Annotated in this window: 55 protein-coding genes and 1 pseudogene (2 of these 56 cut by a window edge); 51 read left to right on the forward strand and 5 right to left on the reverse strand. The window is 37.9% G+C overall.

Annotated features, from left to right (window positions below; all coding sequences use genetic code 11):
* The 19 genes and pseudogenes from ACHUFV_RS01845 to ACHUFV_RS01935 form a co-directional block, all read left to right on the forward strand.
* A protein-coding gene (locus tag ACHUFV_RS01845) for a M3 family oligoendopeptidase (protein WP_394231904.1) crosses the window boundary here: on the forward strand, nt 1-1,224 show its 3' portion. It extends 585 nt beyond the left edge of the window; only the last 1,224 of its 1,809 coding nucleotides appear in the window; the start codon falls outside the window, past its left edge; it ends in the stop codon at nt 1,222-1,224.
* Between the two features lie 504 nt (nt 1,225-1,728).
* Nucleotides 1,729-2,868, forward strand: coding sequence for an acyl-CoA dehydrogenase (locus ACHUFV_RS01850; RefSeq protein WP_394231905.1), 1,140 nt, complete (start codon nt 1,729-1,731; stop codon nt 2,866-2,868).
* A 106-nt stretch (nt 2,869-2,974) separates the two neighbouring features.
* Nucleotides 2,975-3,745, forward strand: coding sequence for an electron transfer flavoprotein subunit beta/FixA family protein (locus ACHUFV_RS01855; RefSeq protein ID WP_394231906.1), 771 nt, complete (start codon nt 2,975-2,977; stop codon nt 3,743-3,745).
* A 64-nt stretch (nt 3,746-3,809) separates the two neighbouring features.
* Nucleotides 3,810-4,781, forward strand: coding sequence for an electron transfer flavoprotein subunit alpha/FixB family protein (locus ACHUFV_RS01860; RefSeq protein WP_394231907.1), 972 nt, complete (start codon nt 3,810-3,812; stop codon nt 4,779-4,781).
* Nucleotides 4,782-4,845: 64 nt separating this feature from the next.
* Nucleotides 4,846-6,924 carry a (Fe-S)-binding protein gene (locus tag ACHUFV_RS01865; protein WP_394231908.1) on the forward strand — a complete coding sequence of 693 codons (2,079 nt, stop codon included), beginning with the start codon at nt 4,846-4,848 and terminating at the stop codon, nt 6,922-6,924.
* Nucleotides 6,925-7,070: 146 nt separating this feature from the next.
* Nucleotides 7,071-7,922, forward strand: coding sequence for a 3-hydroxybutyryl-CoA dehydrogenase (locus ACHUFV_RS01870; protein WP_394231909.1), 852 nt, complete (start codon nt 7,071-7,073; stop codon nt 7,920-7,922).
* Nucleotides 7,923-7,935: 13 nt separating this feature from the next.
* The gene (locus ACHUFV_RS01875; RefSeq protein ID WP_394231910.1) at nt 7,936-8,721 is read left to right on the forward strand and encodes an enoyl-CoA hydratase-related protein; all 786 of its coding nucleotides are present in this window, start codon (nt 7,936-7,938) and stop codon (nt 8,719-8,721) included.
* 66 nt (nt 8,722-8,787) lie between these two features.
* Nucleotides 8,788-10,095, forward strand: a complete 1,308-nt coding sequence (locus ACHUFV_RS01880) for an acetyl-CoA hydrolase/transferase family protein (protein WP_394231911.1) — start codon at nt 8,788-8,790, stop codon at nt 10,093-10,095.
* 177 nt (nt 10,096-10,272) lie between these two features.
* Entirely contained in the window at nt 10,273-12,135 is a 1,863-nt protein-coding gene (locus ACHUFV_RS01885) for a helix-turn-helix domain-containing protein (protein WP_394231912.1), read from the forward strand.
* 140 nt (nt 12,136-12,275) lie between these two features.
* Nucleotides 12,276-12,836 (forward strand): hypothetical protein, encoded by a 561-nt coding sequence (locus ACHUFV_RS01890; RefSeq protein WP_394231913.1) that lies wholly within the window; start codon nt 12,276-12,278, stop codon nt 12,834-12,836.
* Between the two features lie 135 nt (nt 12,837-12,971).
* Nucleotides 12,972-13,850, forward strand: a complete 879-nt coding sequence (locus tag ACHUFV_RS01895; protein ID WP_394231914.1) for a DUF421 domain-containing protein — start codon at nt 12,972-12,974, stop codon at nt 13,848-13,850.
* A gap of 159 nt (nt 13,851-14,009) precedes the next feature.
* On the forward strand, nt 14,010-14,699 hold the full coding sequence (locus ACHUFV_RS01900) for a hypothetical protein (RefSeq protein ID WP_394231915.1): 690 nt from the start codon (nt 14,010-14,012) through the stop codon (nt 14,697-14,699).
* Nucleotides 14,700-14,901: 202 nt separating this feature from the next.
* Entirely contained in the window at nt 14,902-15,672 is a 771-nt protein-coding gene (locus tag ACHUFV_RS01905; RefSeq protein WP_394231916.1) for an HpcH/HpaI aldolase family protein, read from the forward strand.
* A 310-nt stretch (nt 15,673-15,982) separates the two neighbouring features.
* Nucleotides 15,983-17,479 (forward strand): ATP-binding protein, encoded by a 1,497-nt coding sequence (locus ACHUFV_RS01910; RefSeq protein WP_394231917.1) that lies wholly within the window; start codon nt 15,983-15,985, stop codon nt 17,477-17,479.
* Between the two features lie 4 nt (nt 17,480-17,483).
* Nucleotides 17,484-18,170: a response regulator gene (locus ACHUFV_RS01915; RefSeq protein WP_394231918.1), complete on the forward strand. Its 687-nt coding sequence runs from the start codon at nt 17,484-17,486 to the stop codon at nt 18,168-18,170.
* 179 nt (nt 18,171-18,349) lie between these two features.
* Complete coding sequence (locus tag ACHUFV_RS01920) at nt 18,350-19,636, forward strand: CitMHS family transporter (protein ID WP_394231919.1); 1,287 nt, start codon at nt 18,350-18,352, stop codon at nt 19,634-19,636.
* A gap of 106 nt (nt 19,637-19,742) precedes the next feature.
* Nucleotides 19,743-20,666, forward strand: coding sequence for an AEC family transporter (locus ACHUFV_RS01925; protein WP_394231920.1), 924 nt, complete (start codon nt 19,743-19,745; stop codon nt 20,664-20,666).
* Between the two features lie 166 nt (nt 20,667-20,832).
* The gene (locus tag ACHUFV_RS01930; protein WP_394231921.1) at nt 20,833-21,273 is read left to right on the forward strand and encodes a DMT family transporter; all 441 of its coding nucleotides are present in this window, start codon (nt 20,833-20,835) and stop codon (nt 21,271-21,273) included.
* A 19-nt stretch (nt 21,274-21,292) separates the two neighbouring features.
* A pseudogene (locus tag ACHUFV_RS01935) lies at nt 21,293-22,201 on the forward strand (NAD(P)-dependent oxidoreductase); the annotation flags it as partial.
* A 50-nt stretch (nt 22,202-22,251) separates the two neighbouring features.
* Here ACHUFV_RS01935 and ACHUFV_RS01940 read toward each other — a convergent pair.
* The gene (locus ACHUFV_RS01940) at nt 22,252-23,760 is read right to left on the reverse strand and encodes a DHA2 family efflux MFS transporter permease subunit (RefSeq protein ID WP_394231922.1); all 1,509 of its coding nucleotides are present in this window, start codon (nt 23,758-23,760) and stop codon (nt 22,252-22,254) included.
* A gap of 160 nt (nt 23,761-23,920) precedes the next feature.
* Between ACHUFV_RS01940 and ACHUFV_RS01945 the strand changes: the two genes are divergently transcribed.
* The 3 genes from ACHUFV_RS01945 (at nt 23,921) to ACHUFV_RS01955 (ending at nt 27,100) form a co-directional block, all read left to right on the forward strand.
* Nucleotides 23,921-24,793: a TetR/AcrR family transcriptional regulator gene (locus ACHUFV_RS01945; protein WP_394231923.1), complete on the forward strand. Its 873-nt coding sequence runs from the start codon at nt 23,921-23,923 to the stop codon at nt 24,791-24,793.
* A 134-nt stretch (nt 24,794-24,927) separates the two neighbouring features.
* Nucleotides 24,928-25,941 (forward strand): DUF3231 family protein, encoded by a 1,014-nt coding sequence (locus tag ACHUFV_RS01950; protein WP_394231924.1) that lies wholly within the window; start codon nt 24,928-24,930, stop codon nt 25,939-25,941.
* Nucleotides 25,942-26,140: 199 nt separating this feature from the next.
* Nucleotides 26,141-27,100: an aldolase catalytic domain-containing protein gene (locus tag ACHUFV_RS01955; protein WP_394231925.1), complete on the forward strand. Its 960-nt coding sequence runs from the start codon at nt 26,141-26,143 to the stop codon at nt 27,098-27,100.
* A gap of 118 nt (nt 27,101-27,218) precedes the next feature.
* Here ACHUFV_RS01955 and ACHUFV_RS01960 read toward each other — a convergent pair whose 3' ends face one another.
* Nucleotides 27,219-27,437 carry a hypothetical protein gene (locus ACHUFV_RS01960; RefSeq protein WP_394231926.1) on the reverse strand — a complete coding sequence of 73 codons (219 nt, stop codon included), beginning with the start codon at nt 27,435-27,437 and terminating at the stop codon, nt 27,219-27,221.
* A gap of 107 nt (nt 27,438-27,544) precedes the next feature.
* On the opposite strand from ACHUFV_RS01960, the gene fdhF reads away from it, so the two are divergent.
* From fdhF to ACHUFV_RS02065, 21 genes are all read left to right on the forward strand, one after another.
* Complete coding sequence (fdhF, locus tag ACHUFV_RS01965) at nt 27,545-30,526, forward strand: formate dehydrogenase subunit alpha (protein WP_394231927.1); 2,982 nt, start codon at nt 27,545-27,547, stop codon at nt 30,524-30,526.
* Complete coding sequence (locus ACHUFV_RS01970) at nt 30,501-30,998, forward strand: helical membrane plugin domain-containing protein (RefSeq protein WP_394231928.1); 498 nt, start codon at nt 30,501-30,503, stop codon at nt 30,996-30,998. Before fdhF ends, ACHUFV_RS01970 begins: the two co-directional genes overlap by 26 nt.
* A 14-nt stretch (nt 30,999-31,012) precedes the next feature.
* On the forward strand, nt 31,013-31,225 hold the full coding sequence (locus tag ACHUFV_RS01975; RefSeq protein WP_394231929.1) for a heavy-metal-associated domain-containing protein: 213 nt from the start codon (nt 31,013-31,015) through the stop codon (nt 31,223-31,225).
* A gap of 21 nt (nt 31,226-31,246) precedes the next feature.
* Nucleotides 31,247-31,378: a hypothetical protein gene (locus ACHUFV_RS01980; RefSeq protein WP_394231930.1), complete on the forward strand. Its 132-nt coding sequence runs from the start codon at nt 31,247-31,249 to the stop codon at nt 31,376-31,378.
* Between the two features lie 73 nt (nt 31,379-31,451).
* A complete protein-coding gene (gene fdhD / locus ACHUFV_RS01985) occupies nt 31,452-32,246 on the forward strand; it encodes a formate dehydrogenase accessory sulfurtransferase FdhD (RefSeq protein WP_394231931.1) in 795 nt (264 codons plus the stop codon).
* 252 nt (nt 32,247-32,498) lie between these two features.
* Nucleotides 32,499-32,969, forward strand: coding sequence for an NUDIX domain-containing protein (locus ACHUFV_RS01990; protein ID WP_394231932.1), 471 nt, complete (start codon nt 32,499-32,501; stop codon nt 32,967-32,969).
* A 21-nt stretch (nt 32,970-32,990) separates the two neighbouring features.
* Nucleotides 32,991-34,088: a glycosyltransferase gene (locus ACHUFV_RS01995; RefSeq protein ID WP_394231933.1), complete on the forward strand. Its 1,098-nt coding sequence runs from the start codon at nt 32,991-32,993 to the stop codon at nt 34,086-34,088.
* Nucleotides 34,089-34,484: 396 nt separating this feature from the next.
* Nucleotides 34,485-35,009, forward strand: a complete 525-nt coding sequence (locus ACHUFV_RS02000; protein WP_394231934.1) for a hypothetical protein — start codon at nt 34,485-34,487, stop codon at nt 35,007-35,009.
* Nucleotides 35,010-35,149: 140 nt separating this feature from the next.
* Nucleotides 35,150-36,664 (forward strand): hypothetical protein, encoded by a 1,515-nt coding sequence (locus ACHUFV_RS02005; RefSeq protein WP_394231935.1) that lies wholly within the window; start codon nt 35,150-35,152, stop codon nt 36,662-36,664.
* Nucleotides 36,665-37,062: 398 nt separating this feature from the next.
* A complete protein-coding gene (locus tag ACHUFV_RS02010) occupies nt 37,063-37,839 on the forward strand; it encodes a hypothetical protein (RefSeq protein ID WP_394231936.1) in 777 nt (258 codons plus the stop codon).
* A gap of 156 nt (nt 37,840-37,995) precedes the next feature.
* Nucleotides 37,996-38,631, forward strand: coding sequence for an FMN-dependent NADH-azoreductase (locus tag ACHUFV_RS02015; RefSeq protein WP_394231937.1), 636 nt, complete (start codon nt 37,996-37,998; stop codon nt 38,629-38,631).
* A 131-nt stretch (nt 38,632-38,762) separates the two neighbouring features.
* The gene (locus ACHUFV_RS02020; protein WP_394231938.1) at nt 38,763-38,909 is read left to right on the forward strand and encodes a hypothetical protein; all 147 of its coding nucleotides are present in this window, start codon (nt 38,763-38,765) and stop codon (nt 38,907-38,909) included.
* A 208-nt stretch (nt 38,910-39,117) separates the two neighbouring features.
* Nucleotides 39,118-40,203, forward strand: a complete 1,086-nt coding sequence (locus ACHUFV_RS02025) for a Fe(3+) ABC transporter substrate-binding protein (RefSeq protein WP_394231939.1) — start codon at nt 39,118-39,120, stop codon at nt 40,201-40,203.
* A gap of 2 nt (nt 40,204-40,205) precedes the next feature.
* Nucleotides 40,206-41,852, forward strand: coding sequence for an ABC transporter permease (locus tag ACHUFV_RS02030; protein ID WP_394231940.1), 1,647 nt, complete (start codon nt 40,206-40,208; stop codon nt 41,850-41,852).
* On the forward strand, nt 41,849-42,535 hold the full coding sequence (locus ACHUFV_RS02035) for an ABC transporter ATP-binding protein (protein ID WP_394231941.1): 687 nt from the start codon (nt 41,849-41,851) through the stop codon (nt 42,533-42,535). The genes ACHUFV_RS02030 and ACHUFV_RS02035 overlap by 4 nt, the downstream gene beginning before the upstream one ends.
* 109 nt (nt 42,536-42,644) lie before the next feature.
* Nucleotides 42,645-43,427 carry a GTP cyclohydrolase II gene (locus ACHUFV_RS02040; RefSeq protein WP_394231942.1) on the forward strand — a complete coding sequence of 261 codons (783 nt, stop codon included), beginning with the start codon at nt 42,645-42,647 and terminating at the stop codon, nt 43,425-43,427.
* A 139-nt stretch (nt 43,428-43,566) separates the two neighbouring features.
* Nucleotides 43,567-44,799 (forward strand): M20 family metallo-hydrolase, encoded by a 1,233-nt coding sequence (locus tag ACHUFV_RS02045; RefSeq protein ID WP_394231943.1) that lies wholly within the window; start codon nt 43,567-43,569, stop codon nt 44,797-44,799.
* A 221-nt stretch (nt 44,800-45,020) separates the two neighbouring features.
* On the forward strand, nt 45,021-45,890 hold the full coding sequence (locus tag ACHUFV_RS02050; protein WP_394231944.1) for a cation diffusion facilitator family transporter: 870 nt from the start codon (nt 45,021-45,023) through the stop codon (nt 45,888-45,890).
* Nucleotides 45,891-46,096: 206 nt separating this feature from the next.
* Nucleotides 46,097-46,957, forward strand: coding sequence for a DUF2935 domain-containing protein (locus tag ACHUFV_RS02055; protein WP_394231945.1), 861 nt, complete (start codon nt 46,097-46,099; stop codon nt 46,955-46,957).
* A 212-nt stretch (nt 46,958-47,169) separates the two neighbouring features.
* A complete protein-coding gene (locus tag ACHUFV_RS02060; RefSeq protein ID WP_394231946.1) occupies nt 47,170-47,568 on the forward strand; it encodes a VOC family protein in 399 nt (132 codons plus the stop codon).
* Between the two features lie 186 nt (nt 47,569-47,754).
* Nucleotides 47,755-48,351 carry an NADPH-dependent FMN reductase gene (locus tag ACHUFV_RS02065; RefSeq protein ID WP_394231947.1) on the forward strand — a complete coding sequence of 199 codons (597 nt, stop codon included), beginning with the start codon at nt 47,755-47,757 and terminating at the stop codon, nt 48,349-48,351.
* A 75-nt stretch (nt 48,352-48,426) separates the two neighbouring features.
* On the opposite strand, the gene pabB is transcribed toward ACHUFV_RS02065, so the two are convergent.
* Together pabB and ACHUFV_RS02075 are read right to left on the reverse strand one after the other, a co-directional pair.
* Nucleotides 48,427-50,178, reverse strand: coding sequence for an aminodeoxychorismate synthase component I (gene pabB, locus ACHUFV_RS02070; RefSeq protein WP_394231948.1), 1,752 nt, complete (start codon nt 50,176-50,178; stop codon nt 48,427-48,429).
* A 17-nt stretch (nt 50,179-50,195) separates the two neighbouring features.
* The gene (locus tag ACHUFV_RS02075) at nt 50,196-50,759 is read right to left on the reverse strand and encodes an anthranilate synthase component II (RefSeq protein ID WP_394231949.1); all 564 of its coding nucleotides are present in this window, start codon (nt 50,757-50,759) and stop codon (nt 50,196-50,198) included.
* Nucleotides 50,760-50,988: 229 nt separating this feature from the next.
* Between ACHUFV_RS02075 and ACHUFV_RS02080 the strand changes: the two genes are divergently transcribed.
* Together ACHUFV_RS02080 and ACHUFV_RS02085 are read left to right on the forward strand one after the other, a co-directional pair.
* On the forward strand, nt 50,989-51,156 hold the full coding sequence (locus ACHUFV_RS02080; RefSeq protein WP_394231950.1) for a hypothetical protein: 168 nt from the start codon (nt 50,989-50,991) through the stop codon (nt 51,154-51,156).
* A 3-nt stretch (nt 51,157-51,159) separates the two neighbouring features.
* Nucleotides 51,160-51,498, forward strand: a complete 339-nt coding sequence (locus ACHUFV_RS02085) for a redoxin domain-containing protein (protein ID WP_394233349.1) — start codon at nt 51,160-51,162, stop codon at nt 51,496-51,498.
* Nucleotides 51,499-51,522: 24 nt separating this feature from the next.
* On the opposite strand, the gene ACHUFV_RS02090 is transcribed toward ACHUFV_RS02085, so the two are convergent.
* A complete protein-coding gene (locus ACHUFV_RS02090; RefSeq protein WP_394231951.1) occupies nt 51,523-51,939 on the reverse strand; it encodes a DUF1284 domain-containing protein in 417 nt (138 codons plus the stop codon).
* A 230-nt stretch (nt 51,940-52,169) separates the two neighbouring features.
* Here ACHUFV_RS02090 and ACHUFV_RS02095 point away from each other — a divergent pair, with 230 nt between their 5' ends.
* The 6 genes from ACHUFV_RS02095 to ACHUFV_RS02120 form a co-directional block, all read left to right on the forward strand.
* Nucleotides 52,170-53,150 (forward strand): glycosyltransferase family 4 protein, encoded by a 981-nt coding sequence (locus tag ACHUFV_RS02095; RefSeq protein WP_394231952.1) that lies wholly within the window; start codon nt 52,170-52,172, stop codon nt 53,148-53,150.
* A 158-nt stretch (nt 53,151-53,308) separates the two neighbouring features.
* Nucleotides 53,309-53,941: an FMN-dependent NADH-azoreductase gene (locus ACHUFV_RS02100; protein ID WP_394231953.1), complete on the forward strand. Its 633-nt coding sequence runs from the start codon at nt 53,309-53,311 to the stop codon at nt 53,939-53,941.
* Nucleotides 53,942-54,145: 204 nt separating this feature from the next.
* A complete protein-coding gene (gene desA, locus ACHUFV_RS02105) occupies nt 54,146-55,177 on the forward strand; it encodes a Delta(5) desaturase DesA (RefSeq protein WP_394231954.1) in 1,032 nt (343 codons plus the stop codon).
* A 74-nt stretch (nt 55,178-55,251) separates the two neighbouring features.
* Nucleotides 55,252-55,782, forward strand: a complete 531-nt coding sequence (locus ACHUFV_RS02110; RefSeq protein ID WP_394231955.1) for a response regulator — start codon at nt 55,252-55,254, stop codon at nt 55,780-55,782.
* 142 nt (nt 55,783-55,924) lie between these two features.
* Nucleotides 55,925-56,128 carry a gamma-type small acid-soluble spore protein gene (locus ACHUFV_RS02115; protein ID WP_394231956.1) on the forward strand — a complete coding sequence of 68 codons (204 nt, stop codon included), beginning with the start codon at nt 55,925-55,927 and terminating at the stop codon, nt 56,126-56,128.
* A 191-nt stretch (nt 56,129-56,319) separates the two neighbouring features.
* Nucleotides 56,320-57,671, forward strand: the 5' portion of a protein-coding gene (locus ACHUFV_RS02120) for a citrate/2-methylcitrate synthase (RefSeq protein WP_394231957.1). It continues 13 nt past the right edge of the window; the window shows 1,352 of its 1,365 coding nt (coding positions 1-1,352); the start codon lies at nt 56,320-56,322; its stop codon lies beyond the right edge, outside the window.

A 57,671-nucleotide genomic window follows, 5' to 3' on the forward strand; every position in this document is an offset into this window, starting at 1 on the left:
CAGGCGATGAACCGGATGTACTCCGATCCAGACCCTGAAGTCCGAAAGCAGCTTTTTGAAAATTGGGAAGCGGCATGGACTAAATATGCGCCTATTTTTGCTGATACGCTGAATCATTTAGACGGCTACAGGATTACACTGCAACGAGCACATAATCGCGAAAGCTTCATGGATGAACCATTAGAATATAACAGAATGTCAAAAGATACACTTGATGCGATGTGGACAGCTGTTTCAAATCATAAACAGCCCTTCATTCACTTTTTAAGACAAAAAGCAAAGGTTCTTGGTATGGAAAAATTAGGCTGGCAGGATATTGATGCCCCTATTGCATTAGGTGAATCAAAACCGAAGAAGTTCTCTTATGATGAAGCATGTGATTTTATCATAGAAAATTTTGCGAGCTTTGGGCCGCAATTATCATCTTTTGCTAAGAATGCCTTGGAAAATCGCTGGGTAGAGGCAGAGGATCGTCCGAAAAAACGTCCTGGCGGATACTGCGAGGAGCTTCCAGAATTTAAGGAATCACGTATCTTTATGACTTTTACAGGATCTCCATCAGATACAAGTACGTTAGCACATGAATTAGGCCATGCGTTTCATAGTTATGTGATGAGAGATTTGCCAAATTTAAACCGAGACTATGCAATGAATGTGGCAGAAACTGCAAGTACATTTGCAGAGACCATTATCAGCAATGCAACGGTAGCTAATGCAAAAACAAAAGAAGAAAAGGTTACACTGCTAAATACTAAAATGGAAAATGCGATCGCAATGTTTTTAAATATCCATGCCCGTTTTCTTTTTGAAAAATCCTTCTATGAAGAACGCTCAGAGGGAATTGTGTCGGAACAAAGATTGAATGAGTTAATGCTGAATGCGCAAAAGGAAGCTTATTGTGACAGCTTAGCCAGCTACCATCCGCATTTCTGGTGCAGTAAACTACATTTCTTTATTGATGATATTCCATTTTACAATTTCCCGTATACCTTTGGCTTCTTATTTAGTTTAGGAATCTATGCTGAATTCTTAAAGGAACCTAATGGATTCGAGGACAAATACATTGCCCTGTTACGTGATACGGGCTCAATGAAGGTCGAAGAATTAGCCATGAAGCACTTAGGTGTGGACCTGACAAAGCCGGCTTTTTGGGAGGAAGGTATCGAGTTAATGGAGAAGGATGTGGAAGAATTTATTCAGTTGACAAATGAAATGATGCAATAGAGATCGATAAGCACCGCACAGTGAACCCTCACTGGAAAGTCCATACGAGACATTAACTCAGATAAACAATGAGCATAAAATCTTGTTAGATCTTTTCAAAAAAAAGGATTTGGCTGAAATGGAACGTTTTATGAGAGAAGTACACTGGGATATTAATCAAGTTGATCAATTACCTCTATAAAAAATATAAAGAAAGACGATTTTGTTTAGGCAAAATCGTCTTTTTGTTTTAGAAAAGTATTACATTTGAAATGAATAAGTCTTCTGGTGATTAAACCATAGCCATATAAAATAACGTTAACCTCCATTCATGCTACTCCCTATTAACTACATTAAATCTACAGTATTTTTTATATTTTCCATAGATTCATGTCATTGTTTAAAAAATTATGATTTTTTAGAATATTATATGGAAAGGGTTTTCAAAACTACTGGCTCCATTATGAAATATTGGCGGTGAGTAGTTTCAATAATATTAATTCAATTTAAGGGAGTCGAAACACAATGATTTTTAAATTATCTGAAGAACATGAAATGATTCGGAAAATGGTTCGTGACTTTGCAAAAAATGAAGTCGAGCCAACTGCAGCACAAAGAGATGAGGAACAGCAATTTGACCGTTCCATATTTGATACAATGGCGGAGCTTGGATTAACTGGTATTCCATGGCCGGAAGAGTACGGTGGAATTGGAAGCGATTATTTAGCCTATTGTATTGCTGTAGAGGAGTTATCACGAGTAGATGCATCTGTCGGTGTTATGCTGTCCGCTCATACTTCACTTGCTGGCTGGCCAGTTTATAAGTTTGGGACGGAAGAACAAAAACAAAAATATTTACGTCCAATGGCTCAAGGAGAAAAATTAGGTGCATATGGATTGACTGAGCCTGGAAGCGGTTCTGATGCAAGCGGCATGAAAACAACAGCTCGCCTGGAGGGTGACCATTATGTTCTTAATGGGTCCAAGATTTTTATTACCAATGGCGGACAAGCAGAGATTTATATTGTATTTGCTAGTACAGATTCGTCACAAGGAACAAGAGGGATTACAGCCTTTATAGTGGAAAGTAATTTCTCAGGCTTCTCGATTGGCAAGAAGGAAGACAAGATGGGTATTCGTTCATCGCCGACGACGGAAATCATTTTTGAGGACTGCAAGGTTCCTGTTGAAAATGTATTAGGGAAAGTTGGGGAAGGCTTCAAGATTGCCATGATGACATTGGATGGCGGCCGAAATGGTATTGCTGCACAAGCTGTCGGAATTGCTCAGGGTGCACTTGATGCTGCGACAAATTATGCGAAAGAGCGTGTCCAATTTGGAAAGCCGATCTCAGAACAGCAAGGAGTAGCATTCAAGCTCGCAGATATGGCAACAAATGTTGAGGCAGCAAGACTATTAACCTATCAAGCTGCATACTTAGAATCTGCAGGTCTACCATACGGAAAAGAATCTGCAATGTCCAAGCTGTTCGCAGGTGATACCGCTATGAAGGTAACTACAGAAGCCGTTCAGGTATTTGGCGGTTATGGATATACGAAGGAATACCCGGTTGAACGATATATGCGTGATGCAAAAATTACGCAAATTTACGAAGGTACACAGGAAATACAACGCTTAGTTATCTCACGTATGCTGACAAAGTAAAGGTGAGCCCACCCCGTCTTTCGGCTGTACAGAACAAAAGAGCATTCTCTTCAATGAATCTGTTCCTACGGCCGCAAGACGTAACAATGAAAATGGAGGGATACAGATGAATATTTATGTAATCATGAAACGCACATTTGATACAGAAGAAAAGGTCAATATTAAAGAAGGACAAGTTAATGAAGATGGTGCAACTTTTATTATCAATCCTTATGATGAATATGCAATTGAAGAAGCCATCACATTAAAAGAAGCTCATGGTGGTGAAGTGACTGTTGTTACAGTTGGTGACGAAGAATCTCAGAAGGAACTTCGTACGGCATTGGCTATGGGAGCTGATCGAGCTGTCCTAATCAATGATGAAGATGTTGAGGCAGGAGATGCTTTCTCTACTGCAAGCATTTTAAGTGCTTTTTTCAAAGATAAGGAGGCAGATATCATTCTAGCTGGAAATGTAACTGTCGATGGCAGTACAGGACAAGTCGGCCCGAGACTTGCAGAGGAATTAGGGATAACAGCGGTTACTACAATAACAAAGTTAATGGTTGAAGGTAACAAAGCTGTAATCGAACGTGATGTTGAAGGTGATATCGAAATCATAGAAGCACAGCTTCCAATCTTAGTAACCTGCCAACAGGGATTAAATGAACCACGTTATCCCTCTCTACCGGGAATAATGAAAGCGAAGAAAAAGCCGCTTGAAGAACTTGAATTAGACGATTTAGACATCGATGAAGACGATGTTGAAGCGAAAACAAAAACAATTGAGCTATTCTTACCACAAGCAAAAGCAGCAGGTAAAATCCTTGCAGGCGATATTAACCAGCAAGTAAAAGAGCTTGCCTCACTATTAAAAACAGAAGCAAAGGTTATTTAATAGACAAAAATTATTGGAGTAATATTTTATAAAAAAGAAAACGATCTACTGGGGAGGGACCAATATGCCAAAAGTATTAGTATTAGGTGAAATACGTCAGGGTGAGTTACGTAATGTTTCCTTTGAAGCCATTGCAGCAGCGAAGCAGGTAGCAAAGGGAGGCGAAGTGGTTGGATTATTGCTGGGAGAAAATGCAGAAAATCTTGCCAAACAGATGATTCAATATGGTGCCGACCGTGTCTTAGTATCTGAACACAGCGATTTACAGGCTTATACACCAGATGGGTTTACACAAGCTGTTTTACAGGTAGTAGAGTCAGAAAAACCTGAAGGATTGTTTATCGGACATACTTCAATCGGAAAAGATTTGGCACCGCGTATTGCGGCGAAGCTTAAATCAGGGTTAATTTCTGATGCCGTCAATCTTGAAGTAAGCGGAGATGACGTTGTATTCACTCGTCCAATATACTCCGGGAAAGCATTTGAGAAGAAAGTGGTAACAGATGGATTACTATTTGGCACAATTAGACCAAATAATATTAATCCGCTTGAAAAAGATGAAGCACGCAGCGGAGATATTACGTTGGTGGATCTTGAAATCAAAAACTTAAGGACGATTATTAAAGAAATCGTTCGTAAAACAGCTAGTGGTATTGATCTTTCAGAGGCGAAAATTATTGTATCAGGGGGACGTGGTGTTAAGAGTAAGGAAGGATTTAAGGTTCTTCAGGAGCTCGCAGATGCATTAGGCGGTGCTGTTGGTGCGTCGCGCGGTGCTTGTGATGCCGACTTTTGTGATTACGCGATGCAAATCGGTCAAACCGGGAAAGTCGTTACACCGGATCTTTATATTGCATGCGGAATTTCTGGTGCCATACAGCACGTTGCTGGAATGTCCAACTCAAAGGTGATAGTTGCCATTAATAAGGATCCTGAGGCAAATATTTTCAGTATTGCCGAATATGGGATTGTCGGAGATTTATTTGAAGTTGTTCCATTATTAGTTGAAGAGTTTAAGAGTGTTGCAGTTAACTAACATAATAAATTTTAATGGGAGGGGCTCATATCCTCCCGTTTATTTCAACCATGGGGGATGAAAGATGTTATCATTACTGAATTTACTTGCTTTCCTAGCCGTGGCTGGATATGCAGTCTATTTATTTATCAATCTTGTATATACTCGTGTTTTATTTATCAAGCTCGGCAAACAAGCACATTTTGAACCAAACCTGAAAGAAAGAATCAATCTCGTATTAAAAAACGGCTTTGGTCAATCTAAATTATTTAAAGACAAGAAAAGCGGTATCATGCATTTAGTCTTATTTTACACTTTTTTTATCATCCAGGTAGGACTAATTGAATTAATCATAAAGGGATTTAGTAAAGGCTATGAATTTCCTTTTGGTGAAGCGCATAAATATTTCAGTTTATTGCAGGAATGGGCAACGTTCCTTATGCTCCTTGCGGTTGTGTATGGCTTTTACCGCCGTTACGGAGAAAAGTTAAAGCGCTTGCAGTGGAAGCGTGATGGCAAAGCTGCATTTGTTTATATAGCACTATGTACGCTAACTTCATCCATCCTGCTTACATTGGGATTCGAAGCGATCATGCTACATCATGAACCAAATCTCGTGTATGCTCCATTTTCCGGTACCGTTGCACTGCTGTTTTCCGGTATCGGGACTAAGACTGGTACAGTGCTGTTCTATGTATTTTGGTGGGTACATATGTTAACTGTATTTACCTTTATGGTCTTTGTGCCACAGTCCAAGCAATTTCATGAGTTATTTGCAATGATCAATATTTTCTTTAAGAAAAGCGGCCCAGTAGGAAAATTAAAGAAAATTGATTTCGAGGATGAGACAGCGGAAGAATTCGGTGTCGGAAAAATTGAGGATTTTACACAGGCACAGCTAATTGATTTGTACGCATGTGCCGAATGCGGGCGATGCACAAATATGTGCCCTGCTTCAGGAACTGGAAAAACATTGTCTCCAATGGATCTGATTGTGAAAATGAGAAATCATTTAACAGAAAAAGGAGCAGCGATTACCTCAAGACAGCCATGGGCGCCTGCCTTTGCTTTTAAAAACACAAGAGCCAACCATCTGGCTTTAGCAGGAAGTGGTGCCGAAGAGGTTGCAGCGACTATGGAAAGTGTCCGTTTAATTGGGGATGTAATTACAGAGGAAGACATTTGGGCCTGTACAACTTGTCGAAACTGCGAGGACCAATGTCCCGTGGCGAACGAGCATGTGGATAAAATAATCGACCTGCGCCGCTATCTTGTTTTAACCGAAGGAAACTTGAATAGTGATGCACAGCGTGCTATTACGAATATTGAAAGGCAGGGAAATCCTTGGGGAATGAACCGCAAGGAACGTGCTAATTGGCGTGAAGAATTGGAAAATGCGGCCGTTCCAACAGCAAAAGAATTGAAAAAGGCGGGAGAAGAGTTTGAGTATCTGTTCTTTGTCGGATCAATGGGCTCATATGATAACCGCAGTCAAAAGCTGACACAGTCATTCGTGCGCGTGCTGAATCAGGCAGGAGTAAAATTTGCTATTCTAGGTAACGAGGAAAAGAACTCCGGAGATACGCCGCGGAGAATTGGAAATGAATTTTTATTCCAGGAGCTGGCCAATGCCAATATTGAAACCTTTAAGAAGTATGATGTGAAGAAAATTGTTACGATGGATCCCCATGCCTTTAATACAATGAAAAATGAGTATCCAGAGTTCGGACTTGAAGCAGAAGTATTCCATCATACAGAATTAATTGCTACATTATTAAAAGAAGGAAAATTGACTCCAAGGAATTCTGTTGAAGAAACGATTACCTTCCATGATTCCTGTTATTTAGGCCGCTATAATAATGTATATGATGCTCCACGTGAAATACTGCGAGCGATTCCAGGTGTTAAATTGGTTGAAGCTGAAAGAAACAGGGAGAATGCCATGTGCTGCGGTGCCGGCGGCGGGAGAATGTGGATGGAGGAAGATTCAGGCACACGTATTAATTTAGCTAGGACAGATCAGCTTCTGGAGAAGAATCCAACCATTATTGCAAGTGGCTGTCCATATTGCTTAACCATGCTGGGCGATGGTACAAAGGCAAAAGAAGTGGATGAAAAAGTTCGTACGCATGATGTGGTAGAAATATTAGAAAAAGCACTGTAATGAAAAGACTGTCAGGAGTTGCCAACCAAGTACAAAAGATTGGCAGCTCCTCAAAGTGTCAAGAATCAATGCCCTATTATGCGTTGAAAAGTCTTACTATTCAAAATAGTATATAAAAAAATAAGAGGACTATTGGAGGAAACATCATGAAAATTGAAAAGGTAATGGTTGTAGGTTCAGGCCAGATGGGCAGCGGAATTGCTCAAGTGCTTGCGCAAACAGGCTACCACGTTATTTTAAATGATATTAAGCAGGAATTTGTTCAAAAAGGAATCGCTAAAATCGGGAAGCAGCTAGATCGTGATATTCAAAAGGGCCGGAGAACAGAAGAAGAAAAAGCAGAATTACTTTCTAAAATCGCTATCTCAAACGATTTAAACGATGCCAAAGACGTTCAACTAGTAATTGAAGCAGCGACAGAAAATAAAGAGATTAAGCTTGGTATTTTCCGTAAGCTGGATGAATTAGCACCTGAAAATGCCATTTTAGCTACAAATACATCTTCACTGCCAATAACAGAGATTGCTGCGGTAACTAAGCGTCCTGAACAAGTCATAGGTATGCATTTCTTCAATCCAGTACCAGTCATGAAGCTGGTTGAGATAAATAGAGGACTGGCTACATCAGAGGAAACCTTCTCAATTATAGAAGATTTGGCGAAGGAAATGAAAAAAGTTCCAGTAGCCATAAAAGACTTTCCGGGCTTTGCTGTTAATCGTATATTAATTCCGATGATTAACGAAGCCATTTATACCGTTTATGAAGGAATTGCTTCGCCAGAAGGAATCGATGAAGTAATGAAACTCGGCGCTAACCATCCAATGGGACCAATTACTCTTGCCGACTACATCGGATTAGATACATGCCTGGCAATTATGGAAGTTCTATATGAAGGATTTGGTGATCCTAAATACCGTCCATGTCCGTTATTAAGAAAATATGTGGAAGCAGGCTGGCTTGGCGTGAAAACAGGTCGTGGGTTCTATGTGTATAACTAAAGGAGAAAATACGATGAAGGATTTTAATACGATTACCTATGTAGTTAATGAGAATATTGCTGTTATTACAATTAATCGCCCGAAGTTTTTAAATGCTCTTAATACAGAGGTGCTGAAGGAATTGTCAGAAGCAGTTGATTTAATTGCTGGCGATTCATCAGTGCTTGCCGTCATTGTTACAGGTGCCGGTGAAAAGGCTTTTGTTGCCGGGGCAGATATAGCAGAAATGCAAACGAAGAATGTACTGGAGGCCCGTGAATTTTCTAGTTTAGGGAATAAGATTTTTTCAAAGCTAGAGAATTTACCAAAACCCGTTATTGCTGCAGTCAATGGTTTCGCGCTTGGCGGCGGCTGCGAGCTGGCTATGGCATGTGACATTCGTATCGCCGGTAATAAGGCAAAATTTGGCCAGCCTGAAGTAGGACTTGGTATTATGGCAGGCTTTGGCGGGTCCCAGCGTCTAGCACGACTTGTTGGGACTGGGATTGCAAAGGAACTGTTGTTTACAGGAGAAATGATTCAAGTTGAACGTGCCTATGAAATTGGATTAGTGAATCGAATTGTAGATTCGTCTGAAGTAGTAGAGGAAGCCCGAAAAATGGCTGAGTTGATTTCCACTAAGTCGCCGCTTGGTGTCAGCTTTTCTAAAAAGGCTGTCAATGAAGGGGTAAACCTTGACCTTGAACGAGCGTTATCATTAGAAGCGGAATTATTTGGCTCTCTTTTCTCAACTAAGGATCAAACGGAAGGCATGACAGCCTTTTTAGAAAAACGGCAGGCTGTTTTTAGCGGCAAATAAAGATTGCTTGATTGCGAATTTATTAACCTAATAGTAAAAGTTCATACCAATTAAGGGAGGCTAAATATGAGTATTAAAACCTTATATCAATCAAAAATTACTACCGCAGAGGAAGCAGTACGTTTTATTGAGCCGGGAGAGGTCATTGTATTTCCTATTAATCCAGGAGAGCCTCCTGCTTTATTAGCAGCACTGCCGACCAATCAAAAGCTTACTGGAAACTCGCTTTACAGGATGCTGCCTGGATATCCGCTCTTAGAAACGGGCCCAGAGATAATAAAGCAAGTGTCTATTTTCTTAAGTGGGCAGGATCGAAAGGCATTTAGTGAAGGCTTCAGTGATTTATTGCCTAACCATTTTTCCGATATCCCTGCATTGATAAAAATAGCATCGCCAGCACCGGTCATTATGGCTGCAGTATCTCCAATGGATGAAAATGGCTATTTTTCACTCGGAACAAGTGTCAGCTATGTCGGCGATTTGTTGAAGGATGCGAAATCAATCATTCTTGAAGTCAATCAAAAAATGCCTTATACCTATGGTGAACAGAATCAAATCCATATCAGCCAGGTTACGGCCCTTATTGAAAATGATTTTGATCTGCCTACACTGCCTGAGCCGATTTTGAATGATAAGGATACAAAAATCGGTCAGACGATTGCAGAGCTAATCCAAAATGGGGATACGTTGCAAATTGGTTTTGGTTCCATGCCGAATGCGGTTATGGAATATCTGAAGGACCACCGTGATCTTGGAATATATACAGAAATGCTTCCTGATAAAGTGGTAGATTTATATGAAAAAGGTGTCATAACAAATGCCAATAAAAAAATCTACAACGGGAAGACAACAGCGACCTTCGCCCTTGGCTCAAAAAGATTATACGATTTCATGAACAAGAATGAGGATATTCTCATGCTGCCATGTCAGGTAAGTAATGATCTTCGCAATATTGCACAGCTGGATAATCTTGTTTCAGTAAATTCTACTGTTGAAGTTGATTTCTTTGGCCAGTGTAATTCTGAGGTTATTGGAGGGAAGTACTATTCATCTACTGGCGGACAGGCGGATTTTGCCAAAGGTGTTCGAATGACTGAAAATGGTCGCGGAATCATCTGTCTTTATTCAACAGCTAAAAATGATTCGATTTCAAAGATTGTACCAATGCTTTCAGAAGGATCAGTTGTGAGCACTTCGAAAAATGATGTAGATTATATTGTAACAGAGTTTGGAAAAGCTGAACTGCGTGGAAAAACCGTGCAAGGACGGACGGAAGCGTTGATTAAAATTGCCCATCCAAAGTTTAGAGAGCAGCTTGCATTTGAAGCGACCAAGCGAGGCTTTCTGCCAAAGAAGAACTTTTTTATGATATAGCCTTTAAACAAGGTCGATTATTCATTGCTATTACGCTGTGAATAATCGATCCTTTTAGCATCTTTTGTCTATTAAATGGAAAGAAAAGACTAAAACCTCTTTATAAAAGTGTTGAAGAATAATACTATTAGAAATATCAAACTATTCTTTTTTATTAGTAAAGGGGTTAAATTGGGGATGGATCGACCTACATTAAATATAAATCAAAAGAATGATCTGCTTTATGTGAACGATGAAAGACACTTATTGCTTCCAAGCAGTTCATTTGGAATACTTCAACGGGATTTAGTTGAACATATTGGATTACATCGAATGAAGACCTTCTTTTTCAAACACGGTGAGAATATTGGTATTAATGATGCAAACGAGGTTATGAAGAATTCATCTATGAGTATCACAGAAAAAATTGATCATTACATCGCTCTTCGCTCCCTAAAAGGCTATGTAAAATCTACGATTCAAGAAAAAGAATTAGCATTAGAAGATGAGGAAGTGACAACATTTAGGTTCAAAGGAATTTGGGAAGATTCTTTTGAGGCCGAACAGTATATAAAACATATGGGACTATCCGATCATCCGATTTGCTATACACTGATGGGATACGCAAGCGGGGCGATATCCTATATTATTGGTAAACAGGTATTTTTTAAAGAACACCAGTGCAAAGGAGAGGGAGCACCCTACTGCATTTGGGAAGGTCGTTTAATTTCCGATTGGGATGATACAGCCTACCAGGAGTTTCAAAATAATAAAGAACTCCTAATCTTAAAAGAACTAGAACAAACAAATGAAAAGCTCCTACATGAAAAAAATAATTTATCGATGGTTATGAAGATGGAGCAGGAGCTTACAGATAGTGTGGCAAAGGGTATCAATATGAAGGAACTAATGAATATCGTTGAAAAACAAATCAAGGTACCAGTTGTAGTTGAGGATTTATATCAGCAGGTTGTACTAGTTAAAGGAATGACAAAAGAGGAGTATGAGCCGATTAGGAAAGAATTTTTCAATAGTTTAAAAACGGAAGCACCAATTCAATCCATCACAAAAATTAAGCACTCGCAATGTATGAGACTTGTGTCACCTATCTATCTTCAGGAAAAAATTGTCGGTTATTGCTCCTTCTTATATATGGAGAACAAAAGCAAACTGGACATCCATCCGATGATAATCAATCGAGTGTCGACTGTCTGCTCCGTCATTTTATTAAATGAAAAAGTGAAATTGGAATCAACGGAGCGGATGAAGGGATATTTCTTTGAGGAAATCATGAATGGAAAATATCAAACCGAACAAGCCATAATGAGCAGGGCGCTCTTCATCGAATTGGACTTCACAGGCGGCTATCATGCCATCCAACTAAAATATATCGTGCCGAACAAACAGGATAAACTCAATCCTGGATTACATAATGAAATCTTTGAATCGGTAACCAAATATATGTCGGATAAAGGAATTCATGTCTTAATTGGTGAAAAAACAGACAGCCTGCTGCTACTTTTGCCTGTCAAACAATTAGGAGAGAAAAAAGTTGAGCACGTCATTTATCCGTTTATGTCTTACCTGAGGAAAAGACTCCGAGAAATTGGGTGGTATGCAGGGGTGAGTTCAAAATATGATCGAGTGCTTGATGAAGTAAAGGGAGCCTTTAATGAAGCATATACAGCTGTAAAGCTTTCTACGAAGGATACACCCGTTACCTTTTTTTACGAGCTGGGGATTCTTGGCGTACTTGTTAATGATGAAAATAAGACAGCCATCCGCAAGCTTGCTGAATGGACCTTAGGAGATTTATATAAAAACCTCGATGAAAGCAAAGTGGAATTAATTGGTACTTTGTATTCGTTTCTTACAAATGGCGGGAACTTTGAACAAACGGCAGAGCAACTATCCATTTCAATCAGCGGGCTCCGCTATCGTTTAAATAAAATCACAAAACTATTAGGCAGTGATTTTCGTGACCCCGAAAGAAGATTTCAATTGCTTTTAGCATTAAAATCATTAATCGTTCTTGAGGATGAGTGGCTGGATATTCGATAAAAAATAGAAGGAGCTAAGTTGTCTTATCATAATTCTATCAATTCCCACATACATTTCTAGTAATAGTAGATTAGATAGATTGCATACTAGATTCTAGTCGATTGCTCTTTACTATAAATGAAAAAATGGGGGGAGTAGCCTTGTCAGAAATTAAATACAGTCAGTATGACTTAATTAATAAGGAAATAAAAGAATTAGATGAAAAAGGCTTTGCGAATCGATTTATGAATTTCATTTTAACAGATAGGAGACTGCCGTTTAAACTAAAGGTACCGAATGACCTTTATCAGCGCGCTGAAGTCTTATGCGAAGATGTTGAAGAAATGAAGGATGATACTAAATCCTTTACACAAGCCCATTTAGTTGTGTATATTTTTAGGGAATTTCTAGATGAGGTACGGAAAAATGATGGGAATCTCCGACCATTTCAGATGAAATTAAATAACCGAATCAAAGATTTACCGATGATTAACGGCCAGCCTTTACTACCGCAAAAGAGTAAAACAACACTTCATACGAAAATAGGGAGAAAAGAGGTTCTTCGAGCTGAAGTATTTCTTAAGGACCTTTCGTTTCTCTCCAATCATGATCTAACAGTAGAAAAACTTATTGAAATCGTTTATCTAGACTTTTTGGTTGAATATCAGCAGGGCAGACGAAAAAAAGTGTTGAAAGAAATAGTTGACGCAATTGATCAATGAAAAGTCATTCACATCCTTTGTTTGGAGGATTTCTTTTAGGGTGTCCCCCATTATAATAATTAATTTATTCAAACAATTATTTTTCTATAGGAAGAGGGTAAGTTAATCAAGATAACTGATTTTTTGGAGGTAGCTATGCCCGAATATGTAATCGTAATTGGTCGTGCGGCGTTATCGTTCATTGTATTATTTACCCTCGCAAGAATCCTTGGAAAAAAACAAATCTCTCAGCTAACCTTCTTTGATTATGTTGTTGGGATTGCTATAGGTGATATGGCATCAACGATTTCGATTGATCGTTCCATGAAGTTTATCAATGGAGTAATCGGTTTGCTCGTTTATACAGGTTTATCATTGCTCATTGTTTATGGTGCTCTCAAATCCTTTAAATTTCGGGATTTAGTGGAGAGCAGTCCGTCTATTTTGATCAAAGATGGAAAAATTATGGAGGATACGTTAGCAAAGCATAGATTAACCTTTGATGACTTACTTAATGGGCTAAGAGTACAAGGAGCCTTTAACCTTTCCGAGGTTGAAATGGCTATTTTAGAAACAGATGGACAGATTAGTGTGATGAAAAAGCCTCAGTACCAGTCGATAACACCTAATGATATTGGTATACATGTTGATGAAGATCATGGACCTTCTCTAATTATCGTGGATGGTTTTTTTTTAGAAAAACGTTTAACTTATCTTGGGTATTCAAAAGAGTGGTTTCTAGATGAAATCAAGAAGCAAGGGGCTGAGGATGTGAAGGATGTCTTTTTTGCTCACTTAAACTCAGATGGGACGGTATATGTTGACTTATATAAAGATGAGCAAAAAGGAAAGCAGGATAGCCAAAAACCACAGATTGCTGCGAAATTAAGAAGAATTCAAGCTGATTTAGAAAGCATCGCTGCTCAATCAAACAGTAGAATCGCTAAGCAAATGTATTATAATCAATCAAAGGAGCTACAAAATGTAATTAAAAAAATCAATCCTTACATAAAAGAAATACCGGCTGGGAATTAACCTATGATTTATTATTTATTGGGTATAACTATTTATAGAAAATAGGAAACGATGAATATTAATATCCAAATCGTTAAATGATAAAATATCATCCATTCTGTGAAGTAGTAAACGAAACACTATGTATTATGCATAAATGGTATAATCGGGAGGACAACAATGAGAAGGATCAATCCAGGTTCCGTCAACTCTTACATTAAATATGGAAATCTTAAAATACCGAAGATTATTCAATGTGAGTGTCCAGGATGCAGAAAAACAACTGAATTTATGCTTAATGCTAACTACCAGAGCAGTAAGAATGGCATTGTAACGGAATGCAGCTGTCCTGAATGTAAAAAGCAGTCCGCTTTTATCATCATGACGAAGGAAGTTATTGATGAGCAGGGTGAATATGCCGATACGTATATTTATGACCTGCAAGATTCAATCCATCCGATACATCAGATAGAAAATCTACCTAATATTCCTAAGGATCTTACGAGGGCCTATCGCTCAGCAATTAATGTATATCAATCAAGAGAAACGTCAGCAACAGCTGTTATGTCAAAACGAGTTATTGAAAGTATCCTAAAACACTTCCTCGGAGAAAACAGTAATGGCCAGCCCTTGTCTAAACAGCTGGAACTATTGCCTGATCAGGTTGACTTGGATAGACCTATCCATTCACTCAGTAAACTATTAGAAACGGATAAGACATTGCATCGGATGCTTGAATTAGAAACAGAAATGGATTATGAGACGACCTCTTTATTAATGGACTTATTAGAAAGCCTAATTGAGTATCTTTTTATCCTTCCAGGAAAAATTGAAGTGACAAATTCGAAATTAGCCAATAAGTTTAAATAATATAGATCTAAATATATTTTTACTAGAAGCTAGCTGCCTTAACAAAGGGCAGCTACTTTTTGTGGTTCTGTATTTATTTCTTAAAATGTTCATTCGACTTTTCAATAGAATAATGCTATAACTAATTTGAAAATAATCAATATTTTAAAATATTTCAATGAAAAGTGCCAATTAAATTGTACGAATAGGTGGGATGCCAACTATGAGAAAAAATACTTTAAAAGAAAAGATAGATCAAAATAAAAAGGTGTTTGGTACTTGGATTATGACCAATAGCCTCGATAATGCAGAGATACTTGGTCATACTGGAGTAGATTTTATTATGATTGATGCGGAGCATGGTTCAATGGACCTTGAATCAGCCGGAAGGATGGTTTCGGTTATCAGGGGTACACAAGCGACTCCGCTACTTAGGGTTGCCGGAAACGAGAAGTCTTTAATTAAAAAAGGACTTGATACAGGTGCTTCAGGAGTCATGATTCCAATGGTAAATACAAAAGAAGAGGCAGAAGAAGCCGTAAGCTATTGTAAATATCCGCCTGTCGGCGTTCGTGGTATGGGGGCTGGACGTGCTGTTCTATTCGGTGCAGCTGCTGAGGAATATGAGGACTACTATTCGAAGGCGAACGAAGAAGTACTGGTTATCCTCCAAATTGAACATCATACAGCAGTTGAAAATATAGAGGAGATTCTCTCTGTTCCAAATATCGACATAGCCTTCATCGGTCCCTATGATTTAAGTACGTCGATGGGGCTTCAGGGGCAGGTAAACCATCCAGATGTTTTGAAAAACTATCAAAAAGTAATTGAGGCCTGTGAAAAATTTAATGTGATACCTGGAATCATGACTTGGACAGATGGAATTCAGCAGCATCTCGAAATGGGCTTCAAATTTCTTCTCGGAGGTATGGACGGAGCGATTCTTTATAACGGAGTCAAATCGCTGGTAAATGAATTTAATGATTTTGCTTAAATAGAATTGGGTGTCAGGCACCACAAAAGAGACAAATGTTTTCATTTGTCTTTTTGTGGTGCCTGACACTCCATGTTATAAGGCTAATCTAAGAATCCTCCTAAACAAGCTTTAGATAATATAGTAAAATAAAATTCTGCAGAAAGAAACAAAATCACTCACTTGAACAAATATAGGTTTTGAGTTTGTGCCGAGGGAAGGGGGGGGTTTTCTGAAAAGTAAGAAACCATCCTTACAGAAGAAAATTTTTGGTCTGGTTCTATTACTTGGATTATTGTTAATCCTGCTACTGACAGGATTTTTCAGCTATATGGAAAGCAAGCAAATTGAGGGAAATAAGGGTAGGATGGCATTGGGAATTTCTAAGACGGTATCGTTTATGCCGACTATTATTGATGCCTTTGAGACAAGCGATCCGGCACGTACCATTCAGCCTTTGGCTGAGAAGATACGGAAAGAAACTGGCGCAGAGTTTGTTGTTATTGGAAACAAAGAGGGGATAAGATACTCTCATCCTTTACCATCAAAGATTGGGAAAAAGATGACCGGAGGGGACAATGTTTGGGCGATTAAGGAGGCTGAATATTATGTTTCCAAAGCAAAGGGGTCACTAGGACCATCCATCAGAGGAAAATCTCCCATCTTGAACAATAGGGGAGAGGTTATTGGAATTGTTTCCGTAGGTTTTCTACTTGAGGACGTTCAAGAACAAATTCTAACTAGTATCTTCAAGGTCCTGCTCGTTTCCCTATTTGCTCTTTTGCTTTCATTCATTGGCAGTATCCTTTTGGGAAGAAACATTCGTAAAGATACATTGGGGCTTGAGCCATATGAAATTGCAGCCCTTTATAAGGAAAAGAACGCTGTGCTTCATGGCGTAAAAGAAGGAATCTTAGCCATCAATAAAGAGGGCTATATTACTATGATGAATCAGCCGGCAAAAAGACTTTTACACATTCAACGTTCAGTCCGAAATAGTAAGGTAGATGGGTTGTTTCCATCAGAATACTTATATGAAGTGTTGAAGACAGGAAATGCACAAGAGGATAAAGAAATGGTATGGGGAGATAAAACCGTTATCGTGAATTGTACACCGCTTTTTGATGATAAAGAGGTTAGTGGTGTTGTAGCATCATTCCGTGATAAAACAGAAATACAACAAATGGTGAATACAATTTCTGAAGTTAATCGCTATTCAGAGGATTTACGCGCCCAGACACATGAATTTACAAATAAGCTGTATGTTTTATCAGGGCTTCTTCAATTAGGCGAGTATGAGGATGCGATTGATATGATCCAAAAGGAAACAAAGGTATTGCAAGTTCAGAATTCAGTTGTATTTAACCAAATTCAAGATTCAAAGATACAGGCGATTCTATTAGGAAAACTAGGTAAAGCCTCAGAAAAGAAAATCGAGTTTGTGATTTCTCCTGACAGTGATTTAGAAACATTGCCGTCCCATTTGAATCTATCAAACCTCATTGTCATTATTGGAAACATTATCGATAATGCTTTTGAAGCTGTAAGTGGCCTAGATTTTCCAAAGGTACAATTTTTCACTACAGATATTGGCAGTGATATTATCTTTGAGATTTCAGACAATGGTGAGGGAATTGATGAAAAAGAAATTTCGCTGCTTTTTGACAGGGGTTTTTCGTCTAAAAAAGGGGACTTGCCTAGAGGCTACGGGCTCTCCAATGCAGAAGAAGCTGCAGTAAAAATGAATGGAATGATTGAGGTTCATAGTAATCCAGAATCCGGCACGGTCTTTACCGTGTATCTTCCTAAGGAATATAAGAGGAGTTGAAATATTGGATCCTATAAAAGTAGTCATTGCGGAAGATGATTTTCGAGTGGCTGAAATACATGAGAAATTTTTAAAACGGTTTACAGAAGTTGCAGTGGTTGGACGAGCATTGAATGGGGAGCAAACCCTTCAAATACTGTCTGAGCATTCCCCAGACTTATTGCTATTAGATGTCTATATGCCTGATATGCTTGGAGCTGATTTGCTTCCTTTGATTCGGGAGCGTTTTCCAAAGGTTAGTATCATTATGATAACAGCTGCGACCGAAAAAAGCTTCATAGAAAAAGCCTTAAGCTATGGAGTAGACAATTACTTAATCAAGCCTGTAAATAGGGAGAAATTTAATGAAGTAATGTTAGATTATATTAAAAAATATTCCCTTTTATCCTCCAAGCAAGAGGTCGATCAGCATTATGTGGATCAGCTTTTTGGTCATAAAAAGCCAAAGATGGTAAAAAAACATACCGGCTTACCAAAAGGAATTGATGAAATTACCCTTGGAAAGGTGAAGACCATTTTATTACATCAAAAACAGGGTCTCTCTGCTGAAGAGGTTGGTAATGAAATGGGGGTTTCGAGAATAACTGCACGGCGGTACCTGGAATATTTAACATCAATCAGGGAAACAAAAGCGGAAGTCGTTTATGGAACAGTCGGAAGGCCAGAGCGAAAGTATTACCCTATTATGTAAGGGTGCCTATGAGGCATCCTTTTATTAATTATTGAACAAAGATACTGAATTAATTATTACGGCGTGAACATTATGTACAAAATTGATATTTATTTACGATAATAACATTATTTTGTAAACGTTCTCATTTTAGAATATTTTCACTATTATTAATTTACTAACAAATGAGGTGATGATAAATGCTAGCAATATTAGGATTTTTAATGATTATTGTATTTATGGTATTAATTATGACAAGAAGGATATCAGCAATGATTGCACTTATTGTTATACCTGTTGTGTTTGCATTGATCGGAGGATTCGGAAAAGATATAGGGCCTATGGCGCTTGAAGGAATAAAAAGTGTTGCGCCAACCGGAATCATGATATTGTTCGCTATCCTCTTTTTCGGTATTATGATTGACGCTGGAGTATTTGATCCAATCATATCTACTATCTTGAAAATTGTAAAAGGTGACCCAGTTAAAATAGCGATTGGTACTGCAGTACTCGCTCTATTAATCTCACTTGACGGGGATGGAACAACTACATATATGATTACAATTTCAGCAATGCTTCCTTTATATAAACGGATTGGAATGAGACCGTTAATCTTGGCTGGAATAGCTGTATCATCTTCAGGAGTTATGAACCTTCTTCCATGGGGAGGTCCTACTGCGAGAGCAATGACTGCCCTGCAGCTGGAAATGGGCGATGTTTTTACTCCTGTTATCCCAAGCATGATTGGAGGCATAGTATTTGTTTTATTCATGGCCTACTGCCTTGGTAGGAAAGAACGGAAACGGATTGGCGTTCTAGAAATTGATTACGGGACAGTCGCGATGATGGCCGCAACATCAGAAGCTGATATTCTTAAACGACCAAAACTAATACTTGTTAATTATCTATTGATCATCGTTCTATTGGTAGCACTTATTCAAGAGCTGCTTCCGGCTACGGTATTGTTTATGCTTGGATTTGCAATTGCGATAACATTGAATTATCCCAATTTGCATGAACAAAAAGAGCGGATTATGCACTATGCAGATAATGCATTGTCTGTTGTATCGATGGTTTTTGCTGCAGGTATTTTCACGGGGGTTCTCGCTGGAACAGAAATGGTAGACGCTATGGCCAATTCGATGATTACTCATATTCCGGATAATCTTGGTTCACAATTAACGATTATTACAGCTGTTATCAGTGCACCTTTTACATTCTTTATGTCAAATGATGCCTTTTATTACGGTGTACTGCCATTGCTTTCCAAAGCAGCAAGCATATACGGAATTGACCCGGCTTTAATTGCGAGGGCATCCCTGCTAGGACAACCTGTTCACCTTTTAAGCCCATTAGTACCTTCCACGTATTTATTAGTCGGAATGGTTGGAGAAGATTTTGGAGATTTGCAGCGCATGTTTTTAAAATGGGCCTGCGGGTCGACTTTAGCTATGATGATCGTTGCTGTTGTCCTATCTATAATTTAAATCTATTATTATGATAAACAACTATTAAAGTTTGATAAAGTCCAAAAACTTGAGATTTAAAGTTTTTGGACTTTGTTGATGTTAAAGAAAAGGCAGGGTGTATATTATGGATGTATTCTTTCTAATCTTATTAAATGTAGTGTTACCTGTGTTTGTACTAATTGTCATAGGAGTGTTTCTCCATAGAAGGTTTCAATTTGATATGAACACATTATCAAAATTAAATAACTATTTGCTCATGCCAGCAGTTAGTTTTGTGAATGTATACCAAAATAACATTGGTGGGAAAACACTTGTTCATATTCTAGGATTTTTAGCAGCTCAAGGATTGTGCTTAATGTTCATAAGCTCGGCCATGGCAAAAATCGCAAAATTCGAGAATGGATTAGCCTCAACCTTTAAAAATAGTATCGTACTAAATAACTCTGGAAATTTTGGCATGCCAGTCAGTCAGCTTGTATTTCAGCATAACCCTGCAGGTGCATCGATTCAGGTGGTTGTTATGATTTTTCAAAATCTATTGACTTATACATACGGTCTATTAAATTCTGTCTCTGTGGATCGAAGCGGATTACAAGCAGTAAAGGAATTTCTAAAAAATCCAGTCATTTATGCTTTTGCCTTAGGATTAATCCTTCAGGTTACGAATATAAAACTGCCTGATTTTTTATGGACTCCTATTGAAAATACTTCAAATGCTTTTATAGCTGTAGCTCTGATTACCCTTGGTGCACAAAGTGCCTATATTAAAATAAGACATTTTTCGGTTGAATTATATTTGAGCTTATTTGGCCGTCTGATTCTTTCACCTATTGTGGCCTTTACGATTATTTTGATCTTCAATCTCGAGGGAACGACCGCACAGGCATTATTTATAGCAAGCTCTTTCCCTACGTCAAGAAACAGCGCCTTATTCGCATTAGAATACGGCAATCACCCGGAATATGCCGCACAAGCTGTTTTAATGTCTACTATTTTTAGTATCATCACGGTAACAACAGTTGTTTATTTGTCAACCATCCTATTTTAGGTAGAATGAATAAATTGGATTAAATCATATTAATCCAATTGGATGAGTACAAAAACGATATTTTGCTTTATTATACATATTGGTAGTACACTAAAGTAATAGTTTTATAGGACAACGGGGTGGTTTCAATTCTTATAAAATAATTTGTGAAAAGGAGTACAGACAAATGTTGGTAAAGCTTATTTTTCCATTGCTAGCATTGATAGGCGGCATGGCACTCGCGACACAGGGGCAAATTAATGGCGGCCTGGGTAAAAAGGTTGGCGTAATAGAAGGTTCCTTTATTAGCTTTTCAATTGGAACATTGGCTTTATTATTCATTCTATTATTTTTTGGAAATGGCAACATTTCAAGCGTATCACAGGTGCCTAAATGGCAATTAATTGGGGGCTTATTAGGAGCTTTTTATGTGGTCGTGCAGGTTATTGTTGTTCCTAAAATAGGAGTTTCAGCTTCTTTAATGGCCGTAATTGTCGGTCAGATTATTCTAGGCGCAGTAATTGATCACTATGGATTTTTTGGCGGTCATCGTTTTCCAATTGATAAACAGAAATTAATCGCCATTTTATTATTGTTATTTTCATTATATTTATATATGAAAAAATAATAGCAAACAAGGAGAGGGAGGAAGGACAATGAAAATAGGTTTTATCGGATTAGGAACAATGGGACATCCAATGGCCCATCATATTCTGAAAAATGGATATGAGCTGGTGATTTATAATCGTACGATCGAGAAAATGAATACTCTTGAACAAAAGGGTGCTATTGTTGCCCATTCTCCCAAAGAAGTTGCTGAGCAATGTGAAATTGTTTTCACAATGCTGACAGCAGATGCTGCTGTTAAGGAAGTGATTCTTGGTGAGGATGGCGTTGTCTATGGCGCAAAACCTGGCCTAGTTGTTGTCGACTCCAGCACAATTTCACCTGAGACAAGTAAAAGGGTGGCTGCAGAGCTTGAAAAGGTTCAGATTGACATGCTAGATGCGCCTGTAACTGGTAGTGAACCACAAGCAATTGAAGGGATATTAACCTTTATGGTAGGCGGTAAAAAAGAAATTTTCGAAAAATGCCTGCCACTATTTAATATCATGGGCAAGAACGCCTATTATATAGGAGACCATGGAAAGGGATCCTACACGAAGCTGGCTAATAATTCCTTAGCTGCAATTAATCTATTAGCATTCTCAGAAGCCATGACGATGGCAGCAAAAGCAGGAGTTGATCCAGAAATCTTTGTAAAGGTTGTCAGTGGCGGGGGGGCCAGAAGCGCCATGGTCGAGAACAAAGCAGAAAAAGTGATGAACCGCGATTTTACCCCACATTTTATGGCACAGCTGTTACATAAGGACCTTGGTCTTGCTGCTGAGGTCGCAAAGGAATTAGAGATCTCTACACCGATGCTTGGAGTAGGAAAAGAGATTTTTCAAATGGCCAAGGCAAAGGGGTATGGTACAGAAGATATGAGTGCCGTTATTAAATGCTATGAAGAATGGGCTGGTATTACCGTTTCCAAGGTAAAAGAAGAAGTCTAATAAACCTAAAACGCCGTTAAAACAGTTGAGTTTAACGGCGTTTTTGCATTTTATTTAACGACAGCACCAGGTGCCCTATTTTGATTTTCAATTTTGCTAACTGCTTCAGCACTTGTATCAACTCGTTTTACAAATAGGGCTAATACTAGTGCTACAATATTTACGATAAATGTAACGTAGAAGGAATATTGAATACCGGTTAATAATGCCTGCTGTGTTAATGCAGCGGTTGTAGCCTCTGTTAAAGTTGTTGGATCAACGCTTGACATTAAACTTGTAGCTTCTGATTTTGTAACAGAGTTCATAATCGTTACCAAAACAGCTGTACCAATGGAACCAGCAACTTGTTGCGCTGTATTATTAATCGCTGTACCGTGTGGATTTAAACGAGTTGGCAGCTGGTTTAATCCATTTGTCATTATTGGCATCATTACCATTGACATTCCGAACATACGCAATGAGTAAATCAAAATAATATGGGTATAGCTGGAATCGATTTGAAGGTGTGCAAGCATGTATGTTGATACAGCCGTAACCGTTAGTCCGATTATTGCTAGAATGCGAGGACCAAATCGATCGAAAAGCTTACCAGTAATAGGGGACATTATTCCCATTATAACTGCACCAGGTAACATCATAAGACCTGAGTCTAGCGGTGAGATTCCGCGAACACTTTGTACATATGCAGGTGTTAAAATCATACCGGAAAACATGGCGATTGAGTTTACAATAGAAATAACAGATCCAAGGGCAAACATAGGATATTTGTAAGCACGTAAATCTAATAATGGTTTTTCCATACTTACTTGGCGAATGATGAAAGAAATTAAAGCAATTCCTCCCACTATTAATGTGGTTAAGACAATTCCATCGGTCCAGCCATCTGAGCTGGCAGAACTACATCCATATAAAATCCCTCCAAAACCAATACAGGATAAAACAACTGATAAATAATCAAGTGTCGACTGTTTGTTTTGCTCCATCACATTTTCTGCTTTCCAAATTGCAAGAATAAGACTGATAACAGCCAATGGCAGAATCATTTCAAATAATACACGCCAGTCATGGTACTCTACAATATAGCCAGATAACGTAGGTCCAATTGCCGGTGCTGTAATCATAACTAAACCGAAAATCCCCATTGCAGCTCCTCGCTTTTCACGCGGGAAACTGATTAACATGATATTCATTAATAATGGTCCCATCACTGAAGAGCCTGCTGCCTGCACCATACGTCCAGTTAACAGGATGCTAAAGTTTGGTGCATAAGCTGCTAAAGCAGTTCCTAAAGTGAAAATCGCTAACGAAGTAATAAATAAATGTCGGTTCGAAAAGCGAGTAAGTAAAAAAGCTGATGTCGGAATTAAGACACCGCTGACAAGCATATAACCAGTTGCAAGCCATTGTACAGTTGAGTAATCTTGAATTTTTAAATCAACCATAATAGACGGTAATGCTACATTTAATAAGGAGTTGTTTAAAAATGAAACAAAAGCTCCAATAAATAAAATAACAATCATCACATAGGGTGTTTTTTTATTTTGTAAAGTTGAATCCATCCTTCTCATCCCTCTATATTTATTTTTCACTTGATTTATTTTATACTCATAGTTCAATTTATGCAACGTTTTTGTACTCTTAGTATAAATGAGGTTGAATTTCTAGCAATTGGAATATATACTAAACTTAGTTAGCATGGCGGGAGGGCGGCTAAGATACATGAATAATAAGAAAAGAAAAGTGGCTGACATTGCCTTAAAGCTGTTTGTAGAGAAAGGGATTCAGCAAACCTCTATCCAGGAAATTATTGAAAAAGCAAATATCTCGAAAGGGACTTTCTATAATTACTTCTCATCTAAAAATGATTGTATTGCGGACATTTTAGAATTTCTTCGATATGATGCAAGTCAGCAGCGAATTGCTATCCAAATTGGAAGGGATACGAAGGACCGCGATGTATTTATAGAACAAATTACGATACTGCTTCGATTAAATGAGGAACGAAATGTGCAGCCCTTATTTGAGGCCATTTTGTCCTCTAATGAAACCGATTTAAAAAAATTGGTCATGCAGCATCGCGTGTTTGAAATGGAATGGCTGACGAATCGCATTATTGAAGTGATGGGAGAAGAAATAAGGGATTATGCATTTGAAGGATCGGTTTTATTTTATGGTATGCTGCAATATATGTTGTTTACATTAAGAGTAACGAATAGTTCGTATTCATTACATCATTTAGTAGATGTAATTTTGTCCTATCTTGAATTAATTATGCCTTTTATGATGAAAAGAGGCAGTGCCATGGTTAATTATTCTGCGATAGATTTATTGAGTGCAAATGTAAATAAAAAAATAGTAACGAAATTAGAGTTAATAGAATTAAGTGAGCACCTGAAGGAACAGTATTCCTTTAATGAAGAGCAGATGGACTTATTGGATGCCATTTTAAATGAACTACATCGAGAAAGGATTCGTAAGGTTGTACTTCAACCCTTATTAAAACCATTTCAAAAATTATTTAATGAAACAACCATTGAATCGCAAGTCGTTCAATTCACAAATTTGGTTTGGTATTATTTACGAACTATTTAATTGTATAATTTAGTAAATAAAATGGCGTATAAACTGATGACAGTTTATACGCTATTTTCTATTATATAGGTGGCTTTGAATAGTAACGAATCTTACTGGAAATTCTAATGAACATCAGCTAGAGGAGGCTAACGATGGGAAAGGATAGTATTAAGCTTACAGCTCCTGAAATTTCAAGTCTTTGGACACAATATTTATTTGATACGATGTCAATTGGCTTTATGAAATATGCATTGGAACACTTAGAAGATGAAGATATAATCGAAATCTATACGCTTGCCATGGAGTATTCAGAAAAGCATGTCCAAAAAATAGAAGAATTATTAAGAGAAGAGAACTTTCCAATACCCCAAGGCTTCACAGAAGAAGATGTAGATATCCATGCTCCTCGTCTTTTTCAGGATCCATTTTATCTGCATTATATGTATATTATGGCAATGCAGGGGATTACCGGATATGCCCTTTCCCTTAGTACGTCTATTCGGTCGGATATAAGAAACTATTACATAGATTGTAATAAGGAAGTTACGAATCTTTTTGAAAAAACAATTGATGCTCTACTAACGAAAGGACTATTTTCTCGGCCACCAGTGATTACGCCTGCAGAGTCGACAGACTTTGTCCATCAGCAAAGCTTTCTAACCGGATGGATTGGCAAGAGACGCCCCTTAACAGCTATGGAAATTGGCGATATTACATTTAATATGAACAAAATGAATATGCATGTGGCATTAAAAGTTGGTTTTTGTCAGGTTGCTCAATCTGAAAGAGTACGTCAATACATTAATAGAGGAAGGGAAATTTCCGATAAACATATCGAGGTTTTCGACTCGATTTTTCGAGAAGAAAAACTGAACTCCCCGATATCCTGGCAAGCTCTTGTGACGAATTCGACAACATCACCTTTTTCAGACAAGTTCATGATGTATCAGGTGCAGCTGTCCACACAGCTCGCGATAGCTTATTATGGTACAGCTTTAAGTGTTACGGCAAGAAGAGACCTTGCACTCAAATATGTAACGCTTACGTCAGAACTATTACGATTTGCTGAAGATGGTACAAACCTAATGATAGATATGAATTGGCTGGAGGAACCCCCAACTGCAAGTGACCGCAGGGCTTTAACAAAAAGTCTAAAAGTTAAATAAAAGGACTGTATCGGCTCATTCTTTTATAAATATCACTGGCCATAAGGAGAAACAGCATTCACGTCATTCTCCTATAAATTGGAATTTTCGGAAAACAATTTGCACTTTTGTAGAAAGAATGGTATAAATATAATAATTATTTTTCGAATAATATGTAAAAATATTTCTAAATGTGTTGAAACAGGGGGAATTCGGTAAGATGGAAAATCGTAATAAGATTATAGACTGTACGATTCGTGATGGTGGTTTAGTAAATAATTGGGATTTCAGTGTGGAATTTGTTCAAGACTTGTATAACGGTTTAAGTGAAGCCGGTGTTGAATATATGGAAATTGGCTACAAAAACTCTGCTAAACTATTAAATGCTACTGAACCAAATCATTGGAGATTTCTTGATGATAAATTCTTAAAGGAAATCATCCCGGAGAAAAAGTTTACAAAGCTATCTGCACTTGTTGATATAGGCCGTGTTGATCCAAATGATATTCTTCCACGTGAAGAAAGTATTTTAGATATGATTCGTGTAGCGTGTTATATTCGAGAGGTAGATAAAGGCTTAGAACTTGTCCAAATGTTCCATGATCTAGGCTATGAAACGTCCTTGAACATTATGGCTTTATCAAGTGTTCCTGAGCGTCAGCTAATTGAAGCATTTGAAATGGTGAAGGAAAGTCCAGTGGACGTTGTCTATATTGTTGACTCATTTGGAAGCTTAGATCCAGCAGATATTGAGCATCAAGTGAAAAAATTCCAAGCCATGCTTCCGAACAAGCAGCTGGGCGTACACACACATAACAACATGCAGCTAGCGTTTGCAAATACTATTACGGCCATGAGAAATGGTGTTGTATATCTTGATTCATCAGTATATGGAATGGGACGTGCGGCTGGTAACTGCAATACAGAGCTTCTTGTCAGCTATATTCAAAAATGCAGCTATGAGATAAAACCAGTACTTGAAATCATTCAGAAGCATATGCTTGCAATGCGTGAGAAGTGGGAGTGGGGCTATATCATTCCTTATATGATTTCTGGATCATTAAATGAACATCCTCGTGTTGCAATGGCATACCGTAACAGCGATGATCGTGATAAATTCGTTGAATTCTATGACAAAGTAACATCACCAGAAGCAAGTCTTGCGCCATCAACTAGATAATATAAAAAAGTACCTCAAAATTCTTGAGGTACTTTTACTTTTACCGTTTAATTTTCAAACAAAGTAAAACAAATCCATATTTTTTTTAAAGCACATAGGTTATGTGCTTTTTTATTTTTCACGGCATTAAATATATATCATGATGAGGAGGATTGTCTAATTTTGATTGTTTTAACAATCCATCCTTAACAAGTTCCTGTAGGCCCTTTTCAACCTCTTCCGGTTTAACATCGAATAGATCTGCTACTTTCACAGATGAAATGGTCATGTATTTCGGTTTCTTCGTAGATGACTGTATCATGGATTGAACGCGATTAAGAAGTTGATGTTTATCCATTACTCCACCTCCTGTTATTTATTAATAATTTTACCAGTATTGTAAATATTATTAGAGAAATTAATAAGAACTGGTAGCAGTAGGAAACAACATAAGGAGGATCGCAAATGAATGAATCAAGGTTTTCAATTCAAATAGATGGGAGGGATTTTCCTTTCCAACCGGGGCAAAAGGTTCTTGAGGTGGCAAGGGAGCAGGAAGTATTTATTCCAGGTATTTGTTATCACCCAAATCTTGGAACAATCCAGACATGTGATACTTGTTATGTAGTGGCTGATGGTCAATTGATGAGATCCTGTACATTAAGGGCAGAACCTGGGATGCAAATTGAAACGATGTTACCTGAAGTTAAGTCTGCACAGTACGAGGCCATGTCTAGAATTCTAAAAAATCATGAGCTATATTGTACAGTATGTGACAATAATAATGGAAATTGTACAGTACATAATACGGTGATGGAAATGGGACTTGCCCATCAGAAATATCCTTTTCGGGCAAAGCCGTACCCCCCTGATCACTCACATCCTTTTTACCGTTATGAGCCGGACCAGTGTATTTTATGTGGACGTTGTGTAGAAGCCTGCCAAGATTTACAGGTTAACGAAACATTGTCAATTGATTGGAGTCGTGACGTTCCCCGTGTCATTTGGGACAATGATGTGCCAATCGATCAGTCATCCTGTGTTTCCTGCGGACATTGTGTAAGTGTTTGCCCGTGTAATGCATTAATGGAAAAATCGATGCTTGGCAATGCCGGATTTTTAACTGCCATTCCGCCAAAAATCATGGGACCCATGATTGATACGATTAAAGAAGTAGAACCTGGTTACAGAGAAATCCTGGCTATCTCGGAAATGGAGGCGGCCATGAGAAAGGCGAAAATAAAACGGACAAAGACAGTTTGTACGTATTGCGGTGTCGGGTGCAGCTTCGAGGTTTGGACAAAGGATCGTGAAATATTAAAGATTGAACCCACACCTGAAGCACCGGTAAATGGAATTTCAACCTGTGTGAAAGGAAAATGGGGCTGGAATTTTGTCAACAGTGAAGAACGTTTGACAAAACCGCTTATCAGAAAAGGCGAGGAGTTTGTGGAAGCCACTTGGGACGATGCTCTATCATTGATTGCAGAGAAATTAACAAGCATTAAAGAGGAGCATGGGCCTGACTCCATTGGCTATATCGCTTCGTCAAAATGCTCAAATGAGGAAAATTATTTATTTCAAAAATTCGCTCGTTCAATTATGGGAACAAACAATGTGGATAATTGTTCTAGGTACTGCCAGTCACCAGCAACCTCAGGGCTTATGAGAACAGTTGGAATTGGAGGTGATTCAGGTACCATTGAAGATATCGTGGCATCTAATCTAATCCTTATTGTCGGGGCAAATCCTGCTGAATCACATCCTGTTCTCGCTACTAGAATTAAAAGAGCGCATAAGCTTTTTGGACAAAAGCTTATCGTAGTAGATTTACGGGAAAATGAGCTTGCACAAAGAGCTGATCTGCATCTTCATCCAAAGCCGGGATCTGATATCATTTGGCTCAATGCTATTACGAAATATTTCTTAGATCAGGGCTGGGAGGATTCGGATTTTCTGTCTAATCGCGTGAATGGTCTTGATGAGTATAGGGCTTCTTTGGAAAAATATACTCTTGAATACGCTGTAGAAAAAACAGGTTTAAGTATGGAACAATTGCTAAAGCTGGCCGAATTAATCAAGGAAGCAGATTCAATGTGTATGCTTTGGGCAATGGGTGTCACTCAACATATGGGAGCCACTGACACCAGTACAGCAATTTCTAACCTATTGCTGGTTACTGGAAATTATGGACGAACGGGTACTGGAGCCTATCCGTTAAGAGGCCATAATAATGTACAGGGTGCCTGTGATTTTGGCACAATGCCTGCCTGGATGCCTGGATACGAACCTATTCAGGATAAAGATGTTAGAGAAAAGTACGAAAAGGAATGGGGAGTAAAACTCTCAGAAGTACCAGGACACGATAACCATCATATGGTGGAAGGGATAAGTAAAGGCAAGTTGAAAGCTCTTTATCTATTTGGTGAGGATATGGCCATTGTTGATGCTAATTCAAATTATGTTCAATCGAACTTTGAAAAACTCGATTTTTTCGTGGTTCAGGATATATTTTTTAGTAAAACTGCTCAGTTTGCAGATGTAGTATTGCCGGCAGCACCGAGTCTTGAAAAGGATGGGACGTTTACTAATACAGAGCGACGGATCCAACGGTTCTACAAGGTGTTTGAACCACTGGGTGATTCAAAGCCGGATTGGATTATTTTTCAAGAACTAGCGAATAAAATGGGTGCAAATTGGAATTACCAGCATCCTTCAGAAATTATGGACGAAGCTGCAAAGCTTGCACCGTTTTTTGCAGGTGTCAGCTATGAAAGATTAGAAGGTTTTACATCACAAGTTTGGCCTGTCAAAGCAGATGGATCAGATACTCCGTTGCTATTTAAAGATAAATTTGGGTTCCCAGATGGAAAAGCTAGACTTGTGGCAGTAGACTGGACTGAACCTTTTGATGCAGGGGAAGATTTTGATCTTCATTTAAACAATGGACGCCTTTTGGAGCATTTCCATGAAGGGAACATGACGTATAAATCTAAAGGCTTAACACATAAAGTTCCGCATCCTTGGCTTGAAATATCACTTGAACTAGCAAAGGAGCGGGGTTTAGAGGATGGTGCACTTGTCGGTTTAACTTCTCCATATGGACATGTAGAAGTTAGGGTAATTGTAACCGACAGAGTGAAGGGTAAGGAACTATATTTAGCTATGAATTCTGCTGAAGACCTCGAAGCAGTAAATAGGCTTACGAGCAGTTATCATGACATTATAACCCATACACCGGCATACAAAGAAATGGGTGTGAAAATGGACGTGATTGAGACAAGTGGAGAGCCGCCTCTTCCAAAGCATAATCACCGGTTTGGTAACAGAACACCACAAATCAGTGTGAAGGTAGAAGAAAAATGGCAACGTTCAGATTATACACCAATTACTGAAATAGATGATCTGATGGAGGGGCATTATGGCGAAAGCGATCAGGCAAATTAAATGGGAAGAACCTAATCAAGCGAACGAACAAGTCCAGGATTTAAACGAAATATTGAAGGTACTTGCCGAAAATAAAGAGGCAGTTACTTCATGTTTAGAGCTAATAAAAGGACTTCACGATTTAAGAGTGTTCGAAACGGCTGAATCCCTGTTAAAACAGAGTGATGAAGTTGGTGCAATAGCTATGCAGCAAATTAATCAACCTGCTGTCCATAACATCATTAAGTCAGGCTTTGGTATCTTTAAATTTCTTAGTGCTTTAAAGCCGTCACAGCTCGAGACAATCTTAAATGGGGTCACGCTTGGGCTTGAGAAAATGTCCCAAACTGTAGAAAACGGGGAAAAAGAAAGTTTATGGAAAATGAGAAAGAGGTTAAGTAAACCAGAAATTCGAACCGTTATGACTTCAATGTTTGATTTTCTAGAAGGGATGGGTGGAGCATTCCTTCGAAACAAGGCAAACCACAAGTAAGGATGGTGTATGAAGTGAAAGAACAAATTCTTCAAATCAGTAATCTTGATAGTCAGGAAGATGCTAAAAAAATTACCCAGGCAGTACTCGATGTCTGGGGAATCACTGAGGCCAAAGCAAGTCCAGCACAAAAGAACATATCATTCAGTTATGATGAACGAATGGCATCTGAACAAGATTTTGAACAGGCAATAATTGAATCAGGTTTCAATATCGTTAGAAAATAATCTTGTAGGGGGGTGTAGAAAATGAATTTATGTGAAGTTTGCGGGGCTAAGGAAGGCTTTGAGGAGAACAATGAAGAAACCATTCGGGCAGTAACGCTTCATATATGTGAAAATTGCCGGGAAGATCGGAAGAATCACTCTTTTAATGATTAGTATGGTTAGAGGAACACAACAAACTAGCAGTACGCTGTGGATTGGATAGACTCATGGAAATGAGGTGTGCAAGGTGGAGCCGATTGAGGTAAGGCGTGAGGTCCTTCACTTAGGTAAAGGTGGGGTAATAAAATTTGAAGACAGCGTGGTTACTGAACACCCCATAACAATAAAAATCAATGGCACCGAGTTTGTCACTCTTGTTTGTTCACCTGATTATATCGCGGACTTAGTAGTGGGATTTCTTGCTTCAGAAGGAATCATTCGCCATTTCTCCGACATTGAAGATCTTTGGATTGAAGAGAACGCGGGGATTACCCATGTAAAAACAAAGAGAACGAACCCTTATTATCAGAACTTCCAAGGGAAAAGATATATCACATCCTGCTGCGGTGCAAGCAGACAAGGCTTTGTCTTCATTAATGATGCTTTAACAGCGAAAAAATTAGAAAAAGTGAGGGTAAGAATTTCTTCCGGAGAGTGTTTTTCTCTAATGAAAGAAATGCAGCAAATATCCACGCTATTTCAGAAAACAGGAGGTGTCCACAATGCGGCCTTATGCCAAAATGGACAAGTATATCTCTCCAGAATGGATATCGGAAGGCATAATGCCTTAGATAAATTATTTGGATATTGCCTGAGAAACAGTATTCCACTTGAAGATAAAATATTGGCTTTCAGCGGTAGAATTTCAGCCGAAATTTTGTTAAAGGCATCGAAAATCGGTTGTGAAATTGTCATGTCAAAATCAGCACCTACTGAACTAGCATTAAAACTTGCCGAACAGCTCGGAATCACAACAATTGGATTTATACGCAATGATTCGCTTAATGTATATACAGGACTGGAAAGAGTATATTTTCATTAAAGATACAAGGGGACGGTTCTCCTGCTTCAATTGGAAGCAGGAGAACCGTCCCCTTGCTTTCTTAAAGTTCCTTTTGTAAACGTTTTAGTGTTAAAATTTCAAAAATCTTTAGAAAAGCTTAACAGGAACTTAACCTGAAATTTGGTCGTTTGTCTAATTCAAATCTACTTTTTTTGCATGTAATGTAACAGGTAAATGGTAAAGAAGAGGATGTAAGAGAGAAACAAACTTCTTGTGAAGGGAGGCATGACAGTGGGGTATATAGAGGAATTACGAGCACTTGTTGGGACAAGACCACTAATTTTAATCGGGGTAGTAGTCGTTGTTTTAGACCAAGAGAATCGCCTACTAATGGTTGAATCTGAACAAAAGTGGAAATTGCCTGGTGGTTTTATTGAATTAGGGGAATCAGCAGAGGAGGCTGGTATAAGGGAAATATGGGAGGAAACAGGTTTAACAATAAAACAATTGGAATTAATTGATGTATTTTCAGGAAAAACCTTTTTTACAAAGCTATCAAATGGGGATGAATATTTTCCTGTAACCCTTGCCTATGTAACGAAAGACATACCATGCGGCTTGCCTACACCTGATGGCATCGAAACACAAAAGGCTGAATTTTTTCATTGGTCATTACTGCCCGAAAATCTAAGTATTCGAGATCGGCACATTTTGCAGCGATATCAAACAAAGGAATCGATCATTAGTGGTTACCATTGGTGAATAAAGAGAGGAAGGAATCTAATGAAAACGATTGTCTTTTATATTGGAGAACCATTAAAAATTAATCAAGGGTTTATGTACAATCAGATTATTGGGGTGAAAGAATACTACACTATCGTGATTGGACCTTTTTCCAACAGTAAAAACGTTCAATATAAATTTGAACATTTCTATAATATCAATGATATTAATGATCCTGGAAGCTTTTTTAAAAAGCATCATGTTGCAGCCATACATGCCCATCAAGGAAAGCATTCGCTGGAGATTTTACCCTTGGCTTTAAAGTATAATATTCCTCTGATTGTTCATTTTCGTGGACGTGATTCATCCACACAGACTGTAGAAAGATATCGTGCAAATTTGGAGCGATATAAATCATTAAAGAATAAGGGTTCTGGATATTTTGCAGTATGTCAATTTCTGGCCGAAGAGTTAAAAAAATTAGGATTTCCAAGAGATAAAATTCATGTTCTATATGGTGGTATTAATATAGACTTGTACCCATATGTGAAAAGGTCCCTGCCGAAAGAAGGAGAAGTCAGAATCCTATCAGTAGCAAGGCTTGTAGAGAAGAAGGGCTTCCTTACACTAATCAATGCCTTTCAGCTGCTAAAGCAGAAGTACCCTCGTGCAACACTTCATATCATTGGAACTGGTAAGGATGAGGCTAAGCTTAAACGATATATTGAAAAACTACGATTAAAAGACAAGATTTTTCTTAGAGGAGCGATGGACTCAAAGCAAATTGCTAAGGAACTGGAAAGGGCACATCTTTTCTGTTTAGCAAGTGAGACAGGTGATGACGGCGATGTAGAAGGAATACCCAATGCATTAAAGGAAGCAATGGCAAGCGGATTACCGGTTATTTCCACCTTTCATGGAGGAATTCCAGAATTAATCGAGCACAAAAAGACGGGTTTTCTTGCACCTGAAAAAAATGCAAAGAAACTAGCAGAAGGGATCAGCTATTTCCTCGACCACCCGGAAATCTGGGATAAATACACGAAAAAGGCAAGAACGGTCATTGAAGTGAAATTCGATTGCAATAAACAAATCAAAGAGCAGCAACGATTATATCGTTTAATCGAGAAGGAAAACGAAGGTGATAATCAACATTAGGAAGTTAACTTCTATTCGTTTTGAAAAGTATTACAAGCTAAATTAGGAGTTTAGGGGATTTCTCAAAAAAGGTGTCAGCCCTATGTTTTACATGAAACATGAAATACTTTTGCATGACACCTTGAGGAGCATCCCATACAGCTAGTTTTTTATTTACATAACCAGAGGTGATCCAGGGTTGAATTTTGACAGATAATATTTTATTGATTGTGACAATTAATGACTGAATATTCAAATATTTTATTTTATATTATTGCCTAGTCAGTAATATATTTTACCTTGTAGCCTTTGCGTCCTAGGTCGAAAGAAAAAACAATAGAAAAGGGAGGCAGAAAAGAATTTTCAGTAAACTTTGAAAAAGGGGAGATCAATTTGTCCAAGAAAAAGTCGATACTAATGGGGTTGCTTTTAAGCAGTGCATTAATGGTAGTCGGATGTAATGACAAGGAAACAAGTACTACAGACGATTCCAGTAATGATGGGGGAAAAAGTAATGTCATTATGGTTTCAGGGGATACGGTCTCTGAAATGGGAGGATGTGTCCTTGCAAGCCGATATGCTGCAGGGGATAAAATTGTCTTCCGAATGAATGCACTAGATGCAAATAATGAACAAATGGAAGATGCTAAACTGCAAGTGCATCTATCAACCGGTGAGGTGCTTGATATGGAGCTTGGCGTACATTCACCACCTGATGCAAAGGACCCAGCAAAATTTTGGACTGCTGCCTATCCAGTGACTGAGAATACACCTACTGGAACGCTGGAATATTACGTAACTGCTGAAGCAGGTGCCGCCAAAGGAGAGTTCCGGCCTTTTAATGTACAGCCATCCTTAATCACAATTGTTGATCCTTCTGCTGCAGGGACTGTTCCTGAAGGTGCACCAGCCCCAGGACCTGAAGAAGCACCTGCACAATAAAATAGATTTAATGGGTCTGATCATCAATCTGTAAAATGATTACCTATCGAAGTATGTATATACTCATGAGCGAATAGGTTCTGTTAACGTAGGAAGACAGCTACCCTAGTTGCAGTAATAGAAATGGAAGGATGTGCAATTTGGTTAAAGTAAGATGGAAGACAGTTATTCAAATTTTGGGAGCAGCTGCACTACTGACTGGTTTAAGTGCATGTACGGACCAATCATCTTCGAAGCCAGAGCCAAAATCAGAAAAGGCCTCATTATCAGATGATACAGAGAAGAACGTTACAAAAAAAGAGCAAGCCCTAAAAAACAATATCAAATTATCGAATATTAGAGGAACTGTCCGTCAAAATATTGATTTTAGTGTCAATGAACTCGAGCCGAATAAACCGGTAAAGCTGATTTGGATGACAATGGACGGCAGCTATAATATAAAGGATCTCTATGAAGTAATTGGTCCTGAATTTAAAGAAAGAGAGGTTGTACTTGCAGAGGGAACGAGTGATGCTAATGGGAATTGGAATGGCTCCTTTAAGGTGCCCGAAGGTTTTGGCGGCGACATGACAATTTATGTAGTTTCCATGGATAATAGAATTGGTCAAACTGCATTTACCCTTGATCCTTCCTTTACGATGTCTCCTGAATCGGGTCCGGTTGGTACAGAAATTACGATTAAAGTAGAAGGCCTAGGCTGGAGTACCTATATGCGGAATTGGCAATTAACCTATGATAATAAATATACAGGGTTAGTTTCGGCCATTGCGACAAATGGTACAGCAGAAGCCAAAATCCGTGCAGCAGGATCTGTCGGAAAGCATGCGATTAGACTCCGAACAGGGTACTTGGGAATGCAGTATATCAATTATTTGCAGTCACCATACCCTGATAAGCCTGCACCAGATTTTTTATTTGAAGTAACTAATTCAACTTCAGTTAAAGAAAGTTATGTAGAGCCTACACCAACAGCAGCAAACGGCGGGGTTAAAATGCCTGAGCTTAAAAATAAATCGAGTGTAGAATTGGAACTGGATAGGAGTGAAGGTACTGTTGGCGAGCCGGTTAAGCTGACAGCAGCTGGACTGCCAAAAGATAAAGAGGTCGATATTATTTGGAATACAATGAAGGGAAGCCGTGTTTCCGGATTAGGTTTTGCTGAGCACTCAACAAAGCTTCATACACTGAAAACGGATCATGACGGTAATTTAGTTTACGATTTTCCAGTGCCAGATGATTTAGGAGGAATCCCACACAGAATTGACCTTAAAGTGGGTGATGAAGTGTATGGACAGGAATACTTACGGATTCTGCCATCGATTGTAAATATATCACCGACATCAGGACCCGTTGGTACTAAAATACAGGTGACGATAAAAGGCGGAGGCTGGACAGAATTTGATAACGCATACTATTTAACCTACGATAATGCGTATACTGGTTATTTATGTGCCTTTAACAGCCAGGGAGACCTGACCTTCGATGTGGTAGCAACCGGTGAACCCGGCTTTCATGTGATTGACCTGTATCCAGGGATTTATAAGCAAAAAGAAAAGGACACAGATATGACGTTAATTCCACAGCTCACCTATTCGACAGACCATCCAGGCTCAGCGATGCCAGCCATCCGATTAGGGTTTAAGGTAACAGAGTAAGGAGAGAAGGTTAAATAAAGGTTTTATTGAGAGAGGTGCATTTTTGAACCTCTCTTTCGTTTCTATCATTATTAATTATATTTTCCTAACAATAGTTAATCATTTCCTTTCAATACTTATTTTTCATGACGATTCCTACCTTCAGAAAGGTTAAGAGGTGATTTTTCCGACCTATATCTCTAACTTACCCTGTCATTCCTTACCCATAGAATCCACCACTAATAGTCTTATTTGTCCATTCACTTTATTTATTTACTCCTATAATATAAAAAGTAATTAAATGAATGGTGAGTTATTACTAATGGAGAAGTAATATTTTATTAGCAGAAATTTCTCTTATTATCAATATTGCTGGATAACATCATATTGTCTTAACAAACGAGAAAGGGGGAAACCATGTGAACACAGATCAGGCATTTGAATTATTGAAAAATGCAGGTGTGACAGAGGATATTAGCATTAAAACGGTTAGACGCTGGCTCCGTGAAAGAAGGATCACATACGATGGCGGACAAAGAAATTCCGGATTCATATTGGATGATACGGATCAAGCCTTTCAGCTATTAAAGGACGCTGGTGTTGCTCCAAGCATGAGTATGCCCATTGTTCGTCGCTGGGTACGTGAGGGAAAGATTCAACACGTAGGTAATGGCGAGCGCATAGAGGAATACATATCGAATGAACCAAGACCAAGACGGTCATCGCATACCCCTGTTGAAGATAAGGTTATTCGTCAATTAAAGGCCAAAATGAAAGCACAGGAAGAGCATATAAAAGGCATTGAAGAGCTTCATCAATCTTCTATTAATACTTTAATACAGCAAAGAAATAAATTATCAAAAGAAATCATGGATCTGCAAAAGGAAAAACATGAATTACAAAAAGAAGCTCGAAAGCTATTAAAGGAAAATCTTGATTTGCGGAATCAATTATTAAAAATGAAGGAAGAATTCACAAAAGGAACTAAATCAGATCCTGAAAAGACCCAAACTAGTCCATTAAAAACATATGATCCACGACCAAAGCTCGGACTATCAAAAACAGCTGGCGCAAAAGAAATACTAGCCGGTTATAAAACACTTTTAAAATTGACGCATCCTGATCGAGGAGGAAATGCCACCCTATTTCATTTCATTAAAATGGATTATGATTCATTTCGAAATAGCTTGAAATAGTATATGGTATATACGGTTTAATAATAGAATCATTCCCTGTATCATGTACAGGGATTTTTTTGTGCTCAAAATAATCCATGTAAGAATGCATAGTTATTACTTGTTTCCTTCATATTAATAAAGTCTAATAATTACTATGAAAAAGGGGATGAGTCCATGGCAAAATTACTCTATATAACAGCACACCCACATGACGATAAACAATCATTTAGTATGGCTGCAGGGAAGGCATTCATCGAAACTTATCAAGAAGCAAACCCAAATGATGAGGTGGTCCATCTAGATTTATATAAAGAACACATTCCGCATATTGATACGGATGTTTTCAGTGGATGGGGCAAGCTACAATCTGGCAAAGGCTTTGAAGAACTTTCAGATGAAGAAAAAACCAAGGTAGGTCGTTTGAATGAACTGAGTGATCAGTTTATTGCGTTCGATAAATATGTAATTGTAACACCATTATGGAATTTATCATTTCCGCCCGTGATGAAAGCTTATATTGATTCGATTGCTGTTGCGGGCAAGACGTTTAAATATACAGACCAAGGATCTGTCGGTCTCTTAACAGACAAGAAGGTTCTTCACATCCAAGCCCGAGGTGGTATTTATTCAGAAGGTCCAGCTGCAGCACTGGAAATGGGGCATCGTTATTTACAAGTTATCTTTAGTTTCTTCGGCGTTCCTAATGTTGAAGGACTATTTATCGAGGGACATGCAGCTATGCCGGATAAAGCCGAGGAGATAAAACAGAATGGTATCGCTCGAGCAAAAGACCTAGCACATACTTTCTAAATATTCACTTAATTTAAATAGGGTTAATAATAAATCTTGTTAAAATAGTAAAAATAATGTAATATCTGTAATATATAGCAATTATTTTGCAATAAATAGTCAAATATTACTACTGCTATGGAGATGGGAAAATGGAAAATCAGACATTTTATTATGATGGCAGCGTAGAAATGGTTAATGGAACCAACACAAATTCAGTTGAATTTTCTAATGAGCCAATCGTAGTAACAGACGAAGCTAGAAAGAATATGGGTGGAAATCCGTTTCTTGTAAAATAAAACTTTTAAACATGAGATGAACATTGCTAGACTTTCTATTAATATAGAAAGTCTTTTTATTTTTTATTAACAACTAAATAGTGTTATTTAAAATATTCAAAACTATAAATTAATAGTTGACACAAGGGCATGGTCGTATGTACAATAAAAGTGCACTAATTGATAACAATTATCATTTTCAATAACAAACAAAAAAGGGGATACAAACATGAGATTATCAAAATTTTGGAAACCGCTTGTGTTTAGTACGGCACTAACGATTGGACTAGCAGGCTGCGGTGGTAACAATCAGAACGAGTCAAACGAGGAAGAATCAGCTTCAAAACCAAAAACAACTGAGAATCAAGTAGTTAACATCTATACGGCCAGACATTATGAAGCCGATGATGCGATCTATAAGAAATTTACAGATGAGACAGGCATTAAAGTAAATGTTGTAAAAGGGGAAGCGGAAGAACTTATTGAAAGATTAAAACGTGAAGGTGAAAGCACCCAAGCAGACCTGTTTGTTACAGTTGATGGCGGAGTTCTTGCCAATGCAAAACAAAACGATATCCTGCAACCGGTTTCTTCAGATACAATTGATAAAAATGTACCAGAAAACTTTCGTGATTCCGATAATAATTGGATAGGCCTTGCAACTAGAGCCCGTATAATCGCGTATTCTAAGGATAGAGTGAAACAAGAGGATTTGTCCACATATGAGGATTTAACAAGCGACAAATGGAAAGGGAAATTGCTTGTTCGTTCTTCAACAAGTTTATATAACCAGTCATTGCTTGCATCTTTTATTGAGTTAAACGGGGAAGAAAAAGCGGAAGAATGGTCAAAAGGAATAGTAAATAATTTTGCCCGTCAGCCAGACGGCGGTGACCGTGACCAAGCAAAAGCAATAGCTGCAGGTGTTGGCGATGTTGCAATCATGAACACTTATTATGTTGGTCTATTAGCGAACTCTGAAGATCCTGAGGAAGTAAAAGTTGCTGATAGTATTGGAGTCTTCTTCCCGAACCAGGAAACAAATGGTACCCATGTAAATATTAGTGGAATTGGTTTAACAAAGCACAGCAAAAATAAAGAAAATGCGATTAAACTGATTGAATATATGACAAGTGTAGAAGCGCAGGAGTACTTATCTGCTAATAACTATGAGTTCCCGGTAAATCCTCATGCAGCAAAACCAGAACTACTTGAGAGCTGGGGAGAATTCAAAATGCAGGAATTAAATTTCGATACTTTAGGGGAGCATAATAAAAAAGCAATCGAAATCTTTAATAAAACAGGCTGGAAGTAATAATGAAAGCAGAACTAATTAAACGTAAAATAAAAAAAGAGTTTAACAGTTGGTGGATAGTAAGTATCGTTGGGGCAGTAGTGATTCTACTGCCTATCCTTTTTATTTTCTCCTCTATTTTTCATGAACCAAATGAAAACTGGCTTCAAATACGTCAATACTTGCTGAAAAATTATGTTTTGAACACAATCATGCTGGTTGGGTTCACAGGTATTTTTACTGCATTTTTAGGTGTAACCCTAGCGTGGCTGGTTGCAGCCTATGATTTTCCTCTGAAGCGATTTTTCCGTTGGGGGTTAATGCTGCCATTGTCCATTCCAACTTTTATAGCTGCTTATACGTATAAAGCTATGCTGAGCTATACGGGTGTGATTCAAACGACATTAAGAAACCGTTTTGATTATCAAATAAGTCCGGAATGGTTAAACGTTACTGGAATTGGTGGGGCTGTTTTTATCTTCACCTTATTTCTCTTTCCCTATGTGTATATGATTACAAGAGCATTTCTTGAAAATCAAAGTACAGCGTATATTGAAAACGCTCGACTATTAGGAAGGAAACCATTAGCCGTTTTTTTCAAAGTAGTTCTTCCTCTTTCAAGACCCGCCATTGTTGGCGGTACCGTATTAGTTATATATGAAGTCCTAGGGGATTATGGGGTTACCAGCCATTTAGGCATTCATACGATTTCAACAGCCATTTTTCAAACTTGGTTTGGAATGTATGATGTAAATTCTGCAATGAAGCTTGCAGCATGGTTAATGATCATTATTGTTGGAGTTTTCTTTATTGAAAAATTACTTAGACAGAGACGCCGCTATACGATTCATAATAAATCTAGACCGCTTGTACCTATAAAACTGAAGGGAATATCCTCAATTGGAGCCTTTTTATATTGCAGTATTGTCTTTTTAATAGGATTTCTTATTCCTTTTATTCAGTTACTAGTGTGGGCACAAATGACTTTTCATAAAGTTTGGGATTCAACTTTTATTACATTGGTATATCAAACGGTCTTACTTGCGATTATTTCAACGATCATCATTCTCATTCTTTCTGTTGTTGTAGCGAATGTTTGCCGAAAGCAATCCACTTTTTCTTACATCATATCGAAATGTGTAACAACAGGGTATTCGATTCCAGGACCTATTATTGCGATAGGAGTATTGGCCATGTTTATCTACCTTGACCAGTGGCTTGCACCGATATACTCTTCCATTGGGCTGGGTGAAGCCCCGCTTATTTTAAGTTTATCGATTGTTATGTTAGTTGTTGGCTATTTTATACGATTTACGGCTACCGGATATAATGCAATTGAAGTTGGCTTTGAAAAAATGGGGACGAAGTACATGGAAGCTTCAAGAATGCTTGGATTAGGGATAACAAAAACATTTTTCAAAGTAGATTTGCCTTTAATTAAGGGGGCTCTAGCCAGTGGGTTTATTTTAACCTTTGTAGAAATATGCAAGGAATTGCCCTTGGCTTTACTTCTAAGACCATTTAATTTTGAAACTCTTGCTACGAAGACCTTCCAATATGCCAATGATGAGCAAATATTTGAAGCTTCGACATCATCGCTGTTAATTATCGCTATCAGCATCATATCTGTAATCATTTTCCAAGTGTTAGGGAGGAGGGTGAAACAATGACAATCGTACAAATTGAAAATTTAACTTTTTCATTTTCTCGAAAACAGGATCCTGTTATTAATGATTTTTCATTTTCGATGAAAAAAGGAGAAATAGTAGGGATATTAGGACAAAGCGGAAGTGGTAAAAGTACGTTACTCCGCTTAATATCCGGCCTAGAAATGCCGATAAAAGGAATGATAAAAATTGCTGAAATGACGGTTGTCGATGAGGGGCTCTTTATACAACCGGAAAATAGAGGCGTGGGAATGGTCTTCCAAGATTATGCACTATTTCCACATATGACTGTAAAGGATAATATCTTATTTGGATTATCGCGAATGCCGAGAAAAGATAGAAAGCAGCGTGTGGATGAAATGCTGGAACTAGTTCAGATGGAACAATTCGTGAGAAGATATCCACATGAATTAAGCGGCGGACAGCAGCAAAGGATTGCACTCGCCAGAGCTCTTGCACCGAAGCCAAACATTCTGTTAATGGATGAACCTTTTAGCAACTTAGATGCGGATTTAAAAGAATCCATCCGTGAGGAACTCGGGGTTATTTTGAGAAAAGCCAACATGTCCTGTATTGTGGTCACACATGATCGAAACGATGTTGAAGCTATATGTGATTATAGCATTGTGATGGGTCCATCCAATCAGACAAATGACTCCAATCGAAAAAGAATGCAGCATGGGTAATAACTGGTATTTAGTTTTAAGCATAATCTTTCCAAATTGGTAAGGTTATGCTTTTTTGTATGTATTAAAATGTTTAGTTGCAAACTAATTGAAAAAAGGGGAGTTAATCATGACAGCCATCCATCTTGAGGAAAAAGTCCTTACTATTCTACAGGATAAAATTCAGTTGCTTCAAAAAAGTAAAGGGAATATCTATTTAGTAGGTCCAATAAAGCTGCCTGTTAATTTATATGGTGAAACAGTTAATTTTAAATGGTACTGCTGGTTAAATTGTGAGGATGTGACAGAAATAAATTGTAATGAAGTAAAAGATTATGAAAAAATTATCGAAAAGCTTTCATCCTCCAATTTAGCACTTTACCAGCAGTCAAGTGTATTGGTGTATGGTGACTTTGAGCATAGTGATGATGCAATCATACGATTTCATTCGATTTGTCATACTGGAGATATTTTTGGCAGTAAACGATGCGATTGCGGTTTTCAGCTGAAGCAGTCAATGAAAATAATTGCCGAACATGGGAATGGCGCGTTATTTTACTTAGCCAATCATGAAGGAAGGGGTATTGGGTTATTTAGTAAAGCAATGGCATATGTTCTTCAAGAGAATGGCTATGATACTGTAGAAGCAAATATCGGTCTTGGGTTTGTTGATGACTCAAGAAACTATGAGGATGCAATCACAGTACTCAAAACATTGCGATCAAAACCAGTAACGCTAATGACCAATAATCCGAAAAAACTGGATGCCTTAAAAAGTGCCGGCTTAGAGGTTTCCGGAAGGGAGCCAATATGGGGAGATATTTCGGAGTACAACAGGAAATATTTGCAGACCAAAATTGCAAAGTCAGGACATATTAAAGGAGAATCACAGTCAAATAGCTGTTGTGATTAGAAATAGACTATTGAATTGACACTTCTACAATTCCTTATTGTGGAAGTTTTTTTTGTAATAGCTATCCTATTCTATTTTCTGTATAATCATTATCATATAATAATTCAATTTACTTACGAACAGGGCAGGCGATACTAGATTGAATAGCAAGGAAAGATATGAACTATTATTTAGTAATATTAATCAATATAACTCAGGTGAAAAGGGCATTACGCGAATTGCCTATTCTGATGAGGAACAGACGTGTACACATGCTTTTATGAGAATGTGCAAATTGGAAAATTTAGAAATCAGAATGGATGCCTGCGGGAACGTCATTGCCAGAAGAGAAGGAAAAAGAGGTGACCTTCCGCCAGTTGTAATGGGCTCCCATCTAGATACCGTTTATCAAGGTGGTAAATATGACGGGGTTGTAGGGGTTACAGCGGCATTAGAAATCGTAAGGCGACTGAATGAAAAGGAGATAATAACAGACCACCCAATTGAAATTATTTCATTTGCCTGTGAAGAATCCTCACGATTTGGAGTGTCTACGGTCGGCAGTAAAGCAATGGCAGGAATTCTTAATAAAGAGAAATATCGTTATCTTACTGACCGTGATGGGATTACAATGGAAAAAGCCTTTGCTTTATGTGCACTTGATTTTGATAGTGTGGAGGAGGCGAGCAGAAATCAGGAAGAATTCAAGGCCTTTTTTGAAATACATATTGAGCAAGGTCCTGTACTGATTAATAATCAGAAAAAAATTGGGATTGTGACAGGGATTGCTGCCCCCGTCAGATTAATCATTAAAATCAATGGAAAAGCCTCCCACTCAGGGACAACTCCCATGAATATGAGGCGAGATGCCCTTCTTGGTGCATCGGAGATCGCTCTAGAACTTGAAAAAGCAGCCATACAGGAAAAGAAATGTGGAACTGTAGCAACGGTAGGCGTTATGAATATATACTCTGGTGCGATGAATGTTGTTCCAGGAGAAGTTGAACTAAAGGTCGATATCCGCTCCATTTCAAGTGAATCGAGAAAAAGAGTAGTTGACCATTTAAACCAAGTGATATCTCAAATTGAAATGTCGAGACAGCTCGACATACAAAGTACGGAAATCAGTTCGGAGGAACCTGTATTACTTGAACCTCATGTGGTTGATACGTTAATAAAGCTTTCTGAAGAAAAAGCTCTTCCCTATGAGGTGATGCAAAGTGGCGCAGGCCATGATGCCATGAACATGGCGAAACTATGTCCGACAGGTCTTATTTTTATCCCTTCAGTGGATGGACTCAGTCATCATCCCAATGAATATACGGACATGGATGATATTATCCTGGGGATTGATTTACTTGAAGAAGTTATTCTTCATTATGCTGGTATGTAGATTTAATTCAAATTAAGCACAGAGTCGTTCTGTTCAAACAGGGCGGCTTTTTATTATTTACCGTTGTTTATAACCTTTATATTCTAAAAAAACTTTCTCATAGGCAACATATTTTCGTAAGGATTACTTTTATATAATAGTGAAAAAAGGTTGCTGTAGACCCACTCGTATTTCCCTTGTTAAGATTATAATAGAGAATTCATTTGAGGAGATTTCATGACATGGATGAACAGAGATATAACGACTTAAAACTTGGGGAACGTGGCGCTATCATTAGTATCATTGCCTATATTTGTTTGTCAGCTTTAAAGTTAGCAATCGGTTATTTAGCTGATTCAGAAGCGTTAAGGGCAGATGGTTTAAATAATACTACCGATATTATTGCATCCATTGCGGTTTTAATAGGATTGAGACTTTCCCAAAAACCTGCGGATTCGGACCATTCATATGGTCATTGGAAAGCAGAAAATGTTGCTTCTCTAGTTGCATCCTTTATCATGGCTGCAGTGGGTATACAAGTAATATATGCTGCTATAACTAAAGCCTTCTTAAACGAACATTCAACACCCGATTTGATTGCAGCATGGACCAGTATTTTATGTGCCATCGTTATGTATGGTGTGTATCGATATAATAAGACTTTAGCTAGTAAAATTAATAGTCAATCAGTCATGGCAGCAGCAAAGGATAATCTATCGGATGCATGGGTAAGTATCGGTGCAGCAGTAGGTATTATCGGCTCACAGTTTCATATGGCCTGGCTGGATCCAGTGGCAGCCGTCATTGTAGGTTTATTAATATGTAAAACTGCCTGGGAAATCTTTCAAGAGGCTTCACATCGATTAACTGATGGCTTCGATGAAAACGAGATTCAAGCATTTAAAGAAACCATTCAAAACACATATGGCGTTAAAGGGATAAAAGACATTAAGGCAAGAAATTACGGAAACAATGTTGTTGTAGATGTTGTAATTCTGGTCAATTCTACGCTGGATATAATCCGTGCCCATGACATTTCAACCGAAGTCGAACAAGCATTAGCCAAGAAACATAATGTGTATGATGTTCATGTACATATTGAACCTAATTAGGATTTATAATTCAGTCAGAATAATACTTAGGATTAAAAGTCCGACATTTTAATTAGAATAATGTTCTGAAATGACGTATGCATATGCATACGTCATTATTTTTATATAAAAGTAAGACAAAACGAACGGGACTTTAGATTTGGTATATTTATTTGACCTTGTTAATAAGAATAGACTAAATGCTGTGTTTGCAGGAGGGGCTTGGAATGAATGGGAACGAAAGTGGACTGCATCCCGATACGGGTGTTACTTCGGGAGTATTTGTTGAGCGATCTTTAAACGAAATTCGTTTTTGGTCAAGGATCATGAAAGAGCACTCATTATTTCTTCGATTAGGTTTTAGAGCAGAGGATACTCAATTAATCCAAGAAGCTAATCAATTTTACCGATTGTTTGAACACATAGAACAAGCTGCTCATGCCTTTACTAATCAAACAGATCCTGAACAAATACGAGGTTTTAACTCTGAAGTACAACAAGCTGCAACAAATATTTACGCATTCAAACGAAAAGTTCTAGGATTAATTCTCACATGTCAATTGCCAGGGGCAAATAATTTTCCCCTTTTAGTTGATCATATAAGTAGAGAGGCTAATTATTTTAGAAAACGATTAATTGAATTAAACCAAGGTAAATTAAAATCACTTCCTGATGCAATTATTAAAGAAAATGTTTTCTTTTTACGAATTATGGCTGATCATGCAAAATTCATCGGACACCTCCTTGATCCATCAGAAAGAAAACTTATCGATATAGCGCAAAATTTTAGCAATGATTTTGACCAATTGCTTTATCAAGCCAGGGATCTAGAGGGAATGGTACCATATTCACAGACTATTCCTATGTTAGATCAATTCTTAGATCAAAATCGTGTGTCTGTCGTATCTCTTCGTGACTTCAAGAAAACGGCACGTGAATTAATTGAACAATGCAAAATAAAAAGTATCATTCACCCACTCTTAGCAGACCATGTTTTCCGTGAAGCTGATCGTTTCCTTGAAATCATTGATATGTTTGATACACATCTTACAAGTGGTAACCCAACACCTAGATTTTTAGAAGGCTGAAGAATATGGGGCACATTAGACTCATCTAATACAAAAGGGTACAAAAGGTCCACCAGTTTACTGGTGGACCTTTTTAATTGAAACTATATGATTAGTTGGGACACTGATCATGTGTATCAAGAAAGAATAAAATAGTTAGGCTAGGGAAGGGATATGATAATATGAATTGAATAATACATATGTAGATAAACATACAAAGGAGACGATATATTATGGAAAAGGTCACACCATTTTTAATGTTTCAAGATGGCAATGCGGAAGAAGCAATGAACTTTTACACATCGCTTATTGAGGATTCAGAGATAACAGGAATTGTTCGGTATGGTGCAAATGAAGCAGGTGATGAGGGCACTGTCATGCAGGCAACTTTCTCCTTAAAAGGACAAGAGTTTATGTGCATTGACAGCAATATCAAACATCAGTTCACTTTTACACCTTCTTTTTCTATTTATATTACTTGCAGCACAAATGAAGAAATCAAGCATCTATATGAGAAACTCATTGAAGGTGGACAAGCACTCATGCCAATAGGCGATTATGGTTTTAGTAAAAAGTTTGGCTGGCTAAATGACCGCTTCGGAGTTTCGTGGCAATTAACGCTACTTTCATAACCTATTTATTGTAAATTTTGATGCTGCCATTTGGCAGCTTTTTTTATTCAAAAAGGCTAGAGGAGGGCATTTATTACTTGCTGGGTTGTTGGCATGAATTTTACAATCTTTGAAAGAATAGAGAGAATGAATAAGGGGACTATAACATCAGGAATTGCCAATTTGTCACATAAGGTGGTAATAAATATGGGTTTTTGGGACAAATTATTGGGGCGTTCAACTAGTGAGGAGGAAGAACCTATGTCAAACTTAAACATCGGTATTATTTTGGGAAGTACTCGTGAAGGACGTCTTAGTCCACAGGTTGGAGAATGGGTAAAATCCCTTGCAGACAAACGCGGCGATGCAAATTATGAAATCGTTGATATTAAAGATTTCAATCTTCCGTTCCTAGGAACAACGGATGGATCCGATCCAGGAATTGGACAATGGAATGAGAAGCTTGCTAGCTTAGATGGATTTATCTTCATTGTTCAAGAATATAATCATAGTATTACAGGTGCGTTAAAAAACGCTCTCGATTTTGCACGTGAAGCCTGGAATAATAAAGCAGCAGGCATTGTGAGCTATGGTTCAGTAGGAGGAGCACGTGCTGCAGAGCATCTGCGCGGCATTCTAGGTGAATTAGCAATTGCAGATGTTCGTACACATCCAGCTTTAAACCTATTTACTGACTTCGAAAACGGACAAACCTTCAAACCAGCAGAAATGCACGAAGGAACCGTCAATGAAATGATGGGTCAACTAATTTCTTGGGCGACTGCCCTTAAAACAGTTCGTTAATCTTAACTAAAGCTAGAATTGGAAAACGCATGGAGCATTAATAGCCCATGCGTTTTTGTATCCTTATTTTTCCTATTATATTTCAACCTCTAGCCATTTACGAACACTATTAATAAACCATACTTTCGTACATTTTTTCAAATCCTCAACGGTTAATACTTTTTCTCGAATGTCTCCATTAGTAAGTAAGTATTCACGAAAGGTGCCTGCTAGTAATCCACTGCTAATAGGAGGTGTCCACTTCAACCCGTCAATTTCCAAAACAACGTTACCATTAATAAATTCTGTAAGCTCACCATCTTCATTCCACAGAAGTACCTCATAAGCTTGCGGATACTTTTGTTGAAAAAAAGAATACATCGCTCTATTCGTTGTTTTATGATAGAAGAACGGATTGCTTCTATCAATTGGCACGTCTGCGAGCATTGCCTTTAATGGAGTTTTAGATTGTGTGATAGGTTGGGCTTCTAGCTCTAATTTGCCATTTTTGTTTAATAGAAGCCTAACTTTGAAAAAGCCTGTTTTATCCTGACCTGCAAGTTGATCCAACGATTTCTTAATGGATTGCAAATTACATGAAAAACCAAAATACTCTGCAGAATTTTTGAGACGAATTAGATGCTCTTTAAGCAGGAAGAATTCTCCATCCTGTAATAATAGGCTTTCTAGCAATTGAAACTCAGGCCGATTTTCCTCAAGCAGCTTCGCTTTTGTAAGAATTTCATGATACTCTCCTTTAGTTGTTGAATCCCATGTAATCCCGCCGCCAACACCGTAAGTGGCAGCACCTGTATTTTGATCAATCACAACCGTTCGGATGGGAACATTAAAAATCGCCTCTTCATTTGGGGTGATGTAGCCAATTGCCCCGCAATAAACATCTCGAGGAGCTGTTTCTAATTCAGAAATAATCCCCATCGTACTTATTTTGGGTGCTCCCGTAATAGAGCCGCATGGAAAAAGTGCTTTAAATATATCAACCAGCTGAACATTCTCCGCAAGTTTTGCCGTGATCGTAGATGTCATTTGATGGACAGTCGGATAGTGTTCAATTTCAAACAGCATTGGAACTTCTACTGTCCCAGGACGAGCAATCATCCCTAGGTCATTACGCAATAAATCAACGATCATAACATTTTCAGCGCGATTTTTTTCAGAATGGTAAAGCCAGTCAGCATTTTCTTTGTCCTCAGAAAATGAATTTCCTCTCCTGACTGTTCCTTTCATTGGCCTTGTTGTGATTTGATCACCCTGTAAATGAAAAAATAATTCCGGCGATGCAGAAAGTATCCGATGGTCACCAGTATTAATATAGGCGCAATAATTTGAGGCTTGTGAATTTTTGAGATTTTCATAAAAGGCGATATCGTCACCCATGAACTTGGAGCGAAGACGTATTGTATAATTTGCTTGATATGTATCGCCAGCTTCAATGGATTGTTTAATAAACCGGATAGAAGCATCATATTCATCGAGCGATACAGATGGAATCCAATCTGTTAAATTATATGTTCCATTACTGCTTAGCTTTCCTGTTTGCGGCTCGGAAAAGATCCCAAACCACAATAATGGCATAGTAGATCCTTTATTAACCTTAAACGCTGAATCAAAGGCCGGTGCGCTTTCGTACGAAAGATAACCAGCAGCATAATAGCCTTCCTTTATAGCCTCTTGAATCTCCTGAAAACAAGACAATATCTCTTCAACTGTATGAGCAATTACCAATTTCAATGGCTGACTAAATAGTACAGGCTGAATTTCACCCGTAGAATTGGCAAATTCAAATGATAAGAGTGGTTGAACTTGATTTAGATTAGTTATCTTCATTGTTTATTCCTTTGTGTTTATTTTTTGAAGAAGTTATGAATCATCTTTTTTCCGCTGTCAGTTAATATGGCCTCAGGATGAAATTGTACGCCTTCAACTCTGAACTGCTTATGCCGCAATGCCATAATTTCTCCGTCTTCGCTTTTAGCACTGATGTCAAGACAATGAGGGAGGGTGGATTCATCAACAACCAATGAATGATATCTTGTAATTTGTAATGGCGTGGGAAGCTCTGAGAAAATCGATTTTTGATCGTGATCCATCATCGAAATTTTTCCATGCATCGGCTGTTTCGCTTTTACAATATTCCCGCCAAATGCCTGGGCAATGATTTGATGACCGAGACAGACTCCTAATATTGGAATGGATTGAGAATATTTTTTCACGATTTCTAAACATATGCCTGCATGATCAGGGTTGCCGGGTCCGGGTGAGATCAGGATAAAATCAGGTATCAGCTTATTAATATCATCCAATGAAAGCTGGTCATTCCTACGAATCACCACTTCTTCATCAATTTCCTGTATATATTGAACTAAGTTGTATGTAAAAGAGTCATAGTTATCAATTACTAAAATCAATTTTATACCTGGCTCCAATCTGTTAAAATTATTTTCATAATGACAATAGGTTAATTATAGTTGAACGAGTATACCATTGTGAAGACATAATACGAACAGTATCCTGTTTTGTATGAAGGAAGCTGAATATTTTACAGTTATGTCAGAATTATAGTAAAATAACGCAAGGAAACGAGCAAATATTATCAAACGATAATACTTTTTGGTATTACAAAGAAAAGGAGAGCCTATGAAAATAAAACTGTTTTTATTTGTCGCAGCAGTCATGCTTTTATTAGCGGCATGTGGTCCAAAGACCATAGATGAGTCAATCACTCTACTTGACCACGAAAAAAATGATGTAACAATCCCGCAAGAAAAACCTGTGCTGTTATTTTACATTACTACATACACCTGAGGAATCTGCCAACAGCAGCTAGTTGAGCTGCATAATAATCTGCAGAAATTAGACGGTATGGAGATGCCTATGTATGTAATTAGCAAGGACCTTCCAGAGGAACAAAAGTTATTACATGATCAGCTTGAAAAGGACTTTGGTAAAAGCCTTCCATTTATATCTGATCCAGAGCTTAAATTAATTGATGAAACGGGTATGGAGAATGAAGATACTGCATACAGAGGATATGCAATTATTGCTCCAAATGGTGAAGTTGTATTAAAGCAAGTCAACGATCATTGGGGAGAAGAAATAGACAAGACCGTGGAAGACATTAAAGAAGCGTATAAAAAATTAAAATGATTTTATATTCTAAAAGGGGAGGCCTTATTTGACCTCCCTTAATCCACTCCCATTAAGAATCTCTTGAACACCTTCCTCACAAACCCCATATGAGCGCCAGGAACAAGATTCACAAACTGTATTTATATCTGAAGGTACAATATATTTCTGGATTTTCGCTTCTATTTCCTCCCAAGTTAGAATTTGTCCGATTTTGAGCTCCATTTTTTCCAAAATAGCCGAATCTCTTTCAGCAATTCCTTTCTCTTCACAATGGTATTCACTAGTATTTGGGAACTTCTCACACAATCGGTCTGGACCCTCTATTAGCTGAATCCACGTCTTCGGGTTTTCTCTTAATGTTTGATGAAGCATAGTCATATTTTCAACGTACTCTTTAGAGTAACCCATTCCTCGATAGCCTAGAAGGCAAAAGATATGATGACCACGCAGTTGGTACATACTAATTCCCCCAGTTTAATGTTTGCTTATTGTTAACCTGATGAACGCATTAGTTAACTTACTTTTTCATCTTAACATATCTTACCTGAAAAATTTGGAACTTTTTCACTACTGGGAAAGATTGTTTCCCATGGAGTTTTTGTTTGTGAAATATAAAAGCAATTTCTTATCAATGCAGGGCAATATATGATTAGGAAGAGAAGTGAAGTGAATAAACATGGAGAATGACTATGCATATTTTATTTTTGGCACCCTATTTTAATCAACCAAGAGGAAATTCAACTACAATCAAACGACTTGTCCATTTTTTAGATAGGCAAAATATTAGTCTATCCGTCATCCCTTACTTAGAAAACGATAACTGGCACCGCTCTGATGCAGATATTTTTCATATTTTACATGCTACTCGCTTTATCAAATGGGCGCGTGAAAACCAATTTACTTTGAATCGACCGTATCTTGTAACAATGGGCGGGACAGATATTAATATTGATTTACAGCGAAACCTCGATGAAGAGATTTTTACCTTCTTACAAAATGCTTCATACATTACTGTCTTCACTGATGATGCAAAAGAAAAGGTAATCCGTTTGCATCCAGGCTGGGAAGATAAAACAAGTGTAATTCCCCAAGGGGTTTGGCTGCCCTGGCATATATCATCAACAGGGGAAGAAATGTACCCTCACATTCTTCTTCCTGCAGGTTTACGGCGAGTAAAAGATGTATTACATGTCTTACCTGCACTTGATCAGTTAATTAATCACTATTCCAATATGAAGTTTACCATTCTAGGTGCAAACCTTGATGATAGTGTGAGAGCTGAGGTCCAAAAAAAGATGGAGAAGCGATATTGGATGAAATATGCAGGTGTGGTTCCCTATGAGGTCATGAAAGTATGGTATGAACAAGCTCAAATCGTGATTAACACCTCCCAATCAGAGGGTCAATCGCTTGCCGTTATGGAAGCAATGGCAATGAGAAGACCCGTTATTGCACGTAAAAATGAAGCGAATCTACAGCTTGTGCGCCACGAACAAACTGGCTGGCTGTATGAATCAATGGATGAGTTTGAGCAGGCCGTTCGTTCTATTATTGAAAACATCTCATTACGAAAGCAGGTAGTTCAAGCGGCAAAAAATTGGATTGTTGAGCAGTATTCACCAGATAGAGAAGCAAAAGCCTTTCTCCACTTATATAAACAATTAGTCTAGTTGTAGATGGATTCCCCTTATTCTAAGGGGAATTTTTCTTTAGAACGTTTAGCATAAAAAAATATTCGTTGACAATTATACTAAATCATAATATATTTAATTCAAGATTTTTTTACTAAAAATATATTAACATAATATAAAAGGGGATTTTAAATATAATGAATATTTTAGTTGTAAAGGCAAATAACCGTCCAGCTTCAGAGGCAGTTTCAAGTAAAATGTATGAAACATTCATGAATAACCTGGAAGGTGTTAATGTAACAACTTACGATGTATTTGCGGAAGACATGCCATACTTTGGTCAAGATTTATTCAATGCTTTCGGTAAAGTAGAATCCGGCGAAGAAATGACTGACATTGAAAAGCGTATTTTAGCTGCAAAACAGAAAGCTATGGATGCACTAACAGCAGCGGATGTAGTAGTATTTGCATTCCCGTTATGGAATCTAACTATCCCAGCTGCATTACAAACATTTGTTGATTATGTATACCAAGCAGGCTATGCGTTCAAATATGATGAAAATGGACAACTTGTACAATTAATGACAGACAAAAAAGCGATTATTCTAAGTGCACGCGGCGGCATTTACTCAACACCAGAAGCAGCGCCAATGGAAATGGCTGCAAATTATATGAAAAACGTATTTGGCGGCGTATTTGGTATGGAAATCATTGATGAAGTGATTATCGAAGGTCACAATGCAATGCCAGATCAAGCAGAAAAAATTATTGCTGAAGGACTTGAAAAAGTGGCAGCTGCTGCTAAAAATCTATCAGCTGTAACGGCATAATATTAGTAAAAATAATAAATTTTCTCGAAGACAGCTCCTTGTATAGGGGCTGTTTTTTTTGTGAAATTGTACCGTCTGAATGTTGAACCTGACAGATGTGACATTTGTCATATCTTGTACATGACACCTGCTACTTACAACCATGACTCCCTTTCTATATACTTTGGTATAACGATGCAAAACAAGGAAGGGAATTAAAATCTTATGACCTTACAAAACAAAAATACGTTAAAAAAACAGATTGCTCCTTATGAAAAATCAACGACAAAAGAAAGTGTATGGCAGTTAATGAACACGATCGTACCATTTATTGCCTTATGGTACCTTGCTTATATCAGTCTTTCCGTATCCTATTGGTTAGCTCTTATTCCAATTGTGATAGCTGCAGGATTTTTAGTAAGAATATTTATTATTTTTCACGATTGTACACATTATTCTTTTTTCAAAAGTCGACGTTTAAATCGAATTGTCGGAACGGCCATGGGTGTTATTACTTTATTTCCTTTTGAAAAATGGGGTCGCGAACATTCCATTCATCACGCAACAAGCGGAAACTTAGATAAACGCGGAGTAGGTGATATTTGGACGCTTACAATTGATGAATATATGAAAGCGCCACTTCGTACTAAGATTGGTTACCGTTTTTATCGTAATCCGATTGTCATGTTAGGATTAGGACCGATTTTCCAATTTCTTTTAAAAAATAGATTTAACCGCAAGGATGCCAAAATGAAGGAACGTCTGAACACATATTTGACGAATATTCTATTAGTGGTCATTGTTGGATTGCTTGTTTGGGCTCTTGGCTGGCAGTCATTTCTTCTCGTTCAAGGCTCTGTTTTCTTACTGGCAGGCTCAGCAGGTATTTGGTTGTTTTATATCCAACATACATTTGAAGATTCATACTTCGAGGTAGATAAGGAATGGGAATATGTGAAGGCCGCTGTGGAAGGAAGTTCTTATTATAAGCTTCCAAAGGTTATCCAATTCTTAACCGGGAATATTGGGTTCCATCATGTTCATCATTTAAGCCCGAGAGTTCCTAACTATAAATTAGAAAAAGCACACGAACATACACCACCATTACAAAACGTTCCAACGATTACACTCGCTACAAGCTTGAAGTCGCTCCGTTTCCGTTTATGGGATGAGAAAAACAAGACATTCGTTAGTTTTAGGGATGTTAAACGATTAGCGAAAAAACGAGTTTCTGTTCAAGTAAAACCTGAAGTTTGATAAGAGTCAGCTCCCCTATAATGGGGAGTTTCTATTTTAACACAGCTTCGAAAAGGGGAAAGGGAGAATACGACATGATTCGAATTGTCATAGCAGAGGATCAGGAGCTGTTGTTAAGCGTGATCGGATCACTTCTTAATCTAGAAGAAGATATGGAAGTAGTCGGTCAGGCCAAGAATGGATTTGAAGCAGTTGCGCTTGTACGGGAGTTTCAGCCTGATATTTGTATCATGGATATTGAGATGCCTGTTATGAACGGACTTGATGCAGCAGAATCCATACTGAATACAGGCTGTAAGGTGATTATCATGACGACCTTTGCCAGAACAGGTTATGTGGAACGTGCACGGAAGGCTGATGTTAGAGGTTATTTGTTAAAGGACAGTCCAAGTCAGGAATTGGTTTGCTCCATACGCAGGATCATGAACGGGAAGCAGATATATTCATCGGAATTGATAGACCAATCTTTCATAGATAACGAAGAAGAGAATGAACCCTATTCTAATGAACAAATAGAAACCGCCATTCCACCTAATAAAACGTTTATGAAAGTTAGAAATTATTTTTCAACGATTATTGATAAAATGAAATTACCGACAGGGTAGAGAATGTTGGTCGTTAGTCAAAATTAAACAACCTTTTGCACTCCTTTCTTATTTTGAAAGGAGTTTTTATTTTGCCTACTCGCACGAATTGTCTTTGATTTTTGATGAAGAATAAATAGAAACAGAACGGAGGCAGAGTTAGATGGTAAATAATAAGAAGGCTGATGAAAATTATACAGTGGCTGGTACAGACATTGAGGAGGTAAAGAGACTAAATGCTCTTTCCGGACTATCCTATAATGAGGTAAAGGCATTGCTGGTGAAGACAGGCGGGCGTGGTACTGGGATTTATAGTGATACGAATCTCGAGGAAGTGAAGAGAAGAAATCAAAACCATGAGGGTTAAATATTTCAATGGTTTAGCCTCTTCATGCAACATTTTTTTGTAAATGTTTATTTTAGTTAATAAAGTTCTTATGTACACCTTCATTATTCAAAAAATTAGTTTTTACTGATATAAAAGCAACAAAATCCGAAGCATTGGGCATAATTAGAAAATAATCAATCAGAATGAAATTTCGGGAATGGGTGACTAAAATGCCGGAACAAAAAAGAGAAATGATCCATAACTACACGTATCAGTACAGTAGGATTCTTCAAAAAAGTAGTAAGATTGACAGCAATTTGTTTGAAGAATTTGGTGTGAAGCGCGGGCTAAGAGATAAAAGTGGCAAGGGAGTGCTTGCCGGGCTGACTAAAATTTCAAATATAGAATCCACAAAAGAGATTGATGGAAAAACGGTACCGATTGAAGGAAGACTGTATTATCAAGGCTATAATATCCATGATTTAGTGAAGGGATTTGTCAATAAACGTTATGGCTTTGAAGAAATTACGTACTTACTATTATTTTCCACACTTCCAAATGAAGAACAATTAAAAGAATTTAAAGAGGTACTTAGGGATTCACGCAATCTGCCGAAAAATTTTACACGAGATGTGATTATGAAAGCCCCAAGCCAAGACATTATGAACTCTTTGACAAAAAGTGTCCTTACATTGGCTTCCTATGATGAGAGAATAAATGATATGTCGTTGGAAAATGTTCTACGGCAATGCTTGATGCTGATCAGCGTGTTTCCTATGATGTGTGTATATGGCTATCATGCTTATAATCACTTTGAATGTGACGACAGTCTTTATATTCATAGACCGGATGATAAGCTTTCAATGGCAGAGAATATCCTAAGAATGCTACGGCCTGATAAACAATATACAGAGGTGGAGGCTAGGGTGCTGGATGTGGCTTTGGTGCTTCATATGGAACATGGTGGAGGGAATAATTCAACCTTTACAACAAGGGTGGTTTCCTCAGCAGGTTCTGATACATATTCCGTGATTGCGGCAGCCTTATCTTCATTAAAAGGACCAAAGCATGGTGGGGCCAATATCAAGGTCGTTGAGATGGTACAGGATATCAAAGCACATGTATCAGACCTTAAGGATGAAGAGGAGATTAAAGCCTATTTAACAAAGATTTTAAATAAAGAAGCTTTTGATAAAAGAGGATTAATCTATGGAATGGGTCATGCTGTTTATTCAATCTCGGATCCAAGGGAACAGGTATTTAGAGGTTTTGTTGAAAATCTTGCTGATGAAAAAGGAAGACGGGAAGATTTTGAATTATATACAATGATTGAGAGAATGGCCCCGGAAGTTATTGCAAAGGAACGCCGTATCTACAAAGGAGTCAGTGCCAATGTAGATTTCTTAAGCGGTTTTGTCTACAGCATGCTCGATATCCCGGTAGAACTATACACACCAATCTTTGCAATGGCAAGAATAGTAGGCTGGAGCGCACACCGCCTAGAAGAACTCATCAACGTAGACAAAATCATCCGCCCAGCCTATAAAAGCATCGGACCAGAAAAACAATATATCGAAATTGA

Origin of the sequence: Niallia oryzisoli, assembly GCF_043641075.1 — a bacterium.
Classification (GTDB): Bacteria; Bacillota; Bacilli; order Bacillales; family Cytobacillaceae; genus Bacillus_BD; species Bacillus_BD oryzisoli_A.

What these genes read in the sequence shown, in the direction of transcription:
- ACHUFV_RS01850 (WP_394231905.1), top strand. Translation starts at nt 1,729, where the DNA reads ATGATTTTTAAATTATCTGAAGAACATGAAATGATTCGGAAAATGGTT.
- ACHUFV_RS01855 (WP_394231906.1), top strand. Translation starts at nt 2,975, where the DNA reads ATGAATATTTATGTAATCATGAAACGCACATTTGATACAGAAGAAAAG.
- ACHUFV_RS01860 (WP_394231907.1), top strand. Translation starts at nt 3,810, where the DNA reads ATGCCAAAAGTATTAGTATTAGGTGAAATACGTCAGGGTGAGTTACGT.
- ACHUFV_RS01865 (WP_394231908.1), top strand. Translation starts at nt 4,846, where the DNA reads ATGTTATCATTACTGAATTTACTTGCTTTCCTAGCCGTGGCTGGATAT.
- ACHUFV_RS01870 (WP_394231909.1), top strand. Translation starts at nt 7,071, where the DNA reads ATGAAAATTGAAAAGGTAATGGTTGTAGGTTCAGGCCAGATGGGCAGC.
- ACHUFV_RS01875 (WP_394231910.1), top strand. Translation starts at nt 7,936, where the DNA reads ATGAAGGATTTTAATACGATTACCTATGTAGTTAATGAGAATATTGCT.
- ACHUFV_RS01880 (WP_394231911.1), top strand. Translation starts at nt 8,788, where the DNA reads ATGAGTATTAAAACCTTATATCAATCAAAAATTACTACCGCAGAGGAA.
- ACHUFV_RS01885 (WP_394231912.1), top strand. Translation starts at nt 10,273, where the DNA reads ATGGATCGACCTACATTAAATATAAATCAAAAGAATGATCTGCTTTAT.
- ACHUFV_RS01895 (WP_394231914.1), top strand. Translation starts at nt 12,972, where the DNA reads ATGCCCGAATATGTAATCGTAATTGGTCGTGCGGCGTTATCGTTCATT.
- ACHUFV_RS01900 (WP_394231915.1), top strand. Translation starts at nt 14,010, where the DNA reads ATGAGAAGGATCAATCCAGGTTCCGTCAACTCTTACATTAAATATGGA.
- ACHUFV_RS01905 (WP_394231916.1), top strand. Translation starts at nt 14,902, where the DNA reads ATGAGAAAAAATACTTTAAAAGAAAAGATAGATCAAAATAAAAAGGTG.
- ACHUFV_RS01910 (WP_394231917.1), top strand. Translation starts at nt 15,983, where the DNA reads ATGGAAAGCAAGCAAATTGAGGGAAATAAGGGTAGGATGGCATTGGGA.
- ACHUFV_RS01920 (WP_394231919.1), top strand. Translation starts at nt 18,350, where the DNA reads ATGCTAGCAATATTAGGATTTTTAATGATTATTGTATTTATGGTATTA.
- ACHUFV_RS01925 (WP_394231920.1), top strand. Translation starts at nt 19,743, where the DNA reads ATGGATGTATTCTTTCTAATCTTATTAAATGTAGTGTTACCTGTGTTT.
- ACHUFV_RS01930 (WP_394231921.1), top strand. Translation starts at nt 20,833, where the DNA reads ATGTTGGTAAAGCTTATTTTTCCATTGCTAGCATTGATAGGCGGCATG.
- ACHUFV_RS01940 (WP_394231922.1), bottom strand. Translation starts at nt 23,760, where the DNA reads ATGGATTCAACTTTACAAAATAAAAAAACACCCTATGTGATGATTGTT.
- ACHUFV_RS01945 (WP_394231923.1), top strand. Translation starts at nt 23,921, where the DNA reads ATGAATAATAAGAAAAGAAAAGTGGCTGACATTGCCTTAAAGCTGTTT.
- ACHUFV_RS01950 (WP_394231924.1), top strand. Translation starts at nt 24,928, where the DNA reads ATGGGAAAGGATAGTATTAAGCTTACAGCTCCTGAAATTTCAAGTCTT.
- ACHUFV_RS01955 (WP_394231925.1), top strand. Translation starts at nt 26,141, where the DNA reads ATGGAAAATCGTAATAAGATTATAGACTGTACGATTCGTGATGGTGGT.
- ACHUFV_RS01960 (WP_394231926.1), bottom strand. Translation starts at nt 27,437, where the DNA reads ATGGATAAACATCAACTTCTTAATCGCGTTCAATCCATGATACAGTCA.
- fdhF (WP_394231927.1), top strand. Translation starts at nt 27,545, where the DNA reads ATGAATGAATCAAGGTTTTCAATTCAAATAGATGGGAGGGATTTTCCT.
- ACHUFV_RS01970 (WP_394231928.1), top strand. Translation starts at nt 30,501, where the DNA reads ATGGCGAAAGCGATCAGGCAAATTAAATGGGAAGAACCTAATCAAGCG.
- ACHUFV_RS01980 (WP_394231930.1), top strand. Translation starts at nt 31,247, where the DNA reads ATGAATTTATGTGAAGTTTGCGGGGCTAAGGAAGGCTTTGAGGAGAAC.
- ACHUFV_RS01995 (WP_394231933.1), top strand. Translation starts at nt 32,991, where the DNA reads ATGAAAACGATTGTCTTTTATATTGGAGAACCATTAAAAATTAATCAA.
- ACHUFV_RS02000 (WP_394231934.1), top strand. Translation starts at nt 34,485, where the DNA reads ATGGGGTTGCTTTTAAGCAGTGCATTAATGGTAGTCGGATGTAATGAC.
- ACHUFV_RS02015 (WP_394231937.1), top strand. Translation starts at nt 37,996, where the DNA reads ATGGCAAAATTACTCTATATAACAGCACACCCACATGACGATAAACAA.
- ACHUFV_RS02020 (WP_394231938.1), top strand. Translation starts at nt 38,763, where the DNA reads ATGGAAAATCAGACATTTTATTATGATGGCAGCGTAGAAATGGTTAAT.
- ACHUFV_RS02025 (WP_394231939.1), top strand. Translation starts at nt 39,118, where the DNA reads ATGAGATTATCAAAATTTTGGAAACCGCTTGTGTTTAGTACGGCACTA.
- ACHUFV_RS02030 (WP_394231940.1), top strand. Translation starts at nt 40,206, where the DNA reads ATGAAAGCAGAACTAATTAAACGTAAAATAAAAAAAGAGTTTAACAGT.
- ACHUFV_RS02035 (WP_394231941.1), top strand. Translation starts at nt 41,849, where the DNA reads ATGACAATCGTACAAATTGAAAATTTAACTTTTTCATTTTCTCGAAAA.
- ACHUFV_RS02040 (WP_394231942.1), top strand. Translation starts at nt 42,645, where the DNA reads ATGACAGCCATCCATCTTGAGGAAAAAGTCCTTACTATTCTACAGGAT.
- ACHUFV_RS02050 (WP_394231944.1), top strand. Translation starts at nt 45,021, where the DNA reads ATGGATGAACAGAGATATAACGACTTAAAACTTGGGGAACGTGGCGCT.
- ACHUFV_RS02055 (WP_394231945.1), top strand. Translation starts at nt 46,097, where the DNA reads ATGAATGGGAACGAAAGTGGACTGCATCCCGATACGGGTGTTACTTCG.
- ACHUFV_RS02060 (WP_394231946.1), top strand. Translation starts at nt 47,170, where the DNA reads ATGGAAAAGGTCACACCATTTTTAATGTTTCAAGATGGCAATGCGGAA.
- ACHUFV_RS02065 (WP_394231947.1), top strand. Translation starts at nt 47,755, where the DNA reads ATGGGTTTTTGGGACAAATTATTGGGGCGTTCAACTAGTGAGGAGGAA.
- pabB (WP_394231948.1), bottom strand. Translation starts at nt 50,178, where the DNA reads ATGAAGATAACTAATCTAAATCAAGTTCAACCACTCTTATCATTTGAA.
- ACHUFV_RS02080 (WP_394231950.1), top strand. Translation starts at nt 50,989, where the DNA reads ATGAAAATAAAACTGTTTTTATTTGTCGCAGCAGTCATGCTTTTATTA.
- ACHUFV_RS02090 (WP_394231951.1), bottom strand. Translation starts at nt 51,939, where the DNA reads ATGTACCAACTGCGTGGTCATCATATCTTTTGCCTTCTAGGCTATCGA.
- ACHUFV_RS02095 (WP_394231952.1), top strand. Translation starts at nt 52,170, where the DNA reads ATGCATATTTTATTTTTGGCACCCTATTTTAATCAACCAAGAGGAAAT.
- ACHUFV_RS02100 (WP_394231953.1), top strand. Translation starts at nt 53,309, where the DNA reads ATGAATATTTTAGTTGTAAAGGCAAATAACCGTCCAGCTTCAGAGGCA.
- desA (WP_394231954.1), top strand. Translation starts at nt 54,146, where the DNA reads ATGACCTTACAAAACAAAAATACGTTAAAAAAACAGATTGCTCCTTAT.
- ACHUFV_RS02110 (WP_394231955.1), top strand. Translation starts at nt 55,252, where the DNA reads ATGATTCGAATTGTCATAGCAGAGGATCAGGAGCTGTTGTTAAGCGTG.
- ACHUFV_RS02115 (WP_394231956.1), top strand. Translation starts at nt 55,925, where the DNA reads ATGGTAAATAATAAGAAGGCTGATGAAAATTATACAGTGGCTGGTACA.